This is a genomic window from Streptomyces sp. NPDC107528 (genome assembly GCF_055639295.1).
This window is the reverse complement of sequence record NZ_JBVKAV010000008.1, coordinates 224,280-279,683: the sequence shown is the minus strand read 5'-3', so window position 1 is coordinate 279,683 and position 55,404 is coordinate 224,280. Positions and strand designations below refer to the sequence as shown.

At 71.2% G+C, this 55,404-nt stretch carries 57 protein-coding genes and 1 pseudogene (1 of these 58 cut by a window edge); 37 read left to right on the top strand and 21 right to left on the bottom strand.

All coding sequences use genetic code 11. The features are described from left to right. Positions 1-174 precede the first annotated feature (174 nt). The 15 genes from ACZ7L5_RS26225 to ACZ7L5_RS26155 all read left to right on the top strand — a co-directional run bounded on the left by ACZ7L5_RS26225 (position 175) and on the right by ACZ7L5_RS26155 (position 10,908). Positions 175-1,212, top strand: a complete 1,038-nt coding sequence (locus ACZ7L5_RS26225; protein ID WP_328881528.1) for a LacI family DNA-binding transcriptional regulator — start codon at positions 175-177, stop codon at positions 1,210-1,212. Continuing rightward, positions 1,209-2,738: a sugar ABC transporter ATP-binding protein gene (locus ACZ7L5_RS26220; protein WP_471519255.1), complete on the top strand. Its 1,530-nt coding sequence runs from the start codon at positions 1,209-1,211 to the stop codon at positions 2,736-2,738. Before ACZ7L5_RS26225 ends, ACZ7L5_RS26220 begins: the two co-directional genes overlap by 4 nt. Next, positions 2,728-4,674 carry an ABC transporter permease/substrate-binding protein gene (locus ACZ7L5_RS26215; protein WP_471519253.1) on the top strand — a complete coding sequence of 649 codons (1,947 nt, stop codon included), beginning with the start codon at positions 2,728-2,730 and terminating at the stop codon, positions 4,672-4,674. The genes ACZ7L5_RS26220 and ACZ7L5_RS26215 overlap by 11 nt, the downstream gene beginning before the upstream one ends. A gap of 133 nt (positions 4,675-4,807) precedes the next feature. Continuing rightward, entirely contained in the window at positions 4,808-5,710 is a 903-nt protein-coding gene (rbsK, locus tag ACZ7L5_RS26210; RefSeq protein ID WP_471519251.1) for a ribokinase, read from the top strand. After that, positions 5,707-6,096: a D-ribose pyranase gene (rbsD, locus tag ACZ7L5_RS26205; RefSeq protein WP_471519249.1), complete on the top strand. Its 390-nt coding sequence runs from the start codon at positions 5,707-5,709 to the stop codon at positions 6,094-6,096. Before rbsK ends, rbsD begins: the two co-directional genes overlap by 4 nt. 256 nt (positions 6,097-6,352) lie before the next feature. Next, positions 6,353-6,742, top strand: a complete 390-nt coding sequence (locus tag ACZ7L5_RS26200) for a helix-turn-helix domain-containing protein (protein WP_471519247.1) — start codon at positions 6,353-6,355, stop codon at positions 6,740-6,742. A gap of 144 nt (positions 6,743-6,886) precedes the next feature. After that, positions 6,887-7,120: a gas vesicle protein GvpO gene (locus ACZ7L5_RS26195; RefSeq protein ID WP_471519245.1), complete on the top strand. Its 234-nt coding sequence runs from the start codon at positions 6,887-6,889 to the stop codon at positions 7,118-7,120. A 110-nt stretch (positions 7,121-7,230) separates the two neighbouring features. After that, positions 7,231-7,728: a gas vesicle protein GvpJ gene (gene gvpJ, locus ACZ7L5_RS26190; protein ID WP_471519243.1), complete on the top strand. Its 498-nt coding sequence runs from the start codon at positions 7,231-7,233 to the stop codon at positions 7,726-7,728. Between the two features lie 8 nt (positions 7,729-7,736). Continuing rightward, entirely contained in the window at positions 7,737-8,450 is a 714-nt protein-coding gene (locus ACZ7L5_RS26185) for a GvpL/GvpF family gas vesicle protein (RefSeq protein ID WP_328881521.1), read from the top strand. 21 nt (positions 8,451-8,471) lie between these two features. Continuing rightward, a complete protein-coding gene (locus ACZ7L5_RS26180; RefSeq protein ID WP_471519241.1) occupies positions 8,472-8,738 on the top strand; it encodes a gas vesicle protein GvpG in 267 nt (88 codons plus the stop codon). Further along, positions 8,735-8,896 (top strand): hypothetical protein, encoded by a 162-nt coding sequence (locus ACZ7L5_RS26175; RefSeq protein ID WP_471519239.1) that lies wholly within the window; start codon positions 8,735-8,737, stop codon positions 8,894-8,896. Before ACZ7L5_RS26180 ends, ACZ7L5_RS26175 begins: the two co-directional genes overlap by 4 nt. Positions 8,897-8,959: 63 nt before the next feature. Beyond that, positions 8,960-9,466, top strand: a complete 507-nt coding sequence (locus tag ACZ7L5_RS26170) for a gas vesicle protein (protein WP_471519237.1) — start codon at positions 8,960-8,962, stop codon at positions 9,464-9,466. Beyond that, complete coding sequence (locus ACZ7L5_RS26165) at positions 9,463-10,269, top strand: GvpL/GvpF family gas vesicle protein (protein WP_471519235.1); 807 nt, start codon at positions 9,463-9,465, stop codon at positions 10,267-10,269. Before ACZ7L5_RS26170 ends, ACZ7L5_RS26165 begins: the two co-directional genes overlap by 4 nt. Beyond that, positions 10,266-10,523 (top strand): gas vesicle protein, encoded by a 258-nt coding sequence (locus tag ACZ7L5_RS26160; protein WP_363037754.1) that lies wholly within the window; start codon positions 10,266-10,268, stop codon positions 10,521-10,523. The genes ACZ7L5_RS26165 and ACZ7L5_RS26160 overlap by 4 nt, the downstream gene beginning before the upstream one ends. Further along, complete coding sequence (locus ACZ7L5_RS26155) at positions 10,507-10,908, top strand: gas vesicle protein K (RefSeq protein ID WP_328881515.1); 402 nt, start codon at positions 10,507-10,509, stop codon at positions 10,906-10,908. The genes ACZ7L5_RS26160 and ACZ7L5_RS26155 overlap by 17 nt, the downstream gene beginning before the upstream one ends. 317 nt (positions 10,909-11,225) lie before the next feature. Here ACZ7L5_RS26155 and ACZ7L5_RS26150 read toward each other — a convergent pair whose 3' ends face one another. The 3 genes from ACZ7L5_RS26150 to ACZ7L5_RS26140 are packed head-to-tail and all read right to left on the bottom strand — an operon-like array spanning position 11,226 to position 14,358. Beyond that, positions 11,226-12,056, bottom strand: a complete 831-nt coding sequence (locus ACZ7L5_RS26150) for a sugar phosphate isomerase/epimerase family protein (RefSeq protein ID WP_471519232.1) — start codon at positions 12,054-12,056, stop codon at positions 11,226-11,228. Continuing rightward, entirely contained in the window at positions 12,053-13,204 is a 1,152-nt protein-coding gene (locus ACZ7L5_RS26145) for a dihydrodipicolinate synthase family protein (RefSeq protein WP_471519230.1), read from the bottom strand. The genes ACZ7L5_RS26150 and ACZ7L5_RS26145 overlap by 4 nt, the downstream gene beginning before the upstream one ends. Continuing rightward, positions 13,201-14,358 (bottom strand): Gfo/Idh/MocA family protein, encoded by a 1,158-nt coding sequence (locus ACZ7L5_RS26140; protein ID WP_471519228.1) that lies wholly within the window; start codon positions 14,356-14,358, stop codon positions 13,201-13,203. Before ACZ7L5_RS26140 ends, ACZ7L5_RS26145 begins: the two co-directional genes overlap by 4 nt. Before the next feature lie 290 nt (positions 14,359-14,648). Between ACZ7L5_RS26140 and ACZ7L5_RS26135 the strand changes: the two genes are divergently transcribed. Then, complete coding sequence (locus ACZ7L5_RS26135) at positions 14,649-15,698, top strand: LacI family DNA-binding transcriptional regulator (RefSeq protein ID WP_328884449.1); 1,050 nt, start codon at positions 14,649-14,651, stop codon at positions 15,696-15,698. Between the two features lie 49 nt (positions 15,699-15,747). On the opposite strand, the gene ACZ7L5_RS26130 is transcribed toward ACZ7L5_RS26135, so the two are convergent. Next, complete coding sequence (locus tag ACZ7L5_RS26130; protein ID WP_471519226.1) at positions 15,748-16,545, bottom strand: DUF4389 domain-containing protein; 798 nt, start codon at positions 16,543-16,545, stop codon at positions 15,748-15,750. A 241-nt stretch (positions 16,546-16,786) separates the two neighbouring features. On the opposite strand from ACZ7L5_RS26130, the pseudogene ACZ7L5_RS26125 reads away from it, so the two are divergent. The 3 genes and pseudogenes from ACZ7L5_RS26125 to ACZ7L5_RS26115 all read left to right on the top strand — a co-directional run bounded on the left by ACZ7L5_RS26125 (position 16,787) and on the right by ACZ7L5_RS26115 (position 19,319). After that, positions 16,787-17,382 (top strand): annotated as a pseudogene (locus ACZ7L5_RS26125) (dihydrofolate reductase family protein). A 107-nt stretch (positions 17,383-17,489) separates the two neighbouring features. Continuing rightward, positions 17,490-18,422 (top strand): bifunctional helix-turn-helix transcriptional regulator/GNAT family N-acetyltransferase, encoded by a 933-nt coding sequence (locus ACZ7L5_RS26120; protein ID WP_471519224.1) that lies wholly within the window; start codon positions 17,490-17,492, stop codon positions 18,420-18,422. 96 nt (positions 18,423-18,518) lie between these two features. Then, positions 18,519-19,319 (top strand): sugar phosphate isomerase/epimerase family protein, encoded by an 801-nt coding sequence (locus tag ACZ7L5_RS26115; protein WP_365058893.1) that lies wholly within the window; start codon positions 18,519-18,521, stop codon positions 19,317-19,319. 15 nt (positions 19,320-19,334) lie between these two features. Here the strand turns inward: ACZ7L5_RS26115 and ACZ7L5_RS26110 are convergent, their stop codons facing one another. Beyond that, on the bottom strand, positions 19,335-19,913 hold the full coding sequence (locus tag ACZ7L5_RS26110) for an RBBP9/YdeN family alpha/beta hydrolase (RefSeq protein ID WP_471519222.1): 579 nt from the start codon (positions 19,911-19,913) through the stop codon (positions 19,335-19,337). A gap of 17 nt (positions 19,914-19,930) precedes the next feature. After that, a complete protein-coding gene (gene aroA, locus ACZ7L5_RS26105; RefSeq protein WP_471519220.1) occupies positions 19,931-21,223 on the bottom strand; it encodes a 3-phosphoshikimate 1-carboxyvinyltransferase in 1,293 nt (430 codons plus the stop codon). Positions 21,224-21,664: 441 nt separating this feature from the next. Between aroA and ACZ7L5_RS26100 the strand changes: the two genes are divergently transcribed. Continuing rightward, entirely contained in the window at positions 21,665-23,518 is a 1,854-nt protein-coding gene (locus tag ACZ7L5_RS26100; protein WP_471519218.1) for a glycoside hydrolase family 3 protein, read from the top strand. A gap of 140 nt (positions 23,519-23,658) precedes the next feature. Continuing rightward, a complete protein-coding gene (locus tag ACZ7L5_RS26095; protein WP_471519216.1) occupies positions 23,659-24,336 on the top strand; it encodes a hypothetical protein in 678 nt (225 codons plus the stop codon). A gap of 10 nt (positions 24,337-24,346) precedes the next feature. Here the strand turns inward: ACZ7L5_RS26095 and ACZ7L5_RS26090 are convergent, their stop codons facing one another. From ACZ7L5_RS26090 to ACZ7L5_RS26075, 4 genes are all read right to left on the bottom strand, one after another. Continuing rightward, a complete protein-coding gene (locus ACZ7L5_RS26090; protein WP_362382784.1) occupies positions 24,347-24,736 on the bottom strand; it encodes a hypothetical protein in 390 nt (129 codons plus the stop codon). A 103-nt stretch (positions 24,737-24,839) separates the two neighbouring features. Then, on the bottom strand, positions 24,840-28,559 hold the full coding sequence (locus ACZ7L5_RS26085; RefSeq protein WP_471519213.1) for an ABC transporter ATP-binding protein: 3,720 nt from the start codon (positions 28,557-28,559) through the stop codon (positions 24,840-24,842). A gap of 92 nt (positions 28,560-28,651) precedes the next feature. Further along, on the bottom strand, positions 28,652-29,683 hold the full coding sequence (locus tag ACZ7L5_RS26080) for an esterase-like activity of phytase family protein (protein WP_471519211.1): 1,032 nt from the start codon (positions 29,681-29,683) through the stop codon (positions 28,652-28,654). 53 nt (positions 29,684-29,736) lie between these two features. Further along, the gene (locus tag ACZ7L5_RS26075) at positions 29,737-30,528 is read right to left on the bottom strand and encodes a serine hydrolase (protein WP_471519209.1); all 792 of its coding nucleotides are present in this window, start codon (positions 30,526-30,528) and stop codon (positions 29,737-29,739) included. 129 nt (positions 30,529-30,657) lie between these two features. Here ACZ7L5_RS26075 and ACZ7L5_RS26070 point away from each other — a divergent pair, with 129 nt between their 5' ends. Continuing rightward, on the top strand, positions 30,658-30,990 hold the full coding sequence (locus ACZ7L5_RS26070) for a nucleotidyltransferase domain-containing protein (RefSeq protein WP_471519207.1): 333 nt from the start codon (positions 30,658-30,660) through the stop codon (positions 30,988-30,990). Here the strand turns inward: ACZ7L5_RS26070 and ACZ7L5_RS26065 are convergent, their stop codons facing one another. Next, complete coding sequence (locus ACZ7L5_RS26065; protein ID WP_471519205.1) at positions 30,991-31,317, bottom strand: hypothetical protein; 327 nt, start codon at positions 31,315-31,317, stop codon at positions 30,991-30,993. Positions 31,318-31,682: 365 nt separating this feature from the next. Here ACZ7L5_RS26065 and ACZ7L5_RS26060 point away from each other — a divergent pair, with 365 nt between their 5' ends. Together ACZ7L5_RS26060 and ACZ7L5_RS26055 are read left to right on the top strand one after the other, a co-directional pair. Further along, positions 31,683-32,477 (top strand): helix-turn-helix domain-containing protein, encoded by a 795-nt coding sequence (locus tag ACZ7L5_RS26060; RefSeq protein ID WP_471519203.1) that lies wholly within the window; start codon positions 31,683-31,685, stop codon positions 32,475-32,477. After that, complete coding sequence (locus tag ACZ7L5_RS26055) at positions 32,470-32,685, top strand: DUF397 domain-containing protein (RefSeq protein WP_328427508.1); 216 nt, start codon at positions 32,470-32,472, stop codon at positions 32,683-32,685. Before ACZ7L5_RS26060 ends, ACZ7L5_RS26055 begins: the two co-directional genes overlap by 8 nt. A 30-nt stretch (positions 32,686-32,715) precedes the next feature. On the opposite strand, the gene ACZ7L5_RS26050 is transcribed toward ACZ7L5_RS26055, so the two are convergent. Continuing rightward, positions 32,716-33,237, bottom strand: a complete 522-nt coding sequence (locus ACZ7L5_RS26050) for a hypothetical protein (RefSeq protein ID WP_471519201.1) — start codon at positions 33,235-33,237, stop codon at positions 32,716-32,718. 166 nt (positions 33,238-33,403) lie between these two features. On the opposite strand from ACZ7L5_RS26050, the gene ACZ7L5_RS26045 reads away from it, so the two are divergent. From ACZ7L5_RS26045 to ACZ7L5_RS26035, 3 genes are all read left to right on the top strand, one after another. Beyond that, on the top strand, positions 33,404-33,553 hold the full coding sequence (locus tag ACZ7L5_RS26045) for a hypothetical protein (RefSeq protein WP_471519199.1): 150 nt from the start codon (positions 33,404-33,406) through the stop codon (positions 33,551-33,553). A 196-nt stretch (positions 33,554-33,749) separates the two neighbouring features. Then, positions 33,750-34,550 (top strand): endonuclease I family protein, encoded by an 801-nt coding sequence (locus ACZ7L5_RS26040; protein ID WP_471519197.1) that lies wholly within the window; start codon positions 33,750-33,752, stop codon positions 34,548-34,550. A 119-nt stretch (positions 34,551-34,669) separates the two neighbouring features. Then, the gene (locus ACZ7L5_RS26035; protein ID WP_363037710.1) at positions 34,670-34,897 is read left to right on the top strand and encodes a hypothetical protein; all 228 of its coding nucleotides are present in this window, start codon (positions 34,670-34,672) and stop codon (positions 34,895-34,897) included. A gap of 13 nt (positions 34,898-34,910) precedes the next feature. On the opposite strand, the gene ACZ7L5_RS26030 is transcribed toward ACZ7L5_RS26035, so the two are convergent. From ACZ7L5_RS26030 to ACZ7L5_RS26020, 3 genes are read right to left on the bottom strand one after another with little or no spacing between them, the layout of a single operon-like run. Continuing rightward, complete coding sequence (locus ACZ7L5_RS26030; RefSeq protein WP_363037708.1) at positions 34,911-36,599, bottom strand: thiamine pyrophosphate-binding protein; 1,689 nt, start codon at positions 36,597-36,599, stop codon at positions 34,911-34,913. Further along, positions 36,596-37,576: an agmatinase gene (gene speB, locus ACZ7L5_RS26025; RefSeq protein WP_328881492.1), complete on the bottom strand. Its 981-nt coding sequence runs from the start codon at positions 37,574-37,576 to the stop codon at positions 36,596-36,598. Before speB ends, ACZ7L5_RS26030 begins: the two co-directional genes overlap by 4 nt. A 57-nt stretch (positions 37,577-37,633) precedes the next feature. Beyond that, positions 37,634-39,088 (bottom strand): sodium:solute symporter family protein, encoded by a 1,455-nt coding sequence (locus ACZ7L5_RS26020; protein WP_471519194.1) that lies wholly within the window; start codon positions 39,086-39,088, stop codon positions 37,634-37,636. 144 nt (positions 39,089-39,232) lie between these two features. On the opposite strand from ACZ7L5_RS26020, the gene ACZ7L5_RS26015 reads away from it, so the two are divergent. The 3 genes from ACZ7L5_RS26015 to ACZ7L5_RS26005 all read left to right on the top strand — a co-directional run bounded on the left by ACZ7L5_RS26015 (position 39,233) and on the right by ACZ7L5_RS26005 (position 42,816). Continuing rightward, positions 39,233-41,428: a PucR family transcriptional regulator gene (locus ACZ7L5_RS26015; RefSeq protein WP_471519192.1), complete on the top strand. Its 2,196-nt coding sequence runs from the start codon at positions 39,233-39,235 to the stop codon at positions 41,426-41,428. A gap of 73 nt (positions 41,429-41,501) precedes the next feature. Continuing rightward, positions 41,502-42,290, top strand: a complete 789-nt coding sequence (locus tag ACZ7L5_RS26010; protein WP_328881489.1) for a phosphatase — start codon at positions 41,502-41,504, stop codon at positions 42,288-42,290. Between the two features lie 16 nt (positions 42,291-42,306). Continuing rightward, a complete protein-coding gene (locus tag ACZ7L5_RS26005) occupies positions 42,307-42,816 on the top strand; it encodes a GNAT family N-acetyltransferase (protein ID WP_471519190.1) in 510 nt (169 codons plus the stop codon). Positions 42,817-42,847: 31 nt separating this feature from the next. Here ACZ7L5_RS26005 and ACZ7L5_RS26000 read toward each other — a convergent pair whose 3' ends face one another. From ACZ7L5_RS26000 to ACZ7L5_RS25990, 3 genes are all read right to left on the bottom strand, one after another. Then, positions 42,848-43,714, bottom strand: coding sequence for an acyl-CoA thioesterase (locus ACZ7L5_RS26000; RefSeq protein ID WP_471519188.1), 867 nt, complete (start codon positions 43,712-43,714; stop codon positions 42,848-42,850). Positions 43,715-43,749: 35 nt separating this feature from the next. Further along, a complete protein-coding gene (locus ACZ7L5_RS25995) occupies positions 43,750-44,907 on the bottom strand; it encodes an acyl-CoA dehydrogenase family protein (protein WP_328881486.1) in 1,158 nt (385 codons plus the stop codon). A 113-nt stretch (positions 44,908-45,020) separates the two neighbouring features. Then, entirely contained in the window at positions 45,021-45,701 is a 681-nt protein-coding gene (locus ACZ7L5_RS25990) for a DedA family protein (RefSeq protein ID WP_471519186.1), read from the bottom strand. A 134-nt stretch (positions 45,702-45,835) separates the two neighbouring features. Here ACZ7L5_RS25990 and ACZ7L5_RS25985 point away from each other — a divergent pair, with 134 nt between their 5' ends. The 3 genes from ACZ7L5_RS25985 to ACZ7L5_RS25975 are packed head-to-tail and all read left to right on the top strand — an operon-like array spanning position 45,836 to position 47,837. Further along, positions 45,836-46,963, top strand: coding sequence for a sensor histidine kinase (locus tag ACZ7L5_RS25985; protein WP_471519184.1), 1,128 nt, complete (start codon positions 45,836-45,838; stop codon positions 46,961-46,963). Beyond that, positions 46,951-47,193 (top strand): hypothetical protein, encoded by a 243-nt coding sequence (locus ACZ7L5_RS25980; RefSeq protein ID WP_471519183.1) that lies wholly within the window; start codon positions 46,951-46,953, stop codon positions 47,191-47,193. The genes ACZ7L5_RS25985 and ACZ7L5_RS25980 overlap by 13 nt, the downstream gene beginning before the upstream one ends. After that, the gene (locus tag ACZ7L5_RS25975; RefSeq protein WP_328881484.1) at positions 47,181-47,837 is read left to right on the top strand and encodes a response regulator transcription factor; all 657 of its coding nucleotides are present in this window, start codon (positions 47,181-47,183) and stop codon (positions 47,835-47,837) included. Before ACZ7L5_RS25980 ends, ACZ7L5_RS25975 begins: the two co-directional genes overlap by 13 nt. A gap of 18 nt (positions 47,838-47,855) precedes the next feature. Here ACZ7L5_RS25975 and ACZ7L5_RS25970 read toward each other — a convergent pair whose 3' ends face one another. Then, complete coding sequence (locus ACZ7L5_RS25970; RefSeq protein WP_328881483.1) at positions 47,856-48,452, bottom strand: SACE_7040 family transcriptional regulator; 597 nt, start codon at positions 48,450-48,452, stop codon at positions 47,856-47,858. Positions 48,453-48,549: 97 nt separating this feature from the next. Here ACZ7L5_RS25970 and ACZ7L5_RS25965 point away from each other — a divergent pair, with 97 nt between their 5' ends. From ACZ7L5_RS25965 to ACZ7L5_RS25950, 4 genes are read left to right on the top strand one after another with little or no spacing between them, the layout of a single operon-like run. Beyond that, positions 48,550-50,166 carry a carboxyl transferase domain-containing protein gene (locus ACZ7L5_RS25965; RefSeq protein ID WP_471519180.1) on the top strand — a complete coding sequence of 539 codons (1,617 nt, stop codon included), beginning with the start codon at positions 48,550-48,552 and terminating at the stop codon, positions 50,164-50,166. 14 nt (positions 50,167-50,180) lie between these two features. After that, positions 50,181-52,145, top strand: a complete 1,965-nt coding sequence (locus ACZ7L5_RS25960; RefSeq protein WP_471519178.1) for an acetyl/propionyl/methylcrotonyl-CoA carboxylase subunit alpha — start codon at positions 50,181-50,183, stop codon at positions 52,143-52,145. Beyond that, positions 52,142-53,074, top strand: a complete 933-nt coding sequence (locus tag ACZ7L5_RS25955; RefSeq protein WP_471519176.1) for a hydroxymethylglutaryl-CoA lyase — start codon at positions 52,142-52,144, stop codon at positions 53,072-53,074. Before ACZ7L5_RS25960 ends, ACZ7L5_RS25955 begins: the two co-directional genes overlap by 4 nt. A 6-nt stretch (positions 53,075-53,080) precedes the next feature. After that, positions 53,081-54,241: an acyl-CoA dehydrogenase family protein gene (locus ACZ7L5_RS25950; protein ID WP_363037690.1), complete on the top strand. Its 1,161-nt coding sequence runs from the start codon at positions 53,081-53,083 to the stop codon at positions 54,239-54,241. Between the two features lie 56 nt (positions 54,242-54,297). On the opposite strand, the gene ACZ7L5_RS25945 is transcribed toward ACZ7L5_RS25950, so the two are convergent. Then, positions 54,298-55,404 carry a sensor histidine kinase gene (locus ACZ7L5_RS25945; RefSeq protein ID WP_471519173.1) on the bottom strand — a complete coding sequence of 369 codons (1,107 nt, stop codon included), beginning with the start codon at positions 55,402-55,404 and terminating at the stop codon, positions 54,298-54,300. Next, positions 55,397-55,404: the 3' end of a response regulator transcription factor gene (locus tag ACZ7L5_RS25940; protein ID WP_471519171.1), read on the bottom strand. Its footprint extends 667 nt past the window's final position; the window shows 8 of its 675 coding nt (coding positions 668-675); the start codon falls outside the window, past its right edge — the gene reads right to left on this strand; its stop codon occupies positions 55,397-55,399. The genes ACZ7L5_RS25945 and ACZ7L5_RS25940 overlap by 8 nt, the downstream gene beginning before the upstream one ends.

Below are 55,404 nucleotides of genomic sequence, written 5' to 3'. Positions count from 1 at the left end.
ACCGCCCCTCGGCCCGCCGCGACAGGGCGGGGCCGACATCACGATCCGGTTTCGGGATGTGGTTGAGGGGTTGATTAACGGCCGTGTAATCGATTCCAATCCTCCGTACACGTCGATGTAATCGATTCCACGACAGCATCGGCCACGAACGATCCACAAGGAGGTGGAGCGGCGATGGCGAGCATCAAGGATGTCGCTGCCGAGGCGGGCGTATCCGTCGCCACGGTCTCGCGCGTCCTGAACGACCATCCGTCGGTCAGCGCCGAGGCACGCGCGCGCGTGCTGGCCGCCGTGGCGACCCTGGGCTACCGCCCGAACGCCGTCGCCCGCTCCCTGCGCACCGACCAGACCCACACCCTCGGTCTGGTCATCAGCGACGTGATGAACCCCTACTTCACCGAACTGGCCCGCTCCGTCGAGGAGGAGGCCCGCGCGCTCGGCTACAGCGTCATCATCGGCAACGCCGACGAGCGGCCCGACCTCCAGGACCATCACGTGCGGAACCTGCTGGACCGGCGCATCGACGGGCTCCTCGTCTCCCCCACCGACGGCGGCTCGCCGCTGATGCTGGACGCCGCCCGCGCGGGGACGCCGATGGTGTTCGTGGACCGGTGGATCCCCGGCGTGGACGTGCCGGTGGTGCGGTCGGACGGGCGCGCTGCCGTACGGGACCTCGTGGCGCATCTGCACCGGCTCGGGCACCGGCGGCTCGCGATCATCGCGGGACCGGCGGCGACCACGACCGGCCGGGAACGCGTGGAGGCCTTCCGGGAGGCGCTCGGCGCGTACGGCCTCGAACTCCCCGACGCCTACATAGGCCAGGGCGACTTCCAGGCCGAGAGCGGGCGCCGGGTCACCGAGGGCTTCCTCGACCTGCCCGAGCCGCCCGAGGTCGTGTTCGCGGCCGACAACCTGATGGCGCTCGGCGCGCTGGACGCCGTACGCGCGCGTGGGCTGCGCGTGCCGGACGACCTCGCACTGGCCGCCTTCGACGACATCCGGTGGTTCGTGCACACCGATCCGCCGATCACCGCGATCGCCCAGCCGACGGGCGAGCTGGGCCGGGCCGCCGTACGGGCCCTGGTCGACCGCGTCGAGGGACGTCCCGGCGAGTCCGTCACCCTCCCCGCCCGTCTCGTCGTACGCCGCTCGTGCGGCGAGCAACCGGCTTCTTCGGAGCCGTCCCCCGTAACGAACAGGAGCCAGTCGTGAGCAACGCGGACGAGTTGCTGCGCATCGAGGGCATACGGAAGACCTTCCCGGGCGTGGTCGCCCTGGACGGCGTCGACTTCGATCTGCGCCGCGGCGAGGTGCATGTGCTGCTCGGTGAGAACGGCGCGGGCAAGAGCACCCTCATCAAGATGCTCTCCGGCGCCTACACGCCCGACGCCGGGCGGATCCTGGTCGGCGGCGAGGAGACGCGCATCCATGGTGCGCAGGACTCCGAGCAACTCGGGATCGCCACCATCTACCAGGAGTTCAACCTCGTCCCCGATCTGACGGTCGCCGAGAACATCTTCCTGGGGCGGCAGCCGCGTCGCTTCGGGATGATCGACCGGAACAGGATGGAGGCCGACGCCGAGGTGCTGCTGAAGCGGGTCGGCGTCGACGTGTCCCCACGCGCGCGTGTGCGTGAACTCGGCATCGCGCGGCTGCAGATGGTCGAGATCGCGAAGGCGCTCAGCCTGAACGCGCGCGTGCTGATCATGGACGAGCCGACGGCCGTGCTGACCTCCGAGGAGGTCGAGAAGCTCTTCTCCATCGTGCGCAGGCTGCGCGAGGACGGCGTCGGGGTCGTCTTCATCACGCACCACCTGGAGGAGATCGCCGCCCTGGGCGACCGGGTGACGGTCATCCGCGACGGCAAGAGCGTCGGGCAGGTCCCCGCCGCCACGCCCGAGGACGAGCTCGTACGGCTCATGGTGGGCCGCTCCATCGAGCAGCAGTACCCGCGTGAACGCGCCGGCCAGGGCGCCGCGTTGCTCACCGTCGAGGGGCTGACCAGGGACGGCGTCTTCCACGACGTCAGCTTCGAGGTGCACGCCGGTGAGGTGGTCGGCATCGCGGGGCTGGTCGGCGCCGGACGTACCGAGGTCGTGCGGGCGGTGTTCGGGGCGGATCCGTACGACAAGGGGGCCGTGAAGGTCGCCGGGTCGTCCGTCCCGAAGTACGACGTCAACGCGGCGATGACCGCGGGCATCGGACTCATCCCCGAGGACCGCAAGGGCCAGGGCCTGGTGCTTGACGCGTCCGTCGAGGAGAACCTCGGGCTGGTGACGCTGCGGTCCGCCACGCGCGCGGGGCTCGTCGACCTCAAGGGCCAGCGCGAGGCCGCCGCGCGGATCGCGGGGCAGCTCGGCGTGCGGATGGCGGGCCTCGGGCAGCACGTGCGCACGCTCTCCGGCGGCAACCAGCAGAAGGTCGTCATCGGCAAATGGCTGCTCGCCGACACCAAGGTGCTGATCCTCGACGAGCCCACGCGCGGGATCGACGTCGGCGCCAAGGTCGAGATCTACCAGCTCATCAACGAACTGACCGCGGCCGGCGCCGCCGTCCTGATGATCTCCAGTGATCTGCCCGAGGTCCTCGGCATGAGCGACCGCGTGCTGGTGATGGCCCAGGGCCGGATCGCGGGCGAGCTCACGGCCGACGAGGCCACCCAGGACTCCGTGATGGCACTCGCCGTCAGCAACCCCACCACCGACAAGACCGGAACGGAGGCCACCCGTGGCCACTGACACGCTCAAGAGCACGCCGGGCGCGAGTGGCGCCTCGGGGCTTCGCCGAATCCTGCTCGACAACGGCGCGCTGACCGCGCTGATCGTCCTCGTCATCGCCATGTCGGCGCTGTCCGGCGACTTCCTGACCACCGACAACCTCCTGAACGTCGGCGTCCAGGCGGCCGTGACCGCCATCCTCGCGTTCGGCGTCACGTTCGTGATCGTCTCGGCGGGCATCGACCTGTCGGTCGGTTCGGTGGCGGCGCTGTCGGCCACCGTCCTCGCGTGGACCGCGACCTCGCACGGGGTGCCGGTCTTCATAGCGGTGCTGCTGGCCGTGGCGACCGGCATCGCGGCCGGTCTCGTCAACGGCTTCCTCATCGCCTACGGCAAACTCCCGCCGTTCATCGCGACGCTCGCGATGCTCTCGGTGGCCCGCGGCCTGTCGCTGGTGATCTCCGAGGGCTCCCCGATCGCCCTCCCCGACTCCGTCTCGCACCTCGGTGACACGCTCGGCGGCTGGCTGCCGGTGCCGGTGCTCGTGATGATCGTGATGGGTCTGATCGCCGCCTTCGTGCTCGGCCGGACCTACATCGGCCGCTCGATGTACGCGATCGGCGGCAACGAGGAGGCCGCGCGCCTGTCGGGTCTGCGCGTGAGGAAGCAGAAGCTCGCCATCTACGCCCTGTCCGGCGTGTTCGCAGCCGTGGCGGGCGTCGTGCTCGCCGCCCGGCTGTCCTCCGCGCAGCCGCAGGCCGCCGACGGCTACGAGCTGGACGCGATCGCGGCGGTCGTCATCGGCGGCGCCTCCCTCGCGGGCGGCACCGGCAAGGCGTCCGGCACCCTGATCGGCGCGCTGATCCTGGCGGTGCTGCGCAACGGCCTGAACCTGCTGAACGTGTCCGCGTTCTGGCAGCAGGTCGTCATCGGCGTCGTGATCGCACTGGCCGTCCTCTTCGACACGCTGCGCCGCAAGGCCGGGGCGACCCCGGCGGCGGCCGGCACGGGCGGCGGCAAGGGCAAGCAGGCGGGGACGTACGCGCTCGCGGCGGTCGTCACCGTGGCGATCGTGGGGGCGACCTCCTTCCTGCACAACAACTCCTCCTCGTCGTCGAACCCGAGGATGGGGCTGTCCCTGTCCACCCTCAACAACCCCTTCTTCGTGCAGATCCGGGCGGGCGCCCAGGCCGAGGCGAAGAAGCTCGGCGTCGACCTGACCGTCACGGACGCCCAGAACGACGCCTCGCAGCAGGCCAACCAGCTGCAGAACTTCACCAGTTCGAGCGTCGGTGCGATCATCGTCAACCCGGTGGACTCGGATGCGGCGAGCAACTCCGTGAAGGCCGCCGACAAGGCGAAGATCCCGGTCATCGCCGTCGACCGGGGTGTCAACAACGCGAAGACGCAGGCCCTGGTCGCTTCCGACAACGTCGCCGGCGGTGAGCTCGCCGCCAGGACGGTCGCCGAGAAGCTCGGCGGCAAGGGCAAGATCGTGATCCTCCAGGGCCAGGCGGGCACTTCCGCCGCTCGTGAGCGCGCGCAGGGCTTCGCGAACGGCCTCAAGGCCTACCCGGGTATCCAGGTCGTCGCCCAGCAGCCCGCCGACTTCGACCGCACCAAGGGACTCGACGTGATGTCGAACCTGCTCCAGGCCCACCCGGACGTCCAGGGCGTGATCGCCGCCAACGACGAGATGGCGCTGGGCGCGATCAAGGCCCTGGGCTCCAAGGCCGGCAAGTCGGTCTCGGTGGTCGGCTTCGACGGCACCCCCGACGGTCTGAAGGCGGTGGAGGGCGGCTCGCTGTACGCGTCCGTGGCTCAGCAGCCGACCCAGCTCGGCAAGATCGCCGTGGACAACGCTCTCAAGGCATTTCAGGGCAAGAAGGTCGAGCAGATGGTGAAGGTGCCGGTGAAGGTGGTTACGAAGGAGAACGTGGCCGGCTTCGGCGGCTGACGTCCGCCGCCTCCGGCTGACATCCGGCCGGCATCGGGGAACGGCGAACGTGCGGGCGGTCGTTGCAGGAGCATGGACCTGGCGACGGCCGCCCGCCGCCGTCGCCACGGGGACCTATCAGGGGAGCAACCACATGTACGACTACGACCTCCTGGTCGTAGGGTCGGCCAACGCCGACCTGGTGATCGGCGTCGAGCGTCGGCCGGGTGCCGGCGAGACCGTGCTCGGCTCCGACCTGTCCGTCCACCCGGGCGGCAAGGGCGCGAACCAGGCTGTCGCGGCCGCCCGGCTCGGGGCCCGTACGGCCCTGCTGGCCCGGGTCGGCGACGACGCGCACGGCCGGCTGCTGCTCGACTCGCAGCGGGAGTCCGGCGTCGACACGGTGGGCGTCCTGGTCGGCGGCGCGCCGACCGGCGTCGCGCTGATCACGGTGGACCCGTCCGGGGACAACAGCATCGTCGTCTCGCCGGGGGCAAACGCCAGGCTCACGCCGCAGGACGTACGGGCCGCCGCGAGCCTCTTCCAGGCGTCACAGGTGGTGTCGTCCCAGCTGGAGATCCCGCTGGAGACGGTCGGCGAGGTCGTCCGCAGCCTGGCCGACGGCAGCCGCTTCGTGCTGAACCCGTCGCCGCCCCGCCCGCTGCCGGCCGAGCTGCTGGCGGCCTGCGACCCGCTGATCGTGAACGAGCACGAGGCGAAGGTGATCCTCGGCGACTCCGCGGTGGGCGACACCCCCGAGGACTGGGCGCGGATCCTGCTCGCGAAGGGCCCCCGCTCGGTGGTCGTGACCCTGGGCGCCGAGGGCGCGCTGGTGGCGTCCGCGCAGGGTGTGACGCGGGTGCCGTCCGTGAAGGTGGACGCGGTGGACACCACGGGGGCGGGTGACGCCTTCACGGCCGCGCTGGCGTGGCGGCTCGGCACGGGCGCGTCCCTTGCGGAGGCTGCGGCGTACGCGGCCCGGGTCGGCGCGGTGGCCGTGACGCGGGAGGGCGCGCAGGTGTCCTTCCCGACGGCGGCGGAGGTCGAGGCGCTGTGAAGCGTGCCGGAATCCTGAACCGCCACCTCTCCGGCGCCCTCGCCGAGCTCGGCCACGGCGACGGCGTGCTGGTGTGCGACGCGGGCATGCCGATACCCGCCGGCCCCCGGGTCGTGGACCTGGCGTTCCGGGCCGGGGTGCCGTCGTTCGCCGAAGTGCTGGACGGTCTGCTGGCCGAACTGGTGGTGGAGGGCGCGACGGCGGCGCAGGAGATCCGCGAGGCGAACCCCGCGGCGGCCGCGCTGCTGGACGGGGCGTTCCCCGAGCTGCGGCTGGTCACCCACGAGCGGCTCAAGGAGCTGTCGGCCGGGGCACGGCTGGTCGTACGGACCGGCGAGGCACGGCCGTACGCGAATGTGCTGCTGCGCTGCGGGGTCTTCTTCTAGGCAGGTCGCGAGTTCCAGGAACCCACCGAGGTCCGGGAACGTTTCGAGGGGCCCGGTCCGTCGACCGGGCCCCTCGGGTTTCCCCTCCCCATCAGAACCCCCGCGATCCCCCCAGATCCCCCTCCAAGAGTCCTGATGCCAAGTACGACCGGCGAGGTGCGGGAAGGGTTGCACGGTCTCCGGGGATTTTTTCGGGGGATTTTTTCGGGGCCTCCTCGGCGTGCCCGGGAACCGGGACAGAAGTAGCGTTTCAGACATGTCAGAGGTAGACGCAAACCCCCTCACGTCCCTCCAGGACGACGTGCTCGACGAGCTCGGCGACCACCGGATCGCGGACATCGCGGGGCTGCTGGGCACGGACGAAGCGGGGGCCCGGCAGATGGTCGGTACGACGGTGGCCGCGCTGTCCGGCGAGGCGGAGGCCGTCGCGACGCCGCACGACGCCCCGCTCACCGGCGTGGCCACCGTGGGCGGCTTCGCGACCGGCGGCCTCGTGGCCGGGCTGCTCGCGGAGGAGGCCGAGCCGGTCGCGGCCGCGGTGGCCCGCAGGACGGGGCTGCCCCGGAGTGCCGTGTCCCGGGTGGTGGAGATGCTGGTTCCGGTGGTGCCGGCGGTGCTCACGAAACGGGCCGCCGGGAGGCAGTGAGCGAGGTAGTGGGAGAGCCGGCGGGCGAGAAGAACGAGAAGGTGAATGATCACGAGTGATCGTGAGCCACGCAAGGCACGTTCCCCGGCACGGCAGACGTCCGCCAGGACGCGGATGTCCGCCGCCGATGCCATACGGTCCGCGATGGAACAGCTCAGTGAGCTGCTGGGGAGGGTTCCGGAGTCGGTCTCCTCGCTGAAGCCGACGGATCGGGGCTGGGAGGCCGACGTCGAGGTCGTGGAACTGGAACGCATTCCCGAGACGACCAGCGTGATGGCCAGCTACCAGGTGGTTCTGGACCGGGAGGGGCAGCTGGTGTCGTACCGGCGCATGCGTCGTTACACGCGCTCGCAGGTGGACAGGACGGATCGCCGCTAGGCCACGACCCTTCCGTCAGGAATTCTCCGATAAGTCGGTTTTGTCGAGGGTTCCCCGGGAAGTCGGATTTTGCTGATTTCACCGGAAGCCGAGCCGGAAGGGAAAACACCGTGACTGTGGTGCCACAGGGCAACGGTGGAGGTGGTGTGCCCGGCGCCGCCGGAGGCGGCGGCTCGGGGAACCTCTACGACGTGCTGGAACTCGTCCTCGACAGGGGCCTGGTCATCGACGCGTTCGTGCGGGTGTCCCTGGTGGGCATCGAGATCCTGAAGATCGACGCGCGGGTGGTCGTGGCCAGTGTCGACACCTATCTGCGCTTCGCCGAGGCGACCAACCGGCTGGATCTGGAGTCGGGCAGCAAGTCGCCCGCGCAGCTGACCGACCTCGTCGGAGGCTCTGTCGAGAGCGGGGCACGCGGCAAGAGCAAGGGGGCGCTGTCGGGCGCGGTCGAGGCGGTCACCGATTCGTTCAAGGGCGACGGTGACGAGGACGAAGCCGCGGACGAGGACACGGACGACGAGCGGGAGCGCAGGCCGGCGCGCGGAAAACGGCGTGAGCGTTCCGAACACCGGTCGGGGCGCCGCTCCGCACGGGACCGGGAGGAGTGAGCGAGCCGATGTCCGTGTATGTGTACGCGATCACCAAGGACTCGCATCCCCTCGATCTGAGCGACGTCAAGGGCGTGGGCGAGCCGCCCGGCGAGGTGCGCGTGGTGCGCGGCGACTCCCTGTGCGCGGTCGTCAGCGAGGCCCCGGACGACCTCTCGGTCGCCCGCCGGGACCTGCAGGCGCACAACGACGTCCAGGAGCGGTTGTGGGCCGACGGCCCCACCCTGCCGCTCAGCTTCGGGTTCGTCGCCGCCGACGAGGAGGCCGTACGCGGCGTCCTGGAGGAGCGGGCGCAGTTGTTCGCGCAGCGGCTGGACGAGCTTGCCGGGCGCGCGGAGTTCAACGTCAAGGGCGTCCTCGACGAGGACACGTCGCTGCGTGCCGTCCTGGAGCAGAGCCCGCAGGCGCGTGAGCTGAACGAACGGACCCGCGAGGGCGGCGGGACGTACGAGGACCGGCTGGCGCTCGGCCAGGTGGTGGCCCAGGAGGTGCAGGGCCGCGAGAACGCCATCGCCGAGGACATACTCGCCGCGCTGCGGCCGCTCGCGTCGGCAGAGCAGATCGCCCCGGCGTCGAAGCAGTACTTCGTGAGTGCCTCCTTCCTCGTGGACGACGAGCGGTTCGAGGAGTTCGGCCGGACCTGCCGGGAACTGGCCGAACGCTACGGCGAGGGCGTGGAGTTGCGGCTGCGGGGTCCCCTGCCGCCGTACAGCTTCGTCTGACGTGAGGCCTGAGGAGGTGCCGTGGGACTGGTCACCGGGATTCTGACGCTGCCGTTCGCTCCCGTCCGGGGCGTCGGCTGGGTGCTCGACAAGGTGGTCCGGACCGCCGAGGACGAGTACTACGACCCGACCCCCGTGCAGGAGGCACTCGTGAATCTGGAGCGGGCGCTCGACGAGGGCCGTATCGACGACGAGGAGTTCGCACAGCAGGAGGAGGCACTGCTGCACCGCCTGGAGGAGATCAGGGCCTACCAGCTGCGAAAGGGCGGACAGTCTCCTGGGCTGTGACACACGTGGGTCGCGGGCTGCCGCTCGCCGACGAACGCCGCGAGGACGCCGAGGACGACTGGGAGGAGGACGAGGAAGAGGGCCAAGACCGAGAGTCTGATGACCGCAACGACGACACCGACGAGCACCCCCGCCGCAAGCGCCGCCGCCGTGTCTGACCGTGGCCGAGCGCGCGGCCGGGACGACCGTGGGTGCTTCCGGGAAACGAGGTCGAGTACGCCGTGACCGAGCCCGTCCCCAGCCGCTCCACATCCCCGGCGCTGTCTCCGTACGGCGGCGGAGGGTCCAGCGCGAACCTCGCCGACATCCTTGAACGCGTGCTCGACAAGGGCATCGTCATCGTCGGCGACATCAAGATCAACCTGCTCGACATCGAGCTGCTCACCATCAAGCTCCGTCTCCTGGTGGCCTCGGTCGACAAGGCCAAGGAGATCGGCATCGACTGGTGGGAGCACGACCCCGCGCTGTCCTCCCGAGCCGACCAGCGGCACAACCTGAAGGAGCAGAACGAGCGCCTGCGCGAGGAGGTGGAGGAGCTGCGCCGCAAGGTGGAGAGGTCTGAGAAGGCCGAGAAGGCGGAGAAGGTCGAGAAGGCGGAGTCCGCGGGCGAGTTGCCCGAACGGAGCTCGGGTGGCCGGCGCCGCTCGCGTGCGGCGGAGCGCGAGTCCTCCGCCGAACCGCGACGCACCCGGCGCAGGAAGGACGACTCCGAGGACCGGGAGTCATGACCGGGCAGCGGCTGAGCTACGCGTACGCCGTGGTCCGCTCGCCCGGCGCGGAGACGCAGGCCCAACTGGCCGGTCTCCACGGGGTGGCCGGCGCCCCCGTCACCCTGGTCGGCTCGGGCGCGCTGGCCGCCGCGGTCAGCGAGGTGCCCGGGGAGGACTTCTCGGAGTCGGCCCTGAAGTCACGCCTGGAGGACCTCGACTGGCTGGAGTCGACGGCCCGCGCCCACCACCTCGTCATCGAGACGCTGGCCGCCCGGATGACCGTTCTCCCCCTGCGGCTGGCCACGGTGTACCTCGACGGGAGCCGGGTCGAGCAGATGCTGAGCGAACGTCAGGAAGCCTTCGACGAACTGCTCGACCGGTTCGACGCCCACCTGGAGTGGGGCGTGAAGGTGTACGCCGAGGTCCCGCTCGCCTCCGAGCCGGCGACCCCGTCCACCGCACCGGGCTCCGCCGCCGACCCGGCCCCGGGACGCGCGTATCTGCGCACCCGCAGACAGCACCGCCAGGCGCACGAGGACACCCGGCGCGCCGCCGAGGAGGCCGTGCGCCGCACGGAGGAGCGGGCACGCGGGCTCGCGGTGGAACGCGCCCGGCACCGCCCGCAGCAGGGGACCCTGGCCGACGCCCGCAGCGAGAACCTGGCCAACGACGCCTACCTCGTACCGCGCCACCTGGCCGCGGAGTTCCGCGAGCGGATGCTGCACGCCGCGGACGACCTACCGGGCGTGCGGGTGGAGGTCACCGGGCCCTGGGCGCCGTACTCCTTCGCGACTCCCGCCGAAGGGGCGCGAGAACGGTGACCGAGTATTACGACGACGACCGCCCCCTGGCCGGACGCCAGGTCGCGCTGATCGACCTGCTCGACCGGCTGCTGAGCGGCGGGGTGGTGCTCACCGGCGATGTCGTGCTGTCCATCGCGGACATCGACCTGGTACGGATCTCGCTGCGCGCGGTGGTGATCGCCATCCGCGAGCAGATGGAGGAGCAGTGGGCGCCCGTCCTGCAGGACCGGACGCCCACGGAGTACGGCGGCCACGGTGACGAGCCCGGCTGACCGCCCGTCCCCCGACCGGCTGCGCGAGGTCGCGCAGGCCGCGCACCGCGCGTTCTCGCTGCTTCCCGCGAGCCCGGACGACATGGCGTCACCATCCGCGGGGCGGTCCGCCGCCCGCCGCCTCCACGCCGACCCCGACACCGTGGAGCGCGACCTGGTCAAGCTGGTCCTGACCATCGTCGAACTCCTGCGCCAGCTGATGGAGCGCCAGGCCCTGCACCGCGTCGACGAGGGCAACCTGACCGAGGACCAGGAGGAACGCCTCGGCCTCACCCTGATGCTCCTCCACGACCGCATGACCGAACTCTGCGACCGCTACGACCTCACCCTGGAGGACCTCAACCTCGACCTCGGGCCCCTGGGCACGCTGCTCCCTCCGCCGTGAGCGGCCCCCGTCACCGTGCGGCCGGCTCGGGGTCGGGAGCGTCGAGGACCACTCCCCAGGTGTCGTCGTCCCCGATGCGGACGGTGAGTTCCTGGGTGCGGCGGGGCCGCCGAAGTGCAGGACCACCTCCTGGCGTACGGAGCCCTCGTCGAGGAAGTCCGCGAGCGCCCGGACCGCCCGCTGCACCGTCTTCAGGCTTCCCGTCGAGGGGGCCGGTGACGCGCGGGGACACCTGCGGCCAGGGCGACGATCATCACGGACATACGGAACGCCGACGACCCGAAAGCCGTCGGCGCCCCGCCGGCCCCCTGGGTGCGCTACCCCACGTGCTCCACGAACCGCGCCATCGTCTCCGCCAGCACCTCGCGGCCGTCACGTGCCCACAGGCCGTCGTTGAACAGCTCGACCTCGATGGCGCCGGTGTAGCCCGCCGCCGTCACGTACCCGAGCCACTCCCGCATCTCGATCGCCCCGTCCCCGATCTGCCCACGCCCGTTGAGCACGCCCTGCGGCAACGGGGTGGTCCAGTCGGCGAGTTGGAAGGTGTGGATACGGCCGCCCGCACCCGCGCGGGCGATCTGTGCGGGCGCGTTGTCGTCCCACCAGATGTGGTACGTGTCGACCGTGACGCCGACCTGGTGGGCTGGGAAGCGTTCCGCGAGGTCCAGCGCCTGGGTCAGGGTCGAGACGACGCAGCGGTCCGAGGCGTACATCGGGTGCAGCGGTTCGATGGCCAGCTTCACGCCGTGGTCCTCGGCGTAGGGGCCGAGCACCGCCAGCGCGTCCGCGATCCGTTCCCGGGCACCGTGCAGGTCCTTGGAGCCGGCCGGCAGGCCGCCGGACACCAGGACCAGTACGTCGGTGCCCAGCGTCGCCGCCTCGTCGACCGCGCGGCGGTTGTCGTCCAGGGCCGCCGCACGCTCCGCCGGGTCGATCGCCGTGAAGAACCCGCCCCGGCACAGGGTGGTGACGGTCAGGCCCGCGTCCCGGACCAGCTTGGCCGTCGCCTCCAGGCCGTACGCCTGGACCGGCTCCCGCCACAGGCCGACGCCCGCGACGCCCGACTCTCGGCAGGCGTCGACCAGTTCCGGCATCGACAGCTGCTTGACCGTCATCTGGTTGATGGAGAAACGCGCGAGCTCTGTCACTGATTCACCCCGTACAGGGACAGCAGGTTCTTCATGCGCTCCTCGGCCAGCTTCGGGTCCGGGAACAGGCCCAGTCCGTCGGCGAGTTCGTAGGCGCGGGCGAAGTGCGTCAGGGAGCGGGCCGACTGGAGGCCGCCGACCATGGTGAAGTGGGACTGGTGGCCGGCCAGCCAGGCCAGGAGGACCACGCCCGTCTTGTAGAAACGGGTCGGCGTCTGGAAGAGGTGGCGGGACAACTCGACCGTGGGGTCGAGGAGTTCACGGAAGCCTTCGACATTGCCCGTGTCCAGGACCCGGACGGCCTGGGCCGCCAGCGGCCCCAGCGGGTCGAAGATGCCGAGCAGGGCGTGGCTGAATCCCTGCTCGTCGCCCGCGATCAGCTCGGGGTAGTTGAAGTCGTCACCCGTGTAGCAGCGCACCCCTTGCGGGAGGCGGCGACGCAGGTCGATCTCGCGCTGGGCGTCCAGCAGGGAGACCTTGATGCCGTCGACCTTGTCGGGGTGGGCCGAGATCACCTCCAGGAAGGTGTCGGTGGCCGCGTCCAGGTCGGACGAGCCCCAGTAGCCCTCCAGCGCCGGGTCGAACATCGGGCCCAGCCAGTGCAGGATCACCGGCTCGGCGGACTGCCGGAGCAGCCGGCCGTAGACCTCCAGGTAGTCCTCGGGGCCCTTGGCCGTGGCGGCCAGGGCGCGCGAGGCCATCAGGATCGCCTGGGCGCCCGACTCCTCCACGACCGCGAGCTGCTCCTCGTAAGCCGCCCGGACTTCTTCGAGGGTCCCCGCGGTCATCTGGTCGGTGCCCACACCGCAGGCGATACGGCCGCCCACCGCACGCGCCTCCGCGGCCGACCGGCGGATCAGCTCGGCCGCGCCCGCCCAGTCCAGGCCCATCCCGCGCTGGGCGGTGTCCATGGCCTCGGCGACACCGAGCCCGTGGGACCACAGGTGGCGGCGGAAGGCGAGGGTGGCGTCCCAGTCGACTGCGGCGGGCGAGTCGGGCGAGACGTCGGCGTACGGGTCGGCGACGACGTGCGCCGCGGAGAAGACCGTACGGGAGGTGAAGGGGGTGCCGGGGGTCACCGCCAAGGGCTCCGGGCGGGGCTCGTATGCCCGCAACCCGCCCTTGAAGTCGGGCAGTCGGATCGTCACAGCTGGATCTCCGGTACGTCGAGACGGCGGCCCTCGGCCGAGGACTTAAGGCCCAGCTCGGCGAGCTGGACGCCGCGGGCGCCGGCGAGGAGGTCCCAGTGATAGGGGGCGTCGGCGTAGACGTGCCTGAAGAACAGCTCCCACTGGGCCTTGAAGCCGTTGTCGAACTCGGTGTTGTCGGGGACCTCCTGCCACTGGTCGCGGAAGGAGTAGGTGGCCGGGATGTCCGGGTTCCAGACCGGCTTGGGCGTGAGGGAGCGGTGCTGGACGCGGCAGTTGCGCAGGCCCGCGACCGCGGAGCCCTCCGTGCCGTCGACCTGGAACTCGACCAGCTCGTCGCGGTTGACGCGTACGGCCCAGGAGGAGTTGATCTGGGCGATGGCGCCGCCGTCGAGCTCGAAGATGCCGTATGCGGCGTCGTCGGCGGTGGCGTCGTAGGGCTTGCCGTTCTCGTCCCAGCGCTGCGGGATGTGGGTGGTGGCGATGGCCTGCACGGACTTCACGCGCCCGAAGAGCTCGTGCAGCACGTACTCCCAGTGCGGGAACATGTCGACGACGATGCCGCCGCCGTCCTCCGCGCGGTAGTTCCAGGACGGGCGCTGCGCGGCCTGCCAGTCGCCCTCGAAGACCCAGTAGCCGAACTCGCCGCGGATGGAGAGGATCCGTCCGAAGAAGCCGCCGTCGATGAGGCGCTTGAGCTTCAGCAGGCCCGGGAGGAAGAGCTTGTCCTGGACGACGCCGTGCTTGACGCCGGCCTCGTCCGCGAGACGGGCCAGCTCCAGGGCACCTTCCAGACCGGTGGCGGTGGGCTTCTCGGTGTAGATGTGCTTGCCGGCGGCGATCGCCTTCCTGATGGCCTCCTCGCGGGCCGAGGTCACCTGGGCGTCGAAGTAGATCTCGACGCCCGGGTCGGCGAGCACCGCGTCGACGTCCGTCGAGATGTTCTCCGCGTCCAGGCCGTGCTGCTCGGCGAGCGCCTTCAGGGCGTACTCGCGACGGCCGACCAGGATCGGCTCCGGCCACAGCACGGTGCCGTCGCCGAGGTCGAGCCCGCCCTGCTCACGGATGGCCAGGATGGAGCGGACCAGGTGCTGGCGGTAGCCCATGCGCCCTGTCACGCCGTTCATGGCGATACGCACCGTCTTGCGTGTCACGTCGTTCCCTTCGTACGCGGGGTCTGCGCCGCGTACGCCCGGTCTTTCACTGGTGAGCGTCACAGCAAGCGCTTTCTACATAGGGAGAAGCTAGCCTCTGAGCAGCGGTCCGGACAAGACCGTGACCAGCCTGAGTTGTTCGAGGGGACGAACAACGGGGGTTTCTGGCCGTAAGGTCTGCTCGACATACACGGAACCGTGGCTGCGGATGACCTGTCTACGAGGAGGCAGGCCTGTCTGTGAGCACGTACGAGGTGGTACGACGAGATGCGCGACCGGAGGACGACGAGATGACGGTGACCCTGGCGGACGTGGCGGCCCGCGCCCAGGTCTCCCCAGCGACGGTGTCGCGCGTACTGAACGGCAACTACCCCGTGGCCGCGTCCACCCGGGAACGGGTGCTGCGGGCGGTGGACGAGCTGGACTACGTGCTGAACGGTCCGGCGAGCGCGCTGGCCGCCGCCACCTCCGACCTGGTCGGCATCCTGGTCAACGACATCGCCGACCCCTTCTTCGGGATCATGGCGAGCGCCATCCAGTCCGAGATCGGCGGTCCGGGCGGCCGGGCCGGCGGTGAGCGGCTGGCGGTCGTCTGCAACACGGGGGGTTCGCCGGAGCGTGAGCTGACGTACCTGACGCTGTTGCAGCGGCAGCGGGCCGCGGCGGTCGTCCTGACCGGCGGCGCCGTCGAGGACGCCCCGCACGCGGCCGCGGTCGCGGCCAAGCTGCGGAAGCTGGCGGACGCCGGGACGCGGGTCGTGCTCTGCGGCCGGCCGCCGGCGCCTGACACCGGCGCGATCGCGCTGACCTTCGACAACCGCGGCGGCGGGCGCGAACTGACCGAGCACCTGATCGGGCTGGGGCACCGGCGGCTCGGCTACATCGCGGGACCGGAGGAGCGGACGACGACCCGGCACCGACTGGAGGGGCACCGGGCGGCGCTGGAGGCGCACGGCATCGAGGAGGACCCTCGATGGACGGTGCACGGCCGCTATGACCGGCAGTCGGGATACGAGGCGACGCTGGAACTGCTGCGCCGGGACCCGTCGTTGACCGCCGTGGTCGCCGCGAACGACTCCGTCGCCCTGGGCGCCTGCGCTGCGCTGCGCGACTCCGGGCTGCGGATTCCGGAGGACGTCTCGGTGGCCGGGTTCGACGACCTGCCGTTCAGCCTCGACACGGTGCCTTCCCTCACGACGGTGCGGCTGCCGCTGTCGGAGGCGGGGGCGCGGGCCGGGCGGATCGCGATGGGGCGGGAGGAGCCGCCGCTCGGCGAGATCGCCACGATTCGCGGGGAGTTGATGGTTCGGGGATCTTCCGGGGGGCCCAAGGGGGCCTGAGGCGTGCCGTCCGTCGCACTCGGACGGACGCGCTGACGCACGCCGCTGTTCACCGCCCGGGCGGCACAGCCGGGGCCGTACCGTCGTACTCCGAGTCGTGGTCGTCGTAGTAGTCCATCGTGCTGCTGACGACATGGCCGGCCAGGCCGAGGAGCAGGAAGAGCACGACGAGGACCTTGGCCGCGGTGTCCAGGAGCAGCGGCCGGGTGCCGGAGCGGACCGCGTCCTGCGGGACCGGCTCGTCGCCGAACAACCGCTTGGGATAGGCGGGGGTCAGCATCGTGACGTACGCGGTGAAACGCATCTGGTAGCGGGCCACGGCGGCCGTGGCGGCGAAGACCGGTGCGGGCAGTCGTCCCAGCACGATGCCGATGAGCCAGAACACCCAGCCCACCGCGAACCAGCCTGCCTGCGCCAGGTTGTTGATGATCGCTGCCGGGATCATCAGGATCAGGCGGAAGAACACCGCGAGCCGATTCAGCGGCGTGGCGCGCAGTTCGATCTGCACGGGGTGGTCAGGAGCCGAGAACGAGAACGGCGGATAGCGGTCGACCAGGAGCATCGCGCTCGCGCCGACCCGCGTCCGGTAGGCGAGGACCGAGCCGAGGAAGCGGAAGATCCCGTCGGGCAGCCGTCCCGTGAACAGGGCGGCGAACCATCCGACGATGGTCACGAAGAACGCCGCGATGGAGAGCAGCCAGACCACCACGAACTGCGGCAGGAGCAGCAGCCAGCGCAGCAGCACGGTCCAGCGACGCTGCCGTGCGACCGGGGGGATGTCCAGGACGGGCAGCCACTCGCCGCCCGCGGGATCGGTAGCGGCCCGAGGATCCCAGCTCGTCGCCATGGAGACTCCCAATCGTGCCGATGATGCTGCCTGACACGACCATGCTGCGGCGACGCGGCGGCCCCCGCGCCCTGCACAGGCCCAAACGGAGGTAGCCCGCCCACGACCCCTGCCGAATGCTCCGTTCCGCGTCTTGACTCGACCCACCGATTCTTCGACCCACCGATGATTTCCGGGCGCCACCGCCGTCTTCCATGCCGCAATCACCGGCTCACCCGAGCGGACAACAGGAGCGAATCCCATGCGCATCGCGATCACCGAGTTCATCAGCCTCGACGGCGTCGTCCAGGCCCCGGGCGGCCCCCAGGAGGACACCGACGGCGGCTTCGCGCACGGGGGTTGGTCGCATCCGTACTTCGACGCGGAGGTCCTCGGCGGGGCCTTCGACGCGGGATGCAGAAGGCCGAGGCGCTGCTGTTCGGGCGCCGTACCTGGCAGACCATGGCTGCGGCATGGCCGGAGCGGGCCGGGGACCCGTTCGCCGACCGGATGAACTCGATCAAGAAGTACGTCGTCTCCGGCACCCTCAGCGACGCCGACCTGACCTGGAACAACACCACCCTCATCCCCGGCGCCGAGGCTGTCGCCCGGGTGCGGGAGCTGCGCGCGACCGAGGGCGGCGACCTGGCGATGATGGGCAGCTCCACCCTCGTACGGACCCTCATCCAGGAGGGGCTGGTCGACGAGCTGCAGCTCATCGTGATGCCGGTGCTGCTCGGCGGCGGGAAGTCGATCTTCCCGGCGGACGGGGGGAAGCGGCCCCTGGAGCTCGTCTCCGCCACCGCAGCCAAGACCGGCGCACAGGTGTGCGTCTACCGGCCCGCCACCGAGGGCTAGCGACGAGGGCGCGGACGTCCTAGGCTCGACTCAGCGAAACCTCTGACTGAGTCAAACATCCGGAACCAGGGGCCCAGCGGCCCCGCGGGGAGCCCTCGGGATCGACCATGTCCGTGCATGACATCCGCGCCTTCAACCGCTTCTACACCAACGTCATCGGTGCCCTCGACTACAGCCGCCACCTGTACGCCCCCTACACCCTCACCGAGTCCCGCGTCCTGTACGAGCTCGCGCACTCCCCGCGTACGGACGCGGCCGACCTGCGGGCCGAACTCTCCCTGGACGCGGGGTATCTGAGCCGCATCCTGAACAAGTTCGAGCAGGACGGGCTCATCGAGCGCACCCCCTCCCGGGAGGACCCGCGTCGGCGGCGCGTCACGCTCACCGCGCGCGGCCGGGAGACCGGCAAGCTGCTGGAGGAACGGGCGACCGAATCGGTCGGCTCGCTGCTGTCGACCGTGCCGGCCGCCGAACGGCCACGGCTCGCCGAGGCGATGACGACGGTCCGTACGATCCTGTCCGAAGGCCGCCCTCCCCGCCGCGAGGACGTCCTGCTGCGCGAGCCGGGCCCCGGCGACCTCGGCTGGATCGTGCAGCGCAACGCCGCGCTGTATGCCGCCGAGTACGGCTGGAACGCAGACTACGAGGGGCTGGTCGCGAGGATCGTCGCGGACTTCGCGGAGGATCATGATCCGCATCTGGAGCGGGTGTGGATCGCCGAGCTGGACGGCCGGCCGGTCGGCTGCGTGATGCTCGTCCGCGACGAGGCGCCGGCCACGGCCCGGCTGCGGCTGCTGCTGGTCGAGCCCGACGCGCGCGGCCTCGGCATCGGCGACCGGCTCGTCTCGGCCGTCGTCGACTTCGCCCGCGGCGTGGGCTATCGCGACCTCGTCCTGTGGACCAACGACGTCCTGGCCGCCGCCCGCCGCCTCTACCAGCGCCACGGCTTCGTCCTGTCCGCCGAGACACCCCACCGCTCCTTCGGCAAGGACCTGACCGGGCAGGACTGGCGACTGGATCTCCACGGCACGCAGGAGTGAGATCAGGTACGGCGGGCAGGAGGTGACAGGTCCGGAGCGTCCCCCGGCCCGCCTGCCGGATGGGCGCACCCTCTTTTCCCTGGCAAGGTGGGATGCATGAAACTGGCGTTCTCCACCCTCGGCGTCCCCGGTCTCCCCGTCCCCGACGTGCTGCGGCTCGCGGCAGCGCACGGGTATCACGGCGTCGAGCTGCGCACGCACGCCGAGGAGCCGGTCCATCCGGGTCTGGGCCCAGCCGAACGGGCCGACGTGGCAGCCGAGTTCAAGGCCGCCGGCATCGAGCTTCTGGGCCTGGCCGGGTACGCCCGGGTCGCCGCTCCCGGTGACGACGGGCCCGTGATCGAGGAGATGCGCACCCTCGTCGACCTCGCCCACGACCTCGGTGCCCCTTACGTCCGCGTCTTCCCCGGCGCCGACCCCGAGCAGAGCCCGCAGTCGGCGGACGCGATCGCCGCGCGGCGGCTGGGTACGGCTGCGCAGTACGCCGCCGACATGGGCGTACGGATCCTGCTGGAGACCCACGACTCGCACCGCACCGCCGCCGACTCGATCCGCGTCCTCGGCCTGGTCGGGCACCGGCACGTCGGCTCGCTGTGGGACGTCATGCACACCTGGCTGGGCGGCGAGCAGCCCTCGGAGAGCTACGCGGCCCTGTCCCCGTACCTCGGCTACGTCCAGGTCAAGGACATCGCCTCCGCCGACGACACGACCCCGCTGCCGCTCGGCACCGGAGTGCTGCCGCTCGCCGAGTGCGTGGAGGTGCTGTCCCGGCACGGCTGGGACGGCTGGCTGTGCTGGGAGTACGAGAAGCGGTGGTACGAGGAGGCCGCGCCCCTTCCCGAACTGCTCGACGCGGGACGGAACCATCTGGCGCGGCTGCTCAACGAGTCGGCGTAGCCGCCGGCGCCGCCGCTACTCGGGACGGGCCAGGATCGGCGCCGTGGGGTCGAGGCACCAGCCCAGCACGGCGGGCCACGGCCCGTACCCGGCGTCCAGGTCGAGGTGGGCGGCGCCCGGGAGGATGTCGGTCGGGAGGGCGAGCGGGGTGCCGTAGACGGTGTCGGCGCCTTCCTCGCAGTACGGGTCGTCGTCGCCGGCGACCAGGCGGGTCGGGCCGGGGAGGGTGAACTCCAGCGCCGGCAGCGCGAATCGGGCGACCTCCGAGTGCTGCGCGAGCACGGCGCCGGACGGCGGGGCGACGAGCAGCACCCGGTCCACGTCGAGCCCCGGCACCCCGCGCGCGGCAGCGTGCAGCCACAGCACCGCGGACAGACTGTGCGCGACCACGACCCGCTCCGCCTTGCCGTCGAGCGCACCGAGGTGCCGCCCCAGCTCCCCCAACCAGACTTCCAGGTCAGGATCGTCCGGCTCGGGAAGCTGCGGATAGACGAGCTGGTGCCCGAACTCGCCGAGCCGATCCGCGAGCCAGTGCTGCCAGTGGTCCTTGGGGCGGCGGTTCTGCCAGCCGTGGAGGATGAGGTAGGCGGTCATGAGCCGATGGTTTCCGATCACTGCCGTGCCGGTCCAGTGCCGCCGGCGGCCCCGTCGGTCGACGCCCCCCGCGACAGGAACCCCGCGCTCAGCGCCCCGAACTCCTTATGGAAACCCGGGAAAGTCTTCCGTACGCACCCGGGGTCGTCGAACGAGATTCCCGGCACCCGCAGCCCGGTCACCGCGAAGGACATGACGATGCGGTGGTCGCCGTAGGACTTGATCTCCGCACCGCTCGCGATGGGCGCGCCCGGCCGGATCTCGATCCAGTCGGGGCCCGTGGTCACCTCCACCCCCAGCCGCCGCAGGTTCTCCGCACAGGCCTCCAGCCGGTCGCACTCCTTCACCCGGGTGTTCGCCACGTCCTCGATCCGCACCGGGCCGGAGGCGAACGGGGCGATGGCCGCGAGGGTCGGCATGGTGTCGGAGATGTCCCGCATGTTGACGGTGACGCCCCGCAGTTCGCCGGTCCCCCGGACCGTCGTCGACCGCGCGCCCACCTCCACCTGCGCGCCCATCCGCCGCAGTACGTCGACGAAGCCCAGGTCGCCCTGGAGCGCCCCCTCGCCCAGGCCCAAAACCGTCACCTCGCCGCCCGTGACGGCCGCCGCCGCGAAGAAGTAGCTCGCCGTCGAGGCGTCCGGCTCCACCGCGTACGTCGTGGCGCGGTAGCCGCCGGACGGGACCAGGAAGGCGTTCCCCTCCCGGCGCACCTCCACCCCGAAGGCCCGCATCATCGCGATCGTGATCTCGACGTACGGCACCGAGACCAGGTCGGTGACCGTGATGCGCAGGCCCTTGCGGGTCAGCGGTCCGAGCAGCAGCAGCGCGGTCAGGTACTGCGACGACTGGCCCGCGTCCAGCGTCACCTCCCCGCCCTCGACGCCGGCCGCCGTCACGGTCAGCGGATGGTGGCCCTCCCGCTCCTCGTGCCGCAGGTCCACGCCCAGGTCACGCAGGGCCCGGGTCAACGGCAGCAGGGGGCGGCGGCGCATCTGGGGCGAGGCGTCGAAACGGTAGGTGCCGGTGCCGGTGGCGGCCAGCGTCGGCAGGAAGCGGGCCGTCGTCGCACCGTCCCGGCAGTGGACGTCGGCCTCGGTGACCGCGGGGCCCTGCGGGCGGCCGTCGACCTGCCAGGCGTCCGGCGTCCGCCCGACCCGGTAGCCGAGCCGCGCCAGCCCCTCGGCGAAGCCCTCCGTGTCGTCCGAACGGAGCGGGCGTACGAGGGTGGTGACACCGTCGGCGGCGGCCGCGAGGAAGAGAGCGCGGGCGGTGACGGACTTGGAACCGGGGATGTCGACTACGGGCATGCCCACATGATCGCCCGGTCGGCGGCGACGACGCGGGGGCGTCCATGGGGTGGACCCGCCTGCCCCCCCCCTCACGGGACCCTCGTCCTGAAGCCCCTCCCCGGCCCCCACCCGCCCCACCAACCCCCATCTCACCAACTTCCCGATTTCCGCCCATCCCGGGAACCCAGCCCCACCCCCGCTCGTCCAACACGCAAGCTGCCGGAGAGTCACCGTGGTGCGGTGTCGGCCCTCGCTGCTGGCTGCGATCGCTGACCAACCCTCTCCGCCGTGCCGCGGCCGGCAGCATGCCGTCATCGGCGCGCCCCCCTCCAACTGCGCCGATGGCGGCCCCTCCTTGGCGACCGGTTGCCGTGTACTCCCTTGACTGGCAGAAACTTCCCGGTTATTGGTGACTTCTCGGAAGTTTCCTTCAGCGCACCACCTCCGGAAGGAGCGCACGTGCCCGACACCAGCACGGGAAGCATGGGAAACACCTCGGTCCCCTCCAGACGTACCGTCCTCGCCGCCACTGCCGGCATGACCACCGCTCTCGCCCTCGGCGGCACCGCCCACGCCGGCCCCGACGGCAAGCACGACGACCGGAAACTGCGGGCCCTCATCGCCCGGATGAGCCTGCCGGAGAAGGTCGGCCAGCTCTTCGTCATGCGGGTCTACGGCCACTCCGCCACCGCCCCCGACCAGGCCGACATCGACGCCAACCTCAAGGAGATCGGCGTCCGTACGGCGGCCGAGCTGATCGCCAAGTACCGGGTCGGCGGCATCATCTACTTCACCTGGGCGCACAACACCCGCGACCCGCACCAGATCGCCGACCTGTCCAACGGCATCCAGCGGGCGTCCCTCGCCCAGCCCCGCGGCCTGCCCGTCCTCGTCTCCACCGACCAGGAGCACGGCATCGTCTGCCGCGTCGGCGAGCCCGCCACCCTCTTCCCGGGTGCCATGGCCATCGGAGCCGGCGGCTCCCGCGCCGACGCCCGCACCCTCGGCCGTGTCGCCGGACAGGAACTCAGGGCGCTCGGCATCCGGCAGAACTACTCCCCCGTGGCCGATGTGAACGTCAACCCGGCCAACCCGGTCATCGGCGTCCGCTCCTTCGGCGCCGAACCCGCCGCGGTGGCCGGCATGGTCGCCGCCGAGGTGGCCGGATACCAGCACTCACGGCAACTCGCGGCCACCGCCAAGCACTTCCCCGGCCACGGCGACACCGCCGTCGACAGCCACTACGGCTTCCCGGTCATCACCCACACCCGCGACCAGTGGAACCAGCTCGACGCGCCGCCCTTCCGGGCCGCCATCCGGGCCGGCATCGACTCGATCATGACCGCGCACATCATGGTCCCGGCCCTCGACGACTCCGGCGACCCGGCCACCCTGTCCCGCCCCATCCTCACCGGCATCCTGCGCGAGGAGCTCGGCTACGACGGGCTCGTGGTGACCGACTCGCTCGGCATGGAGGGCGTACGGACGAAGTACGGCGACGACCGCGTCCCCGTCCTCGCGCTCAAGGCGGGCGTGGACCAGCTCCTCAACCCGCCCTCCCTCGACATCGCCTGGAACGCGGTCCTGAAGGCCGTCCAGGACGGCGAGCTGACCGAGGCACGGCTCGACGAATCGATCCTGCGCATCCTGCGGCTGAAGGCGAAGCTGCGGCTGTTCGACGCGCCGTACGTCAGCCAGGGCGGGGTCGATCGGAACGTCGGCACCGCGTCCCACCTCAGGACCGCCGACCGTATCGCCGAGCGGACGACGACCCTGCTCGTCAACGAGGACTCGACCCTTCCGCTGTCCCGGCGCTCCCACCCCAAGATCCTCGTCGTCGGCGCCGACCCCGCCTCCCCGTCCGGCACGACGGGACCGCCGACCGGCGTGCTCGCCGCCGCGCTGACCGAGCTGGGCTTCACGGCGACCGCCCTGTCGACGGGTACCGCGCCCTCCTCCGCCGCCATCGCCAAGGCCGTCGAGGCGGCTCGGGCGGCGGACGCGGTGGTGGTCGGGACGTACAACGTCACGGCGAGCAGTACGCAGAAGGCGCTGGTCGAGCAGCTCCTCGCGACGGGGAGGCCGGTGGTGGCGGTCGCGGTCCGCAACCCGTACGACGTGGCTCATCTGCCCGCCGTACGGGCGTACTTGGCGTCCTACTCCTGGACCGACGTCGAGCTGCGGGCCGCCGCGCGGGTGATCGCCGGGCGGGTGGCTCCGCGCGGGAAGCTGCCGGTGCCGGTGCAGCAGGCGGACGATCCGTCGCGGGTGCTGTATCCGATCGGCCACGGACTGTCGTACGGGCGCGGTTAGCGTCGTGTAGCACTTTGGGCGTAGCGCCCGTACGTCACACAACGGGCGCACTCACCCCCAACCGACGCAAAGGACCCCACATGTCTGGCGTGGGCCCGCTGCGGCGGGTCACGCTGGGCGGGGGTACCGGGGGGAGTGCGATGCGTGCGAGAAGTGCTGTTGGGGTGGCCGCCGCGTTGCTTGCGCTGCTCAGCGCATTGCTGACGGGTTGTCAGAGTCCGTCGGGGGCGGCGGAGCAGAACGGGCGGCTCAGTGAGAGCGGGAGCGTGAGCCGGAGCGAGTCAGGGGGCGCCGGCGAGCAGCTGCTGACACCGCCGACGCGGCCCGCGGGCTACGGCGAGGTGTTCCTCGGCGTCGACGAGTGCAGTTCCTTCGGGACGACGAGTTTCACCGAGGTGTCCTGCACCGGTGAGCGGGCGGCGGCGCGGGTCGTGGCGCGGCACGACGGCAAGGTCGGCGACGGGCCGCTGTGCCCGGGGACCACGGACTTCGTACTGCACATCAGCGAACAGAGCCGGACGTCCGACGAGGACGGCGACGGTGCGATCCCGCAGGGCTACGCCTGCATGCGCAACCTGGCGCCGCCCCACCCCGGCGACCCGGGCAGCGGAGGCGGACCCCGCACGATCGTCGGCGACTGCGTCTACAGCTCCGGCGACGGGCAGGTGCGCGAGACGACGTGCGACGGCGAGGGACGGCAGAAGCCGCAGTACGAGGTGACCAGGGCCGTGGACAAGCGGGCGAAGTGCCCGCTGTCGACGGCGCTGTACGTCCAGCTGGGCGGCGAGAAACCGGTGGGCTGCGCGCGGCCGGTGTAGCCGGCGTCGGTCAGCACAGAATCCAGCCCTTGCTCACCGACCCCCGCCCCACCTTCCCCTTCACCCACACGCAGCGGTGCCCGGCGTGGACGGTGACCGGGCCGGCCCGGCGGCTGTACAGGCCCTCGTCGACCACCGCCCTGGCCCGGTACGCCTGCACGCTGACCATCATCTTCTGCCTGCGCCCGGGGTCCTTGGGCACGGTGATCGCGCAGATGTGGCCGCCCCGCTTGTAGACGTACAGAGTGCCGGTGGCGAACGGGTACGTCCTGACCTTGCGTCCCTCACAGCGCGAGGCGGCGGCTTGCGCCTCGGCCGGCACCGCGACCGCGAGCAGTCCGGACGCGGTCAGCAACGCCAGGCCGACGGCCAGTCGTCGGCGTATCGCACCTCTGTCCACTTGGTTGTCCTCCCCGTACACCGGCGATGAGCGTACTGGTGTACGGACGCACGGCGTATGCCGGATGGTTGCACGACCGTCACGGCCACACGCCGCACGGCACCTACCGGGCCGCCCCCACCGGCTCCTCCGGCTCCGCCGCCCCGATGAAGGTCCGCCACAGCTCCGCATACTGCCCGCCGCGCGCCAGCAGCTCCTCGTGCGTACCGTCCTCCGCGATCCGCCCGTGGTCCATCACCACGACCCGGTCCGCGCGGGCGGCCGTGGTCAGGCGGTGGGCGACGACGAGGGTGGTACGGCGGCCCGAGAGGCGGTCCGTGGCGTGGTTGACCTGGGCCTCCGTGGCCAGGTCCAGCGCTGCCGTCGCCTCGTCGAGGAGCAGGATGTCGGGGTCGACCAGCTCGGCGCGGGCGAGTGCGATCAGCTGGCGCTGCCCGGCGGAGAGGTTGCGGCCGCGCTCGGCGACCTCGTGGAGGTAGCCGCCGTCGAGGGTGGCGATCATCTCGTGGGCGCCGACCGCACGGGCCGCGGCCTCGACCTCGGCGTCCGTCGCGTCGGGGCGGCCGTAGGCGATGGCGTCGCGGACGGTGCCCTGGAAGAGATACGCCTCCTGCGGGACGACCCCGAGCCGGTGGCGGTACGACGTGATGTCCAGGGAGCGCAGGTCCGTGCCGTCGACCGTGACACGGCCGCCGGTCGGGTCGTAGAACCGCGCCACCAGCTTCACGAGCGTCGACTTGCCCGCGCCGGTCTCACCGACGAACGCGACCGTCTGCCCGGCCGGAATCCGCAGGGCGACGTCGCTCAGCGCCGCCTCGTCGTCGCCGTACTTGAAGTGCACGTCCTCGAAGGCGACCTCGCCCCGCAGCGACAGCACCTCCAGCGGCTCCGCGGCCGCCTTCGTGGAGGTCGGCTCCCGCAGCAGCTCCTGGATGCGGCCGAGCGAGACCGTGGCCTGCTGGTAGCCGTCGAAGACCTGGGAGAGCTGCTGGACGGGGGCGAAGAACAGGTCGATGTAGAGCAGATACGCCACCAGCGCGCCGGTCGTCAGCGTCGCGTCGTCGATCCGGCCGCCGCCCACGATCAAGACCGCCGCGACGGCCCCAGACGACAGGAACTGCACGAAGGGGAAGTAGATCGAGATCAGGAACTGCCCCCGGATACGGGCCCTGCGGTAGCTGTCGCTGCGCTCGGCGAACCGTGCGCCGCCGTCCCGCTCGCGCCGGAAGGCCTGCACGATCCGCAGCCCGGACACCGACTCCTGGAGGTCGGCGTTCACCACCGACACCCGCTCACGGGCGAGCTCGTACGCCTTCACGCTGGCCCGGCGGAAGTAGTACGTCGCGACGATCAGCGGCGGCAGCGTCGCGAAGACGACGAGGGCCAGCTGGATGTCGATCACCAGCAGGGCGACCATGATGCCGAAGAAGGTGACGACGGACACGAAGGCGGTGACCAGACCCGTCTGCAGGAAGGTCGACAGCGCGTCGACGTCCGTCGTCATCCGGGTCATGATCCGGCCGGTCAGCTCGCGCTCGTAGTAGTCGAGTCCGAGCCGCTGGAGCTGGGCGAAGATCTTCAGCCGCAGCGAGTACAGGACGCGCTCGCCGGTGCGTCCGGTCATCCGCGTCTCGCCGATCTGCGCCACCCACTGGACCGTCACGGTGAGCAGGGCGAGCAGGGATGCCGCCCAGACCGCGCCGAGGGCGACCTGCGTGACACCCGAGTCGATGCCGTGCCGGATCAGGACCGGGAGCAGCAGTCCCATGCCGGCGTCCATGGCGACGAGGCCGAGGCTGATCAGCAGGGGCAGCGCGAAGCCGCGCAGCAGCCGTTTCAGGCCGTACGACTCCTCCGGCCGGACCGCGTCGGCCTCGTCGATGTCGGGTCGGTCGACGGCCGGGGGCAGCGCCTCCACCTGGGCGAGGAGTTCGGGTGTGGCCGGGGACTCCGTGAGCGCCAGGTCCCGCCGCTCGCGGTCCCCGGTCCACAGCCTCGGGGTCACCCCGCGCTCGGCGTCGAACTCGGCGTCCAGCTCGTCGCGTACGGAGGTGTCCTCCTGCGGGCAGGCGGGCTGGGCGTGGCCGGGTGAGACACCGCCGAGTTCGTCGGGGTCGGTGAGGAGGCGCCGGTAGAGGGCGGAGCGTTCCTGGAGTTCCTCGTGGGTGCCGATGTCGGCGAGGCGGCCCGCGTCGAGGACGGCGATGCGGTCGGCGAGGCCGAGGGTGGAGCGGCGGTGCGCGATGAGGAGGGTGGTGCGGCCCTCCATGACGTGCCCCAGCGCCTCGTGGATCTCGTGCTCGACGCGGGCGTCCACCGCGGAGGTCGCGTCGTCGAGGACGAGGAGCCGCGGGTCGGTGAGGATCGCGCGGGCGAGCGCGACGCGCTGGCGCTGGCCGCCGGAGAGGGTGAGGCCGTGCTCGCCGACCGTGGTCTCGTAGCCGTCGGGCAGCTCGGCGATGAAGCGGTCCGCCTGGGCGGCGCGTGCGGCGGCCTCGATCTGCTCGTCGGTCGCGTCGGGACGGCCGTAGGCGATGTTGTTGCGGACCGTGTCCGAGAAGAGGAAGGAGTCCTCGGGGACCAGGCCGATCGCGGCCCGCAGCGAGTCGGAGGTCAGCTCGCGCACGTCGTGGCCGCCGATGAGGACGGCGCCGCGTGTGACGTCGTAGAAGCGCGGGAGGAGGAGGGAGACGGTGGACTTGCCGGAGCCGGATGAGCCGACGACGGCCAGGGTCTCGCCGGGCTGGATCTCGAAGGAGAGCCCGTCCAGCACCGGCCGCCCGTCGTCGTAGCCGAACGCCACGTCGTCGAACTCGACGGTCGCGGGGGCGTCGGCGGGCAGCGTCTTGGTGCCGTCCTTGATCGACGGCTCGGTGTCGATCAGCTCCAGCACGCGCTCGGTGCCGGCGCGGGCCTGCTGCCCGACCGTGAGGACCATGGCGAGCATCCGGACCGGGCCGACCAGCTGGGCGAGGTAGGTGGAGAACGCCACGAACGTGCCCAGCGTGATGTGCCCACGCACCGCCAGCCAGCCGCCGACCGCGAGCATCGCGACCTGCCCGAGAGCGGGGACGGCCTGCAGGGCCGGGGTGTACTTGGAGTTGAAGCGGATGGTGCGCAGCCGCCCCGCGAAGAGCCGCCGGCTGACCTCCCTGAGCTTCCCGGTCTCCTGCTCCTCCTGCCCGAACCCCTTCACCACGCGTACGCCGCTGACGGCCCCGTCGACCACGCCGGCGACGGAGGCGGCCTGCGCCTGGGCGTACCAGGTGGAGGGGTGCAGCTTGGTCCGGCTGCGCTTGGCGATCCACCACAGGGCCGGGGCGACGGCGAGAGCGACCAGGGTGAGCGGCAGCGACAGCCACGCCATGACGATCAGGGAGATCAGGAAGAGCGCGAAGTTCCCGATGGTCATCGGGAGCATGAAGAGCAGGCCCTGGATCAGCTGGAGGTCGCTGGTGGCCCGCCCGACGACCTGCCCGGTGGACAGCTCGTCCTGCCGCCGCCCGTCGAGCCGGGTGATCGTCGCGAACATGTCCGTGCGCAGATCGTGCTGGACGTCGAGGGCGAGGCGGCCGCCGTAGTAGCGGCGGATGTAGGTGAGGACGTAAACGACGAAGGCGGCGGCTATGAGCAGGCCGGCCCAGACGGCCATGCCACGGGTGTGATCGCCGATGACGTCATCGATGATCACCTTCGTGATCAGCGGGACGACCGCCATGACGGCCATTCCGACGAGGGAGGAGCCGAGGGCGAGGATCACGTCCTTGCGATAGCGCCAGGCATAGCCCCACAGCCGTCGTGCCCATCCCCGTTGCACTGCCACGCCGGTGCCCTCCGTCCGTCCTGATCTACCGGAAGACACCAACGCCGACGAGCTTCGATTTCATCCCGCCGCAACAAAGCCGGGGGGCGTGCTCAGATACGTACGCGCAGGTAATAGAGCCGGGTCGTCTGTACGGCGTTCTGGTTGTCGTCGCTGACCAGCAGCACCTTCAGGCGATCGCCCGTGCGGCCCGTGATCGCCATGCCCTCGATGTTGTCCAGGAGCGGGTTCGGCTGGGGCTGCTTGGCGGTCGCTCCCAGTGACGGGCAGTTCACGAGGTCGGCGAGAAGGGTCTTCTTGATCAGGCGGACGCCGTCCTGGCCCGTGAGCTTCTCGACACCGCTGGTGTCCGTGGCGCGGCGCGGGTCGGCCAGATGGAGCCGGACCGTGTTCCCGACGCCTGCGGTGAAGCCGCGCTCCAGGACGAGGAGGCGGCCGTCGGGGGTCGCCCGGACCTCGGGGACGCCGAGGCCGGTGTCGGCGCGGTAGGCGTACTGGCGGCCGAGCTCGAAGGAGCCGCCCTTGGTCCGGTTCCAGGTCTGGAAGCGGACGATGTCGGCGCTGTCGCCGGTCAGGGCGTACTCCATCGACGCGAGCAGGGTGCGGCCGCCGGGCAGGAGGGTCAGGCCCTCGAAGGTGCCGTTGGAGACGGCGCGGCCGGCCGGGGCGACCTTCAGCGCGTCCGGCACGGGGAGGCGGTCGAGGATCCGGCCGTCGCGGGAGTAGCGGCGGATGGACGGCTCGGTCTCCGAGGAGATCAGCCGGGTGCCGTCCCGGTCGATGACGAGGCCCTCGGAGTCGAGGGCGGCACCGCTCTCGTCGGCGAGCGGGACGGCTTTCCTCGGCGCGAGCCTCCTGCCGTTCAGGCTGAGGAGGGAGGAGCGGTCGGAGAGGGCCGCGAGGGAGCCGTCGCCGTCCACGGCGAGCGCGGAGAAGTTTCCGACGAAGGTGCCCTCGTACGTCGTCTTGTCGAGCGCGTCGGAGAAGCGGTCGATGGAGACGGAGGGCGAGCAGGCGTGGCGGCCCGGCGAGGTGGCGTGGGCGTTCGCGGGGCCGGCGGCGGTGAGGCAGGTGGCCGCCGCCAGGCCCGCGGTGGCGGTCGCGAGTACGGTTCTCAGGCGCATGGGGGTCACCGTAGGACGGGTGGGTGACGCGAGGTGGGCCGTCTCGTTAAGGGTCAGCTCGCGGCCAGGTCCTTGTGGATGACCTTGGCGACGCCCTGAATGGTCGTGATGCCGTAGTTCATGGTGCTGTTGCCATGGGTGAGCACCGTGATCACGTAGTCGTGGCCGCGCCCCTTGAAGGCGCCGACGCTGTGCACCCGCCAGCCCTGGGTGGCGCGTTGCAGCCAGCCGTTCTTGACCGCCACCGTGACGCCGGACGGCACTCCGTACGGTGTGCCCCAGCGCTGCGAGGAGACGACCTGGCCCATCAACTGCAGGATGTAGGCACGGGAGTTGTCGCTGAGGACCGCGTTCTTGGCCGTGATGAGCTTCAGCAGCTTCTGCTCGTCGGTGACGGTGATCTGGGTCAGGCCCCAGTAGCCGTTCGCGCCGGGCTTGGTCTGGGTCATACCGGCGGCCGAGAGGAAGCCCTTGATCTTCGTCAGGCCGAGCTGCTTCCAGAGCGTGCTGGTCGCGGCGTTGTCCGACTTGGTGATCATGGCCTTGGCGAGGGACGTCTCACGAGCGGTGAGGTACCGGTTGTGCTTCTTCGCGTCCCACAGCAGCGCGGCCAGCACGTTGACCTTGACGACACTGGCGGAGTCGTAGGCGCTGGAGGCCCGCAGGGCGCAGGTGGTGTTGGTGGAACGGTCGTAGAGGCCGACCGCGATGGTGCCCTTGCGGTTGGCCAGGGCGGCGGTGATGTCCTTCGTCAACTTGGCGGCGAGGCCGGCCTTGGCGGACGTACAGCTGACGGTGGGCGAAGGCGCCGCGACGGCGGGGGTGGCGACGGCTATGGACGCCATGACGACGCCGACGCCCACACCTGCCGCGACGCCCGCTCTCGCGCGTCCGGAAACACGCCTTGCCTGCTTGCTCGTTCTCCCGTGGGTCATGTCCTTCTGACCAACGAGCACGCATAAAAGGTTGTACGCATGATGACCGCTGGCTGCGTACTGTCCGTCCTGTCCTTGCAGCGAAAGGCACGGACCGACATCTGGATCGGCGGCGGCTGGGGCATCGGCGCCCCGATCGGGGAGCAGACCCGCGACCACCGCGACTCCGCGCTTCAGGCGTCACTGGAACCGTCGCGCCCCTTCGTCCACCCCGCGTCGGCCTTCGTGACGGGCAGGATCGGCGGTACGACGGTCCCGTGTCTGTCCGCCGAGCAGCAGATCCACTTCCACCAGGGGTACGAGCCGGCGGACCGCGACCGGCACGACATGGCCCAGCTGCGGCAGGTGTTCGGGATCACTACGCTTTTCTGATCACCGGTCGGAGTCGTCGCAGGCGGGGACGGGAACACGCGCACCCCGGCTCTCCGCGATCCGACGGACATCGGTCAGGGCCTCGCTCATCCGGGCCAGCAGGAAGCGGAGCTGCGCGGGCGTTGCTCGTCGGTCGGCGAGCATGTCGTCCGCGTGGTCGAGGAGCTCGCCCGACATTCCGAGCTGAACGCTCTCGACGGCGTCCGCCACACGGGAGACAGGGCCGGTGCCGCCGGTGTGGAGGTAGCACGGTTTGCCGCCTTCCCCGGTCCAGGGGAGCAGGCGTACACCTGTCGCGGGGTGGGTGCTGTGCACGTCCTCCTTCATCGGGCGACCTCCGCTCGCGCCGCGAGCATGCCGCAGGACCCGATGCCGATTCCGGGTACGGCGACCAGAGGCGGCGCCGTCGGCGTGTGGCCACCGGTTTGATGGACGGTCGGCCCGTGGAGAACAGCACGGCTCGCCTTCCGGGCCGGGCGGCCCAGAAGACGTAGCAGCGGCGCGCAGAGATGGGCGATACGGTGACTCATGTCGTCGGCTCCTAGCGTCAGTTGATGACCACGCCCCCGGACCGGTCGGACGGTCGCGGGGGTATCGCGTTCTGTAGCGATCAACTCACACACTGAGACGGGTCGGGCTAGCCTCGCCAGAGGGTCGAATGTGACCAGGCATTCGTCACAAGGGAGTTGGCCATGAGCAACACGTACGGTGACTGGCTCAGGCAGCAGCGCGAGGCGGCGGCGCTGACGCAGGAGGAGCTGGCCGAACGGGCGTTCATGACGCGTTCGCACATCGCGCACATCGAGGCGGGGCGACGGGTGCCTTCGAGGGAGGATGCTCGGCGGCTGGACGTTGCCCTGGGCACGGGGGATGTGCTGAGCAGCTTTCTGCCGCAGGGCGAGGTGGCGATCGCCGACTACTTCGAGTCGGTGCGCGAGCTCGAACAGCAGGCGGTGACGATCCGAGAGTTCGCCCTGACGTACTTCCCGGGCATCCTGCAGACCAAAGGGTACGCACATGCGCTCATGAGTTCGGCGTTCCCTCCGGTGAGCGAAGAGGTGCGTGACAAACGCGTTGTCACACGCCTTGAACGCGCGAAGATCCTTGAGGACCCGGTCACGCCCGTGATGTGGGCGCTATTGGACGAGGCGGTGCTGCGGCGTCCTGTGGGCAGCGAGGGCGTCATGGCGGAGCAGATCATGCATCTCGTCCGCCTCACCGAGGCTCGACGTATCCGCGTACACGTGCTGCCCTTTGATGTGGGGCTTCATCCGATGCTGCACAGCATGCTCTCGCTGATGTGGTTCGAGGACCAGCCACCCCTGGCATACACCGAGGGGCACGGGGCGGGGCGACTCATCGATTCCCCGTCAGCGGTCCAGCAGTTGCAGAGCGGATACGCTCTGGCTTTGAGCGACGCGCTGCCTCTGAAGGAGTCAGTAGCACTACTCAAGGCCACTGCGAAGGACTACGGACACCATGGCTGACCGAATCATCCCGAACGCTGCCATATTGACAGGCTGGCGCAAGTCGTCCTACAGCAGCCCCAACGCCGACAGTTGCCTCGAAGTCCTCGACAACCACCCCTCCGGCGTCCCCGTCCGCGACTCCAAGGTCCCGCACGGCCCGGCGCTGGTCTTCTCCGCCGCCAACTGGTCGGCGTTCGTCACGGCTGTCAAGGAATCACGGCCCTGAGCCGATCGCGACCGCGACTTGCGCCGGGCGTCAGCTCAGAGCGCCTTCCATGGCCGGAATCAGCAGCCGGAGCAGGTCGGTACCGATGTCGCTCTGCTGGAATCTCGGGTAGTCCCCGTCGCGTGCCGGAACCACGGTCAGCCGGTAGTAGGCCGACCCAACGGTGAAAGCGAACCGCATCGGCTCGTCATCGGCGGCCGGGTAGACCGCGAAGGAGTCTCCCTCGCCGATGTTCTGGGGAATCACGTCCCCGCCAGGTGCCTTGATGTCGGCGCGATAGCGCTCCGCGTCGGTCTCCGCGACGCTCGCGTAGGAGCTCTGGTTGCCCCATGTGCACCCCCACGGGCGCTGTCCGTCGATGGCATCGGGCCGGGTGCTGTTGAAGGGGTCCCCGACACCGCCGAAAGCCGATCGGACGTCATCGGCCTTCAGCAGCGAGCACGCGCTCGGCTTCCGAGTGGCCTTGCCCCCTCCGGGACCGCCTCCGGAACCACTGCCGGTCGCGTCCGCCGAGCATCCCACTGCGGCGAGCAGCCCTGCCGCTCCTACCACACAGCCAAAGCCACGTCTTCGGGCCGACGCGGATACCGCAGCGTGCATCAATGCCTCCAATTCACGGACCGGAAACGGGACTTGTGCCGGCTCCCGGTGGTGAGATGGCGTTCAGCGTAGTACCGCGCCGACCGCTGCCGGGTTGCGATCCGCACTCACTCAGTGGGTGCAGATGAACGGGACGGCGGTGAAGGAGAGCCAGTACGGCTCAACGTCCGGCTCCAGTTACAGCTCCGGTTCCGGCTCCAGCGCGAACACCTCCCCGCAGAGCAACCAGTCGGCGATCTACCGCCTGGACCCGTCGGACGTCGACTGACCCCGACCCGCGCCACGCCCAACGGCCCCCGGTCCACCCGCCGGGGGCCGTTTCGTCGTGTCAACTCGCGCGGACAAGCCCTGTTTTGCCGCTTCCCGTCACCCAATGGACACGTGCAAACCCTCGACACGACCACATGTCCATGTCACTCTCCCGTTTGCCGCCTCCATTCAACCCGCGTAGATGGGACCCCCACATGCCGGCGACACGCATACGCAGCTGGAAGTCGGTCGCGCTGACCACGGCCGCCGTCCTGGTCGGCCTCACCGCCCCGGCGCTCACCGCGGCTCCGGCCGCCGCGACGACCACGGAGTACGACGACACGTACTACGCCGACGCGATCGGCAAGACCGGCACGGCCCTGAAGGACTCGCTCCACGAGATCATCGGCGACCAGACCAGGCTCTCGTACTCGGCCGTCTGGAACGCCCTGAAGGTCACCGACCAGGACCCCAACAACAGCAACAACGTGATCCTGCTCTACAGCGGCATCTCCCGCAGCAAGTCCCTCAACGGCGGCAACACCGGCAACTGGAACCGCGAGCACGTGTGGGCCCAGTCCCACGGCGACTTCGGCACCTCCGCCGGCCCCGGCACCGACCTGCACCACCTGCGCCCCGAGGACGTGCAGGTCAACAGCATCCGCGGCAACAAGGACTTCGACAACGGCGGCAGCAGCTTCACCAACTCCGGCGGCAGCCTCACCGACTCCAACTCCTTCGAGCCGCGCGACGCCGTCAAGGGCGACGTGGCCCGCATGATCCTCTACATGGCGGTCCGCTACGAGGGCGACGACAGCTGGCCCGACCTGGAGGCCAACGACTCGATCAACGGCAGCGTCCCGTACCACGGCCGCCTCTCGGTCCTGAAGCAGTGGAACGACGAGGACCCGCCGAACGCCTTCGAGGAGCGCCGCAACGAGGTCATCTACGACAGCTACCAGGGCAACCGCAACCCGTTCATCGACCACCCCGAGTGGGTCGAGGCGATCTGGTAGGCCACCCGGCCCTGTTTCAGCAGCCGTCGACGCGCCAGGGGCCCCGTCGGCCCTGGCGCGTCCGGCTACCACCTGTGCAGCGTAGTGACCTGCGCGTATCTGCTGCCGTTGACCCGGCCATGAAGAAGATCAGCGCGCTCGCCGCGTTCACCTTGGCAGTCCTCGCACTCGCCGCCCCGGCCCAGGCCGACGACGGAGACCGGGGCCGCATCAACATCGCCGGCTACTCCACCGCCAACCTTTGCAGGGAGGCACTCGCGCTCGTCCCGCTGGCCGCACCGTGGACCGGCCCCGCGGTGGACGACGCCTGCCACGACCGCGACCACGTCGACGACACGCGCGACTAGGCCGCCTCGGGCATCACACCGTGAGGTGCGTCGGCGCGAACATCCGCAGCACGGCCGGGAGTACGACCACCGAGGGCCCGGGCTCGGACAGCGCCTTCGCCAGGTCGGCCTCCAGGGTCTCCGGGGTCGTACGGACCCCGGGGACGCCGAAGGACTCGGCCAGGGCCACGTAGTCGGGGCGGGTCAGCTCCGTCGCCGTGGCCTCGCCGAAGGCGTCCGTCATGTACTCGCGCAGGATGCCGTAGCCGCCGTCGTCGACGATCAGCCAGGTGACCGGCAGGTCGTACTGCCTGGCCGTGGCCAGCTCGGCGATCGAGTACAGGGCCCCGCCGTCGCCGGAGACCGCGAGCACCGGGCGGGTCGGGTCCGCGGCGGCCGCGCCGAGCGCCGCCGGGAAGCCGTAGCCGAGGCCGCCGGCGCCCTGGGCGGTGTGCATGTGGTTGGGGCCCTTGGCGTCGAAGGCCGACCAGGCCCAGTAGGCCAGGATCGTCATGTCCCAGAACGACGGCGAGTCGGCGGGGAGCGCCTTGCGGACGGACGCCAGCACGTCCTGCTCCAGGGTGAGTTCCTGGGCGGCGATGCGGTCGGCGACCTTCGCGAGGACGGCTCGTACCCGCTCGGACGCGGTGGGGTCGGTGCGCTCCGTCACCGTCTCCAGCAGCGCCTGCAACGCGAGCCGCGCGTCCGCGTGGATGCCCAGTGCCGGGTGGTTCGACTCCAGCTTGCCGAGGTCCGCCTCGATCTGGATGACTCGGCCCCGCGGCTTGAACGTGTGGTAGTTCGAGGAGAGTTCACCGAGGCCCGAGCCGACGACCAGGAGTACGTCGGCGTCCTCAAGGAAGTCCGTCGTGTGCCGGTCCTCGATCCAGGACTGGAGGGACAGCGGGTGCGTCCAGGGAAACGCGCCCTTGCCGCCGGGTGTCGCGACGACCGGCGCCTGGAGCGTCTCCGCCAGTTGCCTCAGCTTGCCCGAGGCGTCCGCCCGTACCACTCCCCCGCCCGCGATGATCGCCGGGCGCTCGGCGTGCGAGAGCAGGTGGGCGGCGACCGCCGTCAGTTCGGGGCGGGGCGGCAGCTCCTCGGGGAAGGCGTCGCCGCCGGTCACCACCGGGACCGACGTCTCGGCGAGCAGCACGTCCTGCGGGATCTCCACCCACACCGGGCCGTGCGGGGCCGTCAGCGCCGACTTCCAGGCCGCTTCGAGCGCGGAGGGGATCTGGGACTGGGTGCGGACCGTGTGGACCGACTTCACCACGCCCCTGAACGAGGCCGCCTGGTCGGGGAGTTCGTGCAGATAGCCGTGCCTGCCGCCGCCCAGCCCCGCCGTCGGGATCTGGCTGCTGATCGCCAGCACGGGCGCCGATGCCGCGGCCGCCTCCTGCAACGCGGCCAGCGAGGTCAGCGCCCCCGGGCCCGTCGACAGCAGCAGCGGGGCCGCCTCGCCGGTGATCCGGCCGTACGCGTCCGCCGCGAACCCGGCGTTGTTCTCCACCCGCAGCCCGATGTACCGCAGGTCGGAACGGCGCAACGCGTCGAACATGCCCAGTGCATGCTGGCCGGGCAGCCCGAAGACGGTCGTCGCGCCGAGCCCGGCCAGCGTCTCCACGACCAGGTCCCCGCCGTTGCGCCCGGCGGGTGGATTCAGGGCAGCGTCGATCTGCGCCTGAGTCGGGCGGAGTACCAGGTCGTGGTCGTGAGTCACTTCGCTTCCGAGTCCTTCCGGGCCGCCGCGATCTGGCGGGACATGATCGTGGTGAGTTCGTACGCCGTGTGGGACGCGGCCACCGACGTGATCTCGGCGTGATCGTACGCGGGCGCCACCTCGACGACGTCCGCCGAGACCAGGTTGCAGGACGCCAGGCCCCGCAGGATCTCCAGCAGCTCGCGCGAGGTCATGCCGCCGGCCTCGGGGGTGCCGGTGCCGGGCGCGTGGGCCGGGTCGAGGCAGTCGATGTCGATGGAGATGTAGAGGGGGCGGTCGCCGATGCGCTGGCGCAGCTGGTCGGCCACCTCGTCGGCGCCGCGGCGGTAGACGTCCGCCGAGGTGACGATGCCGAAGCCCATCTTCTCGTCGTCCGTGAGGTCCTGCTTGCCGTACAGCGGGCCGCGGATGCCGACGTGGGAGAGGGCCTCGGTGTCGAGGATGCCCTCCTCCACCGCCCGCCGGAACGGGGTGCCGTGGGTGTACTCCGCGCCGAAGTACGTGTCCCAGGTGTCGAGGTGGGCGTCGAAGTGGAGCAGGGCGACCGGGCCGTGCTTCTTGGCGACCGAGCGCAGCAGCGGCAGCGCGATGGTGTGGTCGCCGCCCAGGGTCATCAGGCGGGCGCCGGTGCCGAGCAGGTCGTCGGCGGCCGCCTCGACGGTCTCCACGGCCTCGTTGATGTTGAACGGGTTCACGGCGATGTCGCCGCCGTCCGCGACCTGCGCGAGGGCGAAGGGGGAGGCGTCCTGCGCCGGGTTGTACGGGCGCAGCAGCCGGGACGCCTCGCGGATCGCGTTGCCGCCGAAGCGGGCGCCCGGCCGGTACGAGACGCCCGAGTCGAACGGCACGCCGACCACGGCGACGTCGGCGCGGCCGACCTCGTCGAGGCGCGGGAGCCGGGCGAAGGTCGCGGGTCCGGCGTACCGCGGGATGCGGGAGGAGTCGACGGGGCCGCGGGGCGTCTCGTTGCCAGTCATAGTGAAATGCCTTCTTTCCTACGCTTCATCGCGTATGAGTGATATCTGCCTATGACTCTACTGGTGAGCCGGCACCGGTTCGGACGCGAGTTCGGGAGCCCGCCCGGCAAGGCGCTCACGCCAGGCGGCGAGTACGGCCGCGTCGGTCGGCTTCGTCATCAAGGAGACGGCGATGTACGCGGCGAGGGAAGACAGCAGGCCGTAGTAGACGGGCTCGTTGGCGAGAATGCCGTAGGTCGCCATCAGGGTGACGACGGCGAGACCGCCGACCGTGACGGCGGCGAGCGCGCCCTGTGCCGTGCCCCTCTTCCACAGCAGTCCGCCGAGGATCGGGACGAGGAGTCCGCCGACGAGCAGGTTGTACGCCACCGTCAGCGCCTCGACGACGTTGTTGAGTGCGATGGCCGTACCGATCACGGCGAGGCCCATGATGAGGATGAAGGCGCGGTTGCCCTGCACCTCGTCGCGCTCACCGGTCGTGATTCTCCCCCGCAGGCGTGACCAGATGTCGTTGTTGGCGACGGTGGCGCAGGCGATGAGCGCGCCGGAGGACGTGGACATCACGGCGGCGAGGGCGGCGGCCAGCACCAACCCGCGTACACCGACCGGGAGTTCGTCCTTGACGATGGTCGCGAAGGCGTCGTCCGGGCTGCCGAGCTTGGGGTAGAGCACCTTGGCCGCCGTGCCGATGACGGCGCCGGCGAGGGCGTAGGCGAGACAGTAGGTGCCCGCGACGGTGCCGCCCCACTTGGCGGTCGTGTCGCTGCGGGCGGTGAACACGCGCTGCCAGATGTCCTGCCCGATCAGCATGCCGAACGTGTAGATCAGGACGTAGGTGAAGATCGTCTCGCCGCCGATGCCGAGCGGGTCGAAGTACTCGGTGGGCAGCTGGGCCTTCATCTCGCTGAACCCACCGGCCTTGACGACGGCGATGGGCAGGAGCAGCAGGAGCACGCCGACGGTCTTCACCACGAACTGCACCATGTCGGTGAGCGTGATCGACCACATGCCGCCGAGCGTCGAGTAGGCGACGACGATCGAGCCGCCCAGGATGATCGCGACGGTGCGGTTCATGTCGAAGAGGACGTCGAAGATCGTGGCGTACGCGATGGTCGACGTGACCGCGAGCATGAGGGTGTACGCCCACATGACGACGCCGGAGATGACGCCGGCCCGGCCGCCGTAGCGCAGGTCGAGCATCTCGGAGACGGTGTAGACCTTCAGGCGGGCGATGCGGGCCGAGAAGAAGACGGAGAGCGCGAGGAGGCCGAGGCCGATGGTGAACACCATCCAGGCACCGGAGAGGCCGTACTGGTAGCCGAGCCCCACACCGCCGATGGTGGACGCGCCGCCGAGGACGATCGCGGCCATGGTGCCGGAGTACATCGTCGGCCCGAGCCGGCGCCCGGCTACCAGGAACTCGCTCTTGGACTTGGCGCGGCGCATGCCCCACCAGCCCATGGCCAGCATGCCGGCCAGATAGACGACGATGACTGCGTAGTCGACGGCCACAGGGACCTCCCTCAATCGGACACTCGAAATTCGGACACTCGAAGTCGCCGGCGGGTGACAGGGGTCGACACTAGGTGGCCGGAAAGCGACTGCGAAGTGTACGTTTCATCCATCTGCGGTTGTGCGACTGAAGGAAACATCCACATGCCGGAGCCAGCCGTTCCGCCCACTCCCCCGGTACCGCTCTCCGCGCTGCTGGCCAGAGAGGATCTGGCCCTGCGCCGGATCGCCGGACCCGCCGACGCGGACACGGTGATCCACTGGGCGCACACCTCGGAAATGGCCGATCCCTTTCCCTACCTCCTGGGCGGCGAGCTGCTGCTGACGGCCGGTGTCCACGTCCCGGAGGCGGCGGGTTCGGGCACGTACTTCGACGACTACGTGTCGCGGATCGTCGCGGCGGGCGGCGCGGCCCTCGGCTTCGGGCTCGCCCCGGTCCACGACACGGTGCCGCGCGCCCTGGTGGCGGCGTGCGACGCCCACGGCCTCCCGCTCCTGGAGGTCCCGCCGCAGACCACCTTCTCCGGTGTGGCCCGCGCGGTCTGGCGACTCATGGCCCAGGCCCGCCACGCCGAACTGCGCCGCGTGACGGAGGCCCAGCAGAGCCTCGCGGCGGCGGCGTCCCGCCCGGACCCGGTACCCGCGGTCCTGCGACAGCTGGCCCAGCGGGTGGGCGGCTGGGCGGTGCTGTACGGGCCGGAGGGGGCGGTGATCGGGGAGGCAGGGCGCACGGCGCCCTGGGCCGCGGTGCGGGCGGCGTTGGCGGAGCTGGCGGGCGTGGTACGGCCGGTGGTGCCGACGGCGGGCGGCGAGCCCGCACGGCAGCCAACCGGCCCCCACACGCCGACGTACCCGCAGCCCACGTCCACGGCCACCGGCCCGGACCCCGCCCGACCGACCGGCGGCCCGCAAACCACCCGACCGGCCACCGGCACCCAGGCCACCCGGCCGACCGGCGCCCCAGGCGCCGCACGAGCGGGCAACAGCCCGCAAACCGCCCGAGCAACGACATACCCGCAACCCCCGACCACCGACCCGGACCCCGCCCGACCAACCAGCGGCCCGCAAACCACCCGACCGGCCACCGGCACCCAGGCCACCCGGCCGACCGGCGTCCCGGGCGCCGCACGAGCGGGCAGCAGCCCGCAACCCCCGACCACCGACCCGGACCCCGCCCGACCAACCGGCGGCCCGCAAAGCACCCCACCGGCCACCGGCTCGCACCCCGCGCGAGCCACCCCGGGAGCCCCGGCCACCCGGCCGACCGGCGTCCCGGGCGCCGCACGAGCGGGCAGCAGCCCGCACCCTCCGGCCACCGACCCGGACCCCGCCCGACCGACCGGCGGCCCGCAAAGCACCCCACCGGCCACCGGCTCGCACCCCGCGCGAGCCACCCCGGGAGCCACCACGGGAGCCCCGGCCACCCGGCCGACCGGCGCCCCGGGTGCCGCGCGGGCAGGCAGTCGCGGCGTCGCAGGGCAGGCCGCCCGCTTCGAAGCCCCGCGCGCGGGTGCCGGGGCGCCCGCCACCCCCTCCTCCGCCTCCGACACCATCGCCGGCACCCACCTCTCCGCCTACGCCCTCGGCAGCGGACAGGGCTTCGTCCTCGGTGTCGCCGCCGCGCGCCGGGACTCGGGCGATCACACCATCGCCTCCGTCGCCGCCGTACTCCTCTCCCTTCTCACCGGCGAGCACCAGAGCGGCTCGGGAGCAGCACGGTCGTCGGCGCTCGTGCGGATGCTGCTGGGGGCCGAGCCGGAGGCGGTGGCCCCGCTGCTGGGTGCCGAGCACTGGCTGGTGGTCCACGGCAGTCCCGACACCCAGCCCTGCGACCCCGTGGCCGCCTCCGCGCTGGGCGCGGCCCTGGGCTCCCCGCTGGTCGACCTGGCGCCGGACGTCGTACGCGTCCTCGCCCCGGCGGACCGCGAACCGGCCCCGCAGCCGGGCTGGACCCTGGGCGTCAGCGCCCCGGCGTCAGCGCCGGACTGGCCCGCGGCGGACACCCAGGCGGCGCGGGCCCTGTCCAGGGCGAGGGCCACCCGTACGCCCCTGTTCCGGCACGGCACCCAGCGCCCGGCCCTCGCCGACCTGCTCGCCCCGGACGAGGCGGAGGCCCACGCCCGCGACCTCCTAGCGCCGCTCACCGCCCCGCTCACGGAGACCCTGCGCACCTGGCTCTCCCTGCACGGCAGCTGGGACCGCACAGCCGTCGCCCTGTCCGTCCACCGCAACACCGTCCGGCAGCGGATCGCCCGGTGCGCGGCGCTGCTGGAGACGGACCTGGACGACCCGGACGTACGGATGGAACTGTGGTTCGCCCTGCGCCGGATCGAGCCATGATCCGCAAGTGACCCGCGTCGCACGCGCCCCGGACTCGGCCGTTCCCGCAGTTGTCTGCCTCACAATGGGAACCATGCCGATACCCGGGACACCCAGCCGCGCCGAGCTCGTCGACCACCTCGTCAGAACCCGTATCGCGGGCGACGTCGCCACGCCCCGCGAGAACAACCTCTCCCACTACCGCAAGCTGGCGAACGGCGACCGCCACTACTGGCTCGGCCTGGAGCTCGGCGACCGCTGGACCGACGAGCAGGACGTGCTCGCGGTGATGGCGGAGCGCGTCGGCGTGAACGACGACGCGGAGCACCGCCACGGCCAGGACACCATCGACCCCGAGCTGACGGTGGCCGCGCTGGAGCGGATGGCGGCCCGGCTGCGCAAGGCGGCGGACGGCGGCCAGCGAGTCCTGTTCGCGACGGGCCACCCGGGCGGTCTGCTGGACGTCCACCGCGCGACGGCGGACGCGCTGCGCACGGCCGGCTGCGAGATCGTCGTGATCCCGGAAGGTCTCCAGACCGACGAGGGTTACGTCATGCAGTTCGCGGACGTCGCGGTCCTGGAGCACGGCGCCACCCTCTGGCACACCCACTCCGGGGAGCCGATGAAGGCCATCCTCAGGGGACTTGAGCGCGAGGGACGTCCGCTGCCGGACCTGGTCGTCGCCGACCACGGCTGGGCGGGCTACGCCGGACAGCACGGGGTGGACTCCATGGGCTACGCGGACTGCAACGACCCGGCGCTGTTCCTCGCGGAGGCGGAGGGGACGGTGCAGGTGGTGGTACCGCTGGACGACCATGTGGTGAGCCCGCGTCACTACGACCCGATGACGGCGTTCCTGCTGGCGGAGGCGGGGCTCGGCTAGAACGGACCTGGGACCGATGCTGTTGCGCAACGTCACACCTGACGACGTCGACGCCTACGTCCGTATGCGCTGCGATCCCGACATGATGGGGGACCTCGGCGGCCCCCTCCCGCGCGAGGGCATGCGGGACAAGGTCCTGCGGGACGCCCGGGAGGCGGCGGCGGATCTCGCCTGGATCAAGATGATCGTGCCGGCGCCGGACACGCCCGACGTGGTGGCGGGGAGCGTGACCATCTGGTCGTACGACACCGACGAAGGGGCCGTGTCCGAGATCGGCTGGATGGTTCTGCCGCAGTTCCAGGGCCGGGGGCTGGGAAAGCGCGCCGTCCGGGCCCTGCTCGAACAGGCCCGGGACGAGGACCGCTGGGGTGTCGTGCACGCCTTCCCGGCCACGGGAAACGGAGCCTCGAACGGCATCTGCCGCTCGCTCGGCTTCCGGCTGCTCGGCGAACGCGAGGTGACGTTCGCCGACCGGGTCCTGCACAGCAACCACTGGGCCGTCGACCCTCGCGTCGATCTGGCCTGACGTCAGGGCCTGCGGGCAGGGCCCGGGCGGGTCACCGCGGGATCCGGACCACGCCCTCCTGGATCACCGACACCGCCAACTGCCCGTCCTGGGTGTAGATGCGGGCCTGCCCGAGGCCGCGTCCGCCGTGCGCCGACGGTGACTCCTGGTCGTACAGCAGCCACTCGTCCGCGCGGAACGGGCGGTGGAACCACATCGCGTGGTCCAGCGAGGCGCCGACGACGTCACCGACCGCCCAGCCGCCCCGCCCGTGCGCGAGCAGGACGGAGTCGAGGAGCGTCATGTCGGAGACGTACGTGGCGAGTACGACGTGCAGCAGGGGGTCGTCGGCCAGCTTGCCGTTGGTGCGGAACCACACCTGGGAGTGCGGTTCGCGGGGCTCGCCGAACCTGCCGAACGGCGGCTCGTCGACATAGCGCAGGTCGACCGCCTCGCGTGCTTCCAGGAACTTCTCCACCACCGCCGGATCGAGGTGGTCGTAGTCCCGCAGCCGCTCTTCCGAGGTGGGCAGCGTCGCCGGGTCGGGCGACGGGGGCATGGGGGCCTGGTGGTCCATCCCCTCCTCGTACAGCTGGAAGGAGGCCGACAGGGCGAAGATCGGCTTGCCGTGCTGCACCGCGACCACCCGGCGGGTGGTGAAGGAGCGACCGTCGCGCATGCGGTCGACGTTGTAGACGATGGGCGCGCCCGGGTCCCCGGCGCGCAGGAAGTACGCGTGGAGCGAGTGGGCGTGCCGGTCCTCGGGGACCGTCCGCCCGGCGGCGACGAGCGCCTGGGCCGCGACCTGTCCGCCGAAGACGCGTGGGACGACGGCGGACCGGGACTGGCCGCGGAATATGTCCTCCTCGATCTGCTCCAGGTCGAGCAGATCGAGGAGTCCCTGTAGTGCCTGGTTCATGGCACCTTTTCTACTGGCAGGTAATTGCGCGGACCTTACAGGCCCATGTCCTTCGCGATGATCGACTTCATGATCTCGCTGGTGCCGCCGTAGATCCGGTTGACGCGGTTGTCCGCGTACAGGCGGGCGATCGGGTACTCGTTCATGAAGCCGTAGCCGCCGTGCAGCTGGAGGCAGCGGTCGATCACACGGTGCGCGACCTCGGTGCAGAAGAGCTTCGCGGAGGCGGCCTCGGCGGGGGTCAGCTCGCCGGCGTCCAGGGCCTCCAGCGCGCGGTCGGCGACCGCCTCGGCGGCGTCGACCTCGGCCTGGCAGGCGGCCAGCTCGAACTTGGTGTTCTGGAAGGACGCGACGGACTTGCCGAAGACGGTGCGGTCCTGCACGTACTCCTTGGCGAACCGGACGGCGGCCTTGGCCTGCGCGTAGGCACCGAAGGCGATGCCCCAGCGCTCGGAGGCCAGGTTGTGGCCGAGGTAGTAGAAGCCCTTGTTCTCCTCGCCGAGCAGGTCCTCGACCGGGACCTTCACGTCGACGAACGCCAGCTCGGCGGTGTCGGAGGTCTTCAGGCCGAGCTTGTCGAGCTTGCGGCCGACGGAGTAGCCCTCGGACTTGGTGTCGACGGCGAACAGGGAGATGCCGTGGCGGCGGTCCTCGGCGCTGGGCGCGTCGGTGCGGGCGCAGACGATCACACGGTCGGCGTGCACACCGCCGGTGATGAAGGTCTTGGCGCCGTTGAGGACGTAATGCGTGCCGTCCTCGCTCAGCTTGGCGGTGGTCTTCATGCCCGCGAGGTCGGAGCCGGTGCCCGGCTCGGTCATCGCCAGCGCCCACATCTCCTCACCGGAGACGAACTTCGGCAGGAACCGCTTCTTCTGCTCGTCGGAGGCGAGCATCTTGATGTACGGCAGGCCGAGCAGCACGTGCACGCCGGAGCCGCCGAACTGGACGCCCGCGCGCGCGGTCTCCTCGTACATCACGGCTTCGAACTTGTACGACTCGATGCCGGCGCCGCCGAACTCCTCGTCGACGCGGATGCCGAAGACGCCGAGCTCGGCGAGCTTGTAGTAGAAGTCGCGGGGCGCCTGGCCCGCCGCGAACCACTCGTCGTAGACCGGGACGACCTCGGCCTCGATGAAGGCGCGGATGGTCTCCCGGAACGCCTCGTGATCCTCGTTGAACACCGTACGGCGCACGCCGCCCACCTCCACCGGTACATGTCTAAGCGCTTGCTCACTCAACCGTACCGGCGGGTATCCACAGGCGTCCAGGGGTCAAGGTCCGTAACGCTCGTCACTCCAGGAGCGCCCTAGGGGCGCTTCCGCGAACCCGACCCGACCGGACGCCGCCGCCGCCCGCGCCCGGCCCGCAGCAGCCGTACGCCCACGAACGCCAGGGCCGCCACGACCACGATCACCAGGATCGCCTTGGAGTAGAGGCCGACCAGGTCGGTGACCTCGTGCCAGCGGGCACCGAGGGCGTAGCCGGCGGCGATGAAGGCGGTGTTCCAGATGAGGCTGCCGGCCGTGGTGAGGGCGAGGAACACCGGGAGCCGCATGCGCTCGACTCCCGCCGGTATCGAGATCAGGCTGCGGAAGATCGGCACGAAGCGGCCGAAGAACACGGCCTTGGTGCCGTGCCGGAGGAACCAGGCCTCGGTCCGCTCCACGTCCGCGACCTTCACCAGCGGCAGCCGCGCCGCCACCGAGATCAGCCGGTCCCGGCCGAGGAGCGCGCCCAGCAGGTACAGGGCCAGGGCGCCCACCACCGAACCGGCCGTCGTCCAGGCGACGGCCCCGACGACGTCCATCCGGCCCTGGCTCGCCGTGAACCCGGCCAGCGGCAGGATCACCTCACTCGGCAGCGGCGGGAAGAGGTTCTCCAGGGCGATGGCCAGTCCGGCGCCGGGGCCGCCCAGCTTCTCCATCAGGTCGGCGGCCCAGCCGGCGACTCCGCCGACGGGCGCCTCGGATGCAGCAGCAATGATCATGCGGGCCACTTTACGAAGTCTTGACCTAAAGGCGGTATGAGGAGGGCCTCAGATCAGGCTGTGGGAACCCGCACAAGAAGAGTGCGGTTTTCCGCAGGGCGCCGCCCCGGCCGCCTTGGCTAGCCTGACCCGTCGTGATCGGATTCACCGAGCGCTGGCTCCGCCTCGCCGCCGGGCTGCTGCTGGGCGGGCTCACGGCGGTGGCCGAACTCCTCCTCGTCCTGGGCGGCCGGCTGCGCAGGCCGACGGCCCGGCGCCCTTCCTCCGTCCCCGCGAGCGCGCTGCGCCTCGCCGCCCTGGAGCGGCGCCGCCTCGCGGTCTTCCACGCCGCCGAGCTGGACCCGCCGCGCACCGGGCAGGCCGCGTACGGGTACGTGGCGGCACGCTGGCCGCTCGGTCTGTTCGGGCTGCTGGTGCTGCTGACCTCGCTGATCGGGCTCGCCTACGCGTCCCTGCTGGTGTGGGCCTGGTTCGTGATGGATCCCGACCATCTCGGCACCGTCGCGTTGTCCGGGCTGGGCGGCGTCTTCCTCCTGTTCCTGTGCGCACAGGGCGGGCGCGGGCTGGCGCAGCTCGACGAGCAGCTGGCCCGGCGGCATCTGGGCCCCAGCGAGACGGAACTGCTGCGGCGCCGGGTCGGTGAACTGGCCGAGACCCGGGCCGGGGTGATGCAGGCCGTGCACGACGAACGGCGGCGCATCGAGCGCGACCTGCACGACGGCGTGCAGCAGCGCCTGGTCGCCCTGGGCATGCTGCTGGGCCGGGCCCGCCGCGCCACGGACCCCGCCAAGGCGGACGCGCTGCTGCGCCAGGCCCACGAGGAGTCCGCCCACGCACTGACGGAGCTGCGCGAGACGGCCTGGCGGATCCACCCCGCCGCCCTGGACGAGCGCGGGCTGGCCGCGGCCCTGGAGGAACTCGCGGAGCGCTCGGTCCTGCCCGTCGAGGTGACGTACGCCCTCGACGGCACCCCGCCCCCGGTCCCCGTACAGACGGTCGCGTACTTCGTCGCCGCCGAGGCCGTCACCAACACCCTGAAACACTCGGGCGCGACCCGGGCCGAAATCCGCGTGACCGGACGACACGGCGGCATCGTCATCCACATCGAGGACAACGGCACCGGCGGCGCCCCCCACCGTCCCACCACCGGCGGCCTGCTCGGCCTCTCCCGCCGCACCGCCGCCCTCGACGGCCACCTCACCATCCACAGCCCACCCGGCGGCCCCACCCTCATCACCGCGGAGCTCCCATGCGCGTCATGACCGCCGAGGACTCGGCACTGCCGCGGGAGGGCCTCGTGGGGCCTCACACCGACGACGCCGTCGTGATCACCATCCAGGCCTACGCCACCGACGATCCCCCACACCACCCCACCACCGGCCGCCTCCCCGGCCCTGCCCACCGCACCGCCGCCCCCAACGGCCACCTCACCATCCACAGCCCACCCGGCGGCCCCACCCTCATCACCGCGGAGCTCCCATGCGCGTCATGATCGCCGAGGACTCGGCACTGCTGAGAGAAGGTCTCGTGCGGCTGCTGGCCGAGGAGGGGCATGTCGTGGCGGCGGCCGTGGGGGACGCGGAGGCGCTGCTGGTGGCCGTGGCGGCCGAGCCGCCCGACATCGTGGTCGTGGATGTCCGGATGCCGCCCACGCACACCGACGAGGGGCTGCGCGCCGCGCTGCGGATCCGTGAGCTGCATCCCGGTACGGCCGTGCTCGTGCTGTCGCAGTACGTCGAGCGCCGCTACGCCACCGAGCTGCTCGGCGGCAGCAGTGAGGGCGTCGGGTACCTGCTCAAGGACCGGGTCATGCAGGTGGAGGAGTTCCTCGCCGCGCTGGAGCGCGTCGGCGCCGGCGGCACCGCCTTCGACCCCGAGGTGGTCCGCCGGCTCCTCGCCCGCAGCGCCCGCACCGACCCGCTGCACGGGCTCACGCCCCGGGAGCGCGACGTGCTGGCCCTGATGGCGCAGGGCTGCACCAACGCGGCCATCGCACAGCAGCTCTACGTCTCACAGAGCGCGGTCGAGAAACACACCAACGCGATCTTCGACAAGTTCGGCCTCACCGGTACCACCGGATACAGCCGCCGCGTCCTGGCCGTACTGCGTCACCTGAGCGCCCCGGCCGAGGGATAGCTCCGGACGCCGTACGGCTCACTCCACCCCGGCCGCCCCGAACGCCCCCCGCGCCATCCGGTGCAGCAGCACCGCCGTGACTCCCCGCCCCGGCAGCGCCCCCGGCCGCCCCAGGTGCGGCGTCGAGTTCAGCAGCCCGAACACCGAGTGCACGGCCGAGCGGGCCGTCGGCTCCGTGAGCTCCGGGTACACCTTGCGCACCACCTCCACCCACAGCTCGACGTACTGCCGCTGGAGCTGCCGTACGAGCTTGCGGTCGCTGTCGCGCAGGCGGTCCAGCTCGCGGTCGTGCAGGGTGATGAGGGGACGGTCGTCGAGGGCGAAGTCGATGTGGCCCTCGATGAGGGAGTCGAGCACCGCCTCCGGCGGCACGCCGTCGGCCTCCGCGAGGCGCCGCTTCGCGCCGGTCAGCAGCTGTCCGCTGATGCCGACCAACAGCTCGGCGAGCATCGCGTCCTTGCCGGCGAAGTGCCGGTAGAGACCGGGGCCGCTGATGCCCACGGCGGCGCCTATCTCGTCGACACCGACGCCGTGGAATCCACGCTCGGCGAAGAGCCGCGCGGCCTCCTTGAGGATCTGTTCGCGGCGGGTCGGGGCGTCGGTTCTGGTGGCCATGGAAGCAATTCTAGACAGGGAGGTTAGCGGTCGTTAACCTGAAGGAAATGCGTTAACGCTCATTAACTGGTCGACCACTGGGTGAGGGGACCGCACGATGCACGAGGCACCGGAGCTTGCGAGCGCGGCAGATCCCGCGTCCCAGGCCTGGCAAGCCAACGAGGAGGCCCACCGGGCGCTCGTGGAGGAGCTGCGCGGCAAGCTCGCCGCCGCCCGGCTGGGAGGCGGCGAGAAGGCACGCGCCCGGCACACCGCGCGCGGAAAGCTGCTGCCGCGCGACCGCGTGGACACACTCCTCGATCCCGGCTCGCCCTTCCTGGAGCTCGCTCCGCTCGCGGCCGACGGCATGTACGACGGGCAGGCCCCGGCCGCCGGCGTCATCGCCGGGATCGGCCGGGTCAGCGGGCGCGAGTGCGTGATCGTCGCCAACGACGCCACGGTCAAGGGCGGGACGTACTACCCGATGACCGTGAAGAAGCACCTGCGCGCGCAGGAGGTGGCCCTGGAGAACCGCCTGCCGTGTCTCTACCTCGTCGACTCCGGCGGCGCCTTCCTGCCCATGCAGGACGAGGTCTTCCCGGACCGGGAGCACTTCGGGCGGATCTTCTACAACCAGGCCCGCATGTCGGGCGCCGGGATCCCGCAGATCGCCGCCGTGCTGGGCTCGTGCACGGCCGGCGGGGCCTACGTCCCGGCCATGAGCGACGAGGCCGTCATCGTCCGCAACCAGGGCACGATCTTCCTCGGCGGCCCCCCGCTGGTGAAGGCCGCCACCGGTGAGGTCGTCACGGCGGAGGAGCTGGGCGGCGGTGAGGTCCACTCCCGGGTGTCCGGCGTGACCGACCACCTCGCCGAGGACGACCCGCACGCGCTGCGGATCGTGCGGAACATCGTCGCGACGCTCCCCGCGCGCGGCACCCTCCCCTGGCAGGTCACCCCCGCCACGGAACCGAAGGTCGACCCCTTCGGCCTCTACGGCGCGGTCCCGGTCGACTCCCGCACCCCTTACGACGTGCGCGAGATCATCGCCCGCGTGGTCGACGGCTCCCGCTTCTCGGAGTTCAAGTCCGAGTTCGGCCAGACCCTGGTCACCGGCTTCGCCCGGATCCACGGACACCCGGTCGGCATCGTCGCCAACAACGGCATCCTGTTCTCCGAGTCCGCCCAGAAGGGCGCTCACTTCATCGAGCTGTGCGACCAGCGCGGCATCCCGCTGGTCTTCCTCCAGAACATCTCCGGCTTCATGGTCGGCAAGGACTACGAGGCCGGCGGTATCGCCAAGCACGGCGCCAAGATGGTCACGGCAGTGGCCTGCACGCGCGTGCCGAAGCTGACGGTCGTGGTCGGAGGGTCGTACGGCGCCGGGAACTACTCGATGTGCGGGCGGGCGTACTCGCCCCGCTTCCTGTGGATGTGGCCGGGCGCCAAGATCTCCGTCATGGGCGGCGAGCAGGCCGCCTCCGTCCTCGCGACCGTCAAGCGGGACCAGTTGGAGGCGCGGGGCGAGGACTGGCCGGCCGCGGACGAGGACACGTTCAAGGCGCCGATCCGGGAGCAGTACGAGCGCCAGGGCAACGCCTACTACGCGACGGCCCGCCTCTGGGACGACGGCGTGATCGACCCGCTGGAGACCCGTCAGGTGCTGGGCCTCGCCCTGACCGCCTGTGCCAACGCGCCCCTGGGTGACCCCCAGTTCGGCGTCTTCCGGATGTGAGGGGGACTGTGCAGATGACGCAGACCATGTTCGACACGGTCCTCGTGGCCAACCGGGGCGAGATCGCCGTCCGCGTGATCCGTACGCTCCGCTCGCTGGGCGTGCGCTCGGTGGCCGTCTTCTCCGACGCGGACGCCGACGCCCGGCATGTCCGTGAGGCCGACACGGCGGTACGCATCGGTCCGGCGCCGGCGGCCGAGAGCTATCTGTCCGTGGAGCGACTGCTGGAGGCGGCGGCCCGCACCGGCGCCCAGGCCGTCCACCCGGGATACGGCTTCCTCGCGGAGAACGCCGGCTTCGCGCGCGCCTGCGCCGACGCCGGGCTGGTCTTCATCGGACCGCCCGCCGACGCCATCTCGCTGATGGGCGACAAGATCCGGGCCAAGGAGACGGTGAAGGCGGCCGGCGTCCCGGTCGTCCCGGGCTCCAGCGGCAGCGGGCTCACGGACGCCCAACTCGCCGACGCCGCCCGTGAGATCGGCATGCCCGTGCTGCTCAAGCCGTCGGCCGGCGGTGGCGGCAAGGGCATGCGGCTGGTGCGGGACGCGGCCGTGCTGGGCGACGAGATCGCCGCCGCCCGCCGTGAGGCCCGCGCCTCCTTCGGTGACGACACGCTCCTCGTCGAGCGGTGGATCGACCGGCCCCGGCACATCGAGATCCAGGTCCTGGCCGACGGCCACGGGAACGTGGTCCACCTCGGGGAGCGCGAGTGCTCCCTCCAGCGGCGGCACCAGAAGATCATCGAGGAGGCGCCGAGTGTGCTCCTCGACGAGGCCACGCGAGCGGGAATGGGCGAGGCCGCCGTACAGGCGGCCCGTTCCTGCGGCTACCGGGGCGCGGGCACGGTGGAGTTCATCGTGCCGGGCGGCGACCCGTCCTCGTACTACTTCATGGAGATGAACACCCGTCTCCAGGTCGAGCACCCGGTCACCGAGCTCATCACCGGACTCGACCTGGTGGAGTGGCAGCTGCGGGTGGCGGCGGGCGAGCCGCTGGCCTTCGCGCAGGAGGACGTACGGCTCACCGGTCACGCGGTGGAGGCCCGGATCTGCGCCGAGGACCCCGCGCGCGGGTTCCTCCCGTCGGGCGGCACGGTCCGCAAGCTGCGCGAGCCCCAGGGCGACGGCATCCGCACCGACTCCGGGCTCAGCGAGGGCACCGAGGTCGGCAGCCTGTACGACCCGATGCTGTCCAAGGTGATCGCGTACGGCCCCGACCGCGCCACGGCGCTGCGCAAGCTCCGGGCGGCTCTCGCGGAGACGGTCACGCTGGGCGTGCAGACGAACGCCGGGTTCCTGCGGCGACTGCTCGCGCATCCGGCGGTCGTCGCGGGCGAGTTGGACACCGGGCTGGTCGAGCGCGTGGTGGACGACCTGGTCGCCACGGACGTACCCGACGAGGTCTACGAGGCGGCGGCGGCCGTCCGGATGGAGGCGCTGCGACCGCGGGGCGGCGGCTGGACGGACCCGTTCTCGGTGCCGAGCGGCTGGCGGCTCGGCGGGACCCCGAAGCCCGTCGGCTTCCCGCTGCGGGTGCAGGACCCGGTGGAGTACGCCCCACGCGGCTCCGCCACCGTCACGGACGGCCGCGTGTCGGTGACCCTGGACGGCGTCCGGCACACCTTCGACCTCGCCGCCCTGCCGGACGGCACCTGGCTGGGCCGGGACGGCGACGCCTGGCACGTGCGCGACCACGACCCGGTCGCCGCGTCCCTCACCGGAGCCGCGCACTCCGGCGCCGACTCCCTCACCGCGCCGATGCCGGGCACGGTGACGGTGGTGAAGGTCGCCGTCGGCGACGAAGTGGCCGCAGGGCAGAGCCTGCTGGTCGTCGAGGCGATGAAGATGGAGCACGTCATCTCCGCCCCGCACGCCGGCACGGTCGCCGAACTGGACGTCACACCCGGCACCACCGTCGCCATGGACCAGGTCCTGGCGGTCATCACCCCGGTGGGCGACCCCGCGCAGGAGGAGCGATGACACTGCCCATGGTCGTGCCGGCGCCGGGGCTGCCCGCCCGCGTCCGCATCCACGAGGTCGGGGCCCGCGACGGCCTGCAGAACGAGAAGTCGACCGTGCCGACCGAGGTCAAAGCGGAGTTCGTGCGCCGGCTGGCCGAGGCGGGGCTGACGACGATCGAGGCCACCAGCTTCGTCCACCCCAAATGGGTGCCCCAACTGGCCGACGCGGAAGAGCTGTTCCCGCTCGTCAGCGACCTGCCGGTGGCGCTCCCCGTCCTGGTCCCGAACAACCGCGGCCTGGACCGCGCCCTGGCCCTCGGCGCCCGCCGGGTCGCCGTCTTCGCCAGCGCCACGGAGTCCTTCGCCAAGGCCAACCTCAACCGGACGCTCGACGAGTCGCTGGCGGTCTTCGAGCCGGTCGTGGCCCGCGCCAAGGCTGAGGGCATCCATGTCCGCGGCTATGTCTCCATGTGCTTCGGCGACCCCTGGGAGGGCGCGGTCCCGGTCCACCAGGTGGTCCGGGTGTGCAGGGCGCTGCGGGACATGGGCTGCGACGAGCTCAGCCTGGGGGACACGATCGGCGTCGCCACGCCCGGACATGTGCTGGAACTCCTCTCCGCGCTCAACGAGGAGGGCGTCCCCACGGACGTGATCGGCGTCCACTTCCACGACACCTACGGCCAGGCACTGGCCAACACCTACGCCGCCCTGGAACACGGCGTCACCACCGTCGACGCCTCCGCCGGCGGCCTCGGCGGCTGCCCCTACGCCAAGTCCGCCACCGGCAACCTCGCCACGGAAGACCTCGTGTGGATGCTGCGGGGCCTCGGCATCGACACCGGAGTCGACCTCGACCGCCTAGTCGCCACGAGCGCGTGGATGGCCGAGCAACTGGGCCGACCCAGCCCTTCCCGCACCGTACGAGCCCTGTCCCACAAGGAGCAGTGAACAGCCATGGACCACCGTCTCTCCCCCGAACTGGAGGAACTCCGCCGCACGGTGGAGGCGTTCGCCCACGATGTCGTGGCGCCCAAGATCGGCGACTTCTACGAGCGCCATGAGTTCCCGTACGAGATCGTGCGGGAGATGGGCCGCATGGGCCTGTTCGGCCTGCCGTTCCCCGAGGAGTACGGCGGTATGGGCGGCGACTATCTGGCGCTGGGCATCGCGCTTGAGGAGCTGGCCCGCGTGGACTCCTCGGTGGCCATCACGCTCGAAGCGGGCGTCTCTCTCGGCGCGATGCCGATCCACCTCTTCGGCACCGACGCCCAGAAGCGGGAGTGGCTCCCCCGCCTGTGCTCCGGCGAGATGCTCGGCGCCTTCGGCCTGACCGAGCCCGACGGCGGCTCGGACGCGGGCGCGACGCGCACCACGGCCCGCCTGGACGAGTCGACGAACGAGTGGGTGATCAACGGCACCAAGTGCTTCATCACCAACTCCGGTACGGACGTCACCGGCCTGGTCACGGTCACGGCGGTGACGGGCCGCAAGCCGGACGGCAAGCCGCTCATCTCGTCCATCATCGTCCCGTCCGGCACCCCGGGCTTCACGGTCGCGGCGCCGTACTCCAAGGTCGGCTGGAACGCCTCCGACACCCGTGAGCTGTCCTTCGCGGACGTCCGCGTCCCGGCGGCCAACCTCCTCGGCGAGGAGGGCCGCGGGTACGCGCAGTTCCTGCGCATCCTGGACGAGGGCCGCATCGCCATCGCGGCACTGGCGACGGGCCTGGCGCAGGGCTGTGTGGACGAGTCGGTGAAGTACGCGAAGGAACGTCACGCCTTCGGCCGGCCCATCGGCGCCAACCAGGCCATCCAGTTCAAGATCGCCGACATGGAGATGAAGGCCCATACGGCCCGCCTCGCCTGGCGCGACGCGGCCTCCCGCCTGGTGTCCGGGGAGCCCTTCAAGAAGGAGGCGGCGCTCGCGAAGCTCTACTCGTCCACGATCGCGGTCGACAACGCCCGCGACGCGACGCAGGTCCACGGCGGCTACGGCTTCATGAACGAGTACCCGGTGGCCCGGATGTGGCGGGACTCCAAGATCCTGGAGATCGGCGAGGGCACGAGCGAGGTGCAGCGGATGCTGATCGCGCGGGAGTTGGGACTCGTGGGCTGAGTCCCACGGCCGGGCGGGCCCGCTGTCCCGGGAGCCTCACAGCTCTCTTCGACGATTCAGCGGGTCCCGCCCGGGGACGGTACCGACGGCGTGCCGGGAAGCCGGACCGTGACGAGGAGACCGCCGGCGGGGCGGGAGACGAGGCCGAGGGTTCCGTCGTGGGCGCGGACGATGCTGTGCACGATGGCCAGCCCGAGGCCGACCCCGGCGTGCTCGTCGGCGCGTACGCGTTCCGTGCCGCGCTGGAAGGGTTCGGTGAGGGTCGGTAGCAGTTCCGGCGGGAGCGTCCGGCCCGTGTTCTCGACCCGCAGCACGGTCGTGTCGCCGTGTGTCTCGGTGTGGACCGTCACGGTGCCGCCGGCGGGGAGGTTGTGGACGATGGCGTTCTGGACGAGGTTCGTCACCATCCGCAGCAGGAGCTCCGCGGAGCCGCCGGTCCTTGTCGTCCCGCCGATGACGTCAAGCGTGATCCCGCGCTGTTCGGCGAGGGGAAGCAGGGTTTCGGCGGCTTCTTCGGCGACCAGGGAGAGGTCGACGCTCTCGCGGCTGACGTGCCCGCGGTCGCTGCGGCTGAGCAGCAGAAGGGCCTCGGTGAGGTCGATCGCGCGCGTATTGGCGGCCTGAAGGCGTTCGATGAGTTCGCCCCGGTCCCGCGTCGGGTCCTTGTGGGCGACGTCGAGGAGCGTCCGCGAGATGGCCAGCGGGGTGCGCAGTTCATGGGAGGCGTTCGCGGCGAACCTCTGCTGCTCGCCGACGTGGGACTCGAGTTGTTCGAGCATGGTGTCGAAGGCATCGGCGAGGTCACGGAATTCGTCATGGCGGCCCTTCATGCGGATCCGGTGGGACAGCGACCCGTTCCCGGCCATCCGCGCCGCGTCCGTGATCTGTGTGAGCGGTGCGAGCATCCGGCCGGCGAGGAGCCATCCCCCGAGGAGGCCGAACACGAGCAGGAAGCCCATCGCCACGGCCGCGGCGGGGAAGAAGGTGCGCACGAGGAGATAGCGGTTGGGCGAGATCCCGAGCAGCCCCTGGGGGTTGTCGGGTACGTAGCGCAGCAGGAACATCCACACCACGGTCAGCAGGAGAGCGCCGGCGACGGCGAGGAACCCGGCGTAGCTGAGGGTGAGTTTCAGTCGGGCACTGAGCCCTGGGCGTCTAGTCAT

Coding starts and splice junctions, on each gene's coding strand:
- ACZ7L5_RS26225 (WP_328881528.1), top strand. CDS start 175: ATGGCGAGCATCAAGGATGTCGCTGCCGAGGCGGGCGTATCCGTCGCC.
- rbsK (WP_471519251.1), top strand. CDS start 4,808: ATGTACGACTACGACCTCCTGGTCGTAGGGTCGGCCAACGCCGACCTG.
- ACZ7L5_RS26200 (WP_471519247.1), top strand. CDS start 6,353: ATGTCAGAGGTAGACGCAAACCCCCTCACGTCCCTCCAGGACGACGTG.
- ACZ7L5_RS26195 (WP_471519245.1), top strand. CDS start 6,887: ATGGAACAGCTCAGTGAGCTGCTGGGGAGGGTTCCGGAGTCGGTCTCC.
- ACZ7L5_RS26185 (WP_328881521.1), top strand. CDS start 7,737: ATGTCCGTGTATGTGTACGCGATCACCAAGGACTCGCATCCCCTCGAT.
- ACZ7L5_RS26165 (WP_471519235.1), top strand. CDS start 9,463: ATGACCGGGCAGCGGCTGAGCTACGCGTACGCCGTGGTCCGCTCGCCC.
- ACZ7L5_RS26135 (WP_328884449.1), top strand. CDS start 14,649: ATGACGGTGACCCTGGCGGACGTGGCGGCCCGCGCCCAGGTCTCCCCA.
- ACZ7L5_RS26130 (WP_471519226.1), bottom strand. CDS start 16,545: ATGGCGACGAGCTGGGATCCTCGGGCCGCTACCGATCCCGCGGGCGGC.
- ACZ7L5_RS26120 (WP_471519224.1), top strand. CDS start 17,490: ATGTCCGTGCATGACATCCGCGCCTTCAACCGCTTCTACACCAACGTC.
- ACZ7L5_RS26115 (WP_365058893.1), top strand. CDS start 18,519: ATGAAACTGGCGTTCTCCACCCTCGGCGTCCCCGGTCTCCCCGTCCCC.
- ACZ7L5_RS26110 (WP_471519222.1), bottom strand. CDS start 19,913: ATGACCGCCTACCTCATCCTCCACGGCTGGCAGAACCGCCGCCCCAAG.
- aroA (WP_471519220.1), bottom strand. CDS start 21,223: ATGCCCGTAGTCGACATCCCCGGTTCCAAGTCCGTCACCGCCCGCGCT.
- ACZ7L5_RS26095 (WP_471519216.1), top strand. CDS start 23,659: ATGCGTGCGAGAAGTGCTGTTGGGGTGGCCGCCGCGTTGCTTGCGCTG.
- ACZ7L5_RS26080 (WP_471519211.1), bottom strand. CDS start 29,683: ATGCGCCTGAGAACCGTACTCGCGACCGCCACCGCGGGCCTGGCGGCG.
- ACZ7L5_RS26075 (WP_471519209.1), bottom strand. CDS start 30,528: ATGGCGTCCATAGCCGTCGCCACCCCCGCCGTCGCGGCGCCTTCGCCC.
- ACZ7L5_RS26070 (WP_471519207.1), top strand. CDS start 30,658: ATGATGACCGCTGGCTGCGTACTGTCCGTCCTGTCCTTGCAGCGAAAG.
- ACZ7L5_RS26065 (WP_471519205.1), bottom strand. CDS start 31,317: ATGAAGGAGGACGTGCACAGCACCCACCCCGCGACAGGTGTACGCCTG.
- ACZ7L5_RS26060 (WP_471519203.1), top strand. CDS start 31,683: ATGAGCAACACGTACGGTGACTGGCTCAGGCAGCAGCGCGAGGCGGCG.
- ACZ7L5_RS26055 (WP_328427508.1), top strand. CDS start 32,470: ATGGCTGACCGAATCATCCCGAACGCTGCCATATTGACAGGCTGGCGC.
- ACZ7L5_RS26040 (WP_471519197.1), top strand. CDS start 33,750: ATGCCGGCGACACGCATACGCAGCTGGAAGTCGGTCGCGCTGACCACG.
- ACZ7L5_RS26035 (WP_363037710.1), top strand. CDS start 34,670: ATGAAGAAGATCAGCGCGCTCGCCGCGTTCACCTTGGCAGTCCTCGCA.
- speB (WP_328881492.1), bottom strand. CDS start 37,576: ATGACTGGCAACGAGACGCCCCGCGGCCCCGTCGACTCCTCCCGCATC.
- ACZ7L5_RS26015 (WP_471519192.1), top strand. CDS start 39,233: ATGCCGGAGCCAGCCGTTCCGCCCACTCCCCCGGTACCGCTCTCCGCG.
- ACZ7L5_RS26010 (WP_328881489.1), top strand. CDS start 41,502: ATGCCGATACCCGGGACACCCAGCCGCGCCGAGCTCGTCGACCACCTC.
- ACZ7L5_RS26005 (WP_471519190.1), top strand. CDS start 42,307: ATGCTGTTGCGCAACGTCACACCTGACGACGTCGACGCCTACGTCCGT.
- ACZ7L5_RS26000 (WP_471519188.1), bottom strand. CDS start 43,714: ATGAACCAGGCACTACAGGGACTCCTCGATCTGCTCGACCTGGAGCAG.
- ACZ7L5_RS25990 (WP_471519186.1), bottom strand. CDS start 45,701: ATGATCATTGCTGCTGCATCCGAGGCGCCCGTCGGCGGAGTCGCCGGC.
- ACZ7L5_RS25980 (WP_471519183.1), top strand. CDS start 46,951: ATGCGCGTCATGACCGCCGAGGACTCGGCACTGCCGCGGGAGGGCCTC.
- ACZ7L5_RS25975 (WP_328881484.1), top strand. CDS start 47,181: ATGCGCGTCATGATCGCCGAGGACTCGGCACTGCTGAGAGAAGGTCTC.
- ACZ7L5_RS25970 (WP_328881483.1), bottom strand. CDS start 48,452: ATGGCCACCAGAACCGACGCCCCGACCCGCCGCGAACAGATCCTCAAG.
- ACZ7L5_RS25965 (WP_471519180.1), top strand. CDS start 48,550: ATGCACGAGGCACCGGAGCTTGCGAGCGCGGCAGATCCCGCGTCCCAG.
- ACZ7L5_RS25960 (WP_471519178.1), top strand. CDS start 50,181: ATGACGCAGACCATGTTCGACACGGTCCTCGTGGCCAACCGGGGCGAG.
- ACZ7L5_RS25955 (WP_471519176.1), top strand. CDS start 52,142: ATGACACTGCCCATGGTCGTGCCGGCGCCGGGGCTGCCCGCCCGCGTC.
- ACZ7L5_RS25950 (WP_363037690.1), top strand. CDS start 53,081: ATGGACCACCGTCTCTCCCCCGAACTGGAGGAACTCCGCCGCACGGTG.
- ACZ7L5_RS25945 (WP_471519173.1), bottom strand. CDS start 55,404: ATGACTAGACGCCCAGGGCTCAGTGCCCGACTGAAACTCACCCTCAGC.